Annotated in this window: 57 protein-coding genes, 1 tRNA gene and 1 pseudogene (1 of these 59 running past the window's edge); 30 read left to right on the plus strand and 29 right to left on the minus strand. The window is 40.6% G+C overall.

Features of this window, described 5'->3' with window-relative positions:
* Positions 1-227: 227 nt before the first annotated feature.
* The 3 genes from LS67_RS07255 to LS67_RS07265 form a co-directional block, all read right to left on the minus strand.
* Positions 228-542: a DMT family transporter gene (locus LS67_RS07255; protein ID WP_034328469.1), complete on the minus strand. Its 315-nt coding sequence runs from the start codon at positions 540-542 to the stop codon at positions 228-230.
* Complete coding sequence (locus LS67_RS07260; protein WP_034328470.1) at positions 539-970, minus strand: DMT family transporter; 432 nt, start codon at positions 968-970, stop codon at positions 539-541. The genes LS67_RS07255 and LS67_RS07260 overlap by 4 nt, the downstream gene beginning before the upstream one ends.
* 300 nt (positions 971-1,270) lie before the next feature.
* A complete protein-coding gene (locus LS67_RS07265; protein ID WP_034328471.1) occupies positions 1,271-1,783 on the minus strand; it encodes a DinB family protein in 513 nt (170 codons plus the stop codon).
* 268 nt (positions 1,784-2,051) lie between these two features.
* On the opposite strand from LS67_RS07265, the gene LS67_RS07275 reads away from it, so the two are divergent.
* The gene (locus LS67_RS07275) at positions 2,052-2,684 is read left to right on the plus strand and encodes an HAD family hydrolase (RefSeq protein WP_034328472.1); all 633 of its coding nucleotides are present in this window, start codon (positions 2,052-2,054) and stop codon (positions 2,682-2,684) included.
* A gap of 131 nt (positions 2,685-2,815) precedes the next feature.
* On the opposite strand, the gene LS67_RS07280 is transcribed toward LS67_RS07275, so the two are convergent.
* Genes LS67_RS07280 through LS67_RS07290 form a run of 3 tightly spaced genes read right to left on the minus strand, consistent with a single transcriptional unit; the run spans position 2,816 to position 6,113 of the window.
* On the minus strand, positions 2,816-3,043 hold the full coding sequence (locus LS67_RS07280) for a hypothetical protein (RefSeq protein ID WP_052082063.1): 228 nt from the start codon (positions 3,041-3,043) through the stop codon (positions 2,816-2,818).
* Between the two features lies 1 nt (position 3,044).
* A complete protein-coding gene (gene lon / locus LS67_RS07285) occupies positions 3,045-5,462 on the minus strand; it encodes an endopeptidase La (RefSeq protein ID WP_034342337.1) in 2,418 nt (805 codons plus the stop codon).
* A gap of 9 nt (positions 5,463-5,471) precedes the next feature.
* Entirely contained in the window at positions 5,472-6,113 is a 642-nt protein-coding gene (locus LS67_RS07290; RefSeq protein WP_138109666.1) for an outer membrane protein assembly factor BamD, read from the minus strand.
* Between the two features lie 146 nt (positions 6,114-6,259).
* Between LS67_RS07290 and fliW the strand changes: the two genes are divergently transcribed.
* Genes fliW through LS67_RS07330 form a run of 8 tightly spaced genes read left to right on the plus strand, consistent with a single transcriptional unit; the run spans position 6,260 to position 12,752 of the window.
* Complete coding sequence (gene fliW, locus LS67_RS07295; RefSeq protein ID WP_034326187.1) at positions 6,260-6,691, plus strand: flagellar assembly protein FliW; 432 nt, start codon at positions 6,260-6,262, stop codon at positions 6,689-6,691.
* Positions 6,691-7,557 (plus strand): pyrroline-5-carboxylate reductase, encoded by an 867-nt coding sequence (locus tag LS67_RS07300; RefSeq protein WP_052099830.1) that lies wholly within the window; start codon positions 6,691-6,693, stop codon positions 7,555-7,557. The genes fliW and LS67_RS07300 overlap by 1 nt, the downstream gene beginning before the upstream one ends.
* Before the next feature lie 7 nt (positions 7,558-7,564).
* Positions 7,565-8,707: a tRNA guanosine(34) transglycosylase Tgt gene (gene tgt, locus LS67_RS07305; RefSeq protein ID WP_034326189.1), complete on the plus strand. Its 1,143-nt coding sequence runs from the start codon at positions 7,565-7,567 to the stop codon at positions 8,705-8,707.
* Complete coding sequence (gene rbfA / locus LS67_RS07310; RefSeq protein ID WP_034326192.1) at positions 8,697-9,053, plus strand: 30S ribosome-binding factor RbfA; 357 nt, start codon at positions 8,697-8,699, stop codon at positions 9,051-9,053. The genes tgt and rbfA overlap by 11 nt, the downstream gene beginning before the upstream one ends.
* Positions 9,054-9,065: 12 nt before the next feature.
* Positions 9,066-9,536, plus strand: a complete 471-nt coding sequence (gene rimP / locus LS67_RS07315) for a ribosome maturation factor RimP (protein ID WP_034326194.1) — start codon at positions 9,066-9,068, stop codon at positions 9,534-9,536.
* The gene (gene ribD / locus LS67_RS07320; protein WP_034326196.1) at positions 9,523-10,545 is read left to right on the plus strand and encodes a bifunctional diaminohydroxyphosphoribosylaminopyrimidine deaminase/5-amino-6-(5-phosphoribosylamino)uracil reductase RibD; all 1,023 of its coding nucleotides are present in this window, start codon (positions 9,523-9,525) and stop codon (positions 10,543-10,545) included. The genes rimP and ribD overlap by 14 nt, the downstream gene beginning before the upstream one ends.
* Positions 10,533-11,294 carry a tRNA1(Val) (adenine(37)-N6)-methyltransferase gene (locus tag LS67_RS07325; protein ID WP_034326197.1) on the plus strand — a complete coding sequence of 254 codons (762 nt, stop codon included), beginning with the start codon at positions 10,533-10,535 and terminating at the stop codon, positions 11,292-11,294. The genes ribD and LS67_RS07325 overlap by 13 nt, the downstream gene beginning before the upstream one ends.
* A 30-nt stretch (positions 11,295-11,324) precedes the next feature.
* Positions 11,325-12,752, plus strand: a complete 1,428-nt coding sequence (locus LS67_RS07330; protein ID WP_034326198.1) for a hypothetical protein — start codon at positions 11,325-11,327, stop codon at positions 12,750-12,752.
* A 160-nt stretch (positions 12,753-12,912) separates the two neighbouring features.
* Here the strand turns inward: LS67_RS07330 and LS67_RS07335 are convergent, their stop codons facing one another.
* Positions 12,913-13,326, minus strand: coding sequence for an NfeD family protein (locus tag LS67_RS07335; RefSeq protein WP_034326200.1), 414 nt, complete (start codon positions 13,324-13,326; stop codon positions 12,913-12,915).
* A gap of 216 nt (positions 13,327-13,542) precedes the next feature.
* On the opposite strand from LS67_RS07335, the gene LS67_RS07340 reads away from it, so the two are divergent.
* From LS67_RS07340 to LS67_RS07350, 3 genes are all read left to right on the plus strand, one after another.
* A tRNA-Asn gene (locus LS67_RS07340) sits at positions 13,543-13,617 on the plus strand.
* Positions 13,618-13,690: 73 nt separating this feature from the next.
* Positions 13,691-13,885 (plus strand): hypothetical protein, encoded by a 195-nt coding sequence (locus LS67_RS07345; protein WP_138109668.1) that lies wholly within the window; start codon positions 13,691-13,693, stop codon positions 13,883-13,885.
* A 12-nt stretch (positions 13,886-13,897) separates the two neighbouring features.
* Positions 13,898-14,797 carry an SPFH domain-containing protein gene (locus LS67_RS07350; RefSeq protein ID WP_034326201.1) on the plus strand — a complete coding sequence of 300 codons (900 nt, stop codon included), beginning with the start codon at positions 13,898-13,900 and terminating at the stop codon, positions 14,795-14,797.
* A 520-nt stretch (positions 14,798-15,317) separates the two neighbouring features.
* On the opposite strand, the gene LS67_RS07355 is transcribed toward LS67_RS07350, so the two are convergent.
* From LS67_RS07355 to LS67_RS07385, 7 genes are all read right to left on the minus strand, one after another.
* Positions 15,318-15,686 carry a hypothetical protein gene (locus LS67_RS07355; RefSeq protein WP_034326203.1) on the minus strand — a complete coding sequence of 123 codons (369 nt, stop codon included), beginning with the start codon at positions 15,684-15,686 and terminating at the stop codon, positions 15,318-15,320.
* A 146-nt stretch (positions 15,687-15,832) separates the two neighbouring features.
* Positions 15,833-18,508, minus strand: coding sequence for an alanine--tRNA ligase (gene alaS / locus LS67_RS07360; protein WP_201274029.1), 2,676 nt, complete (start codon positions 18,506-18,508; stop codon positions 15,833-15,835).
* An 11-nt stretch (positions 18,509-18,519) separates the two neighbouring features.
* On the minus strand, positions 18,520-19,110 hold the full coding sequence (locus LS67_RS07365; protein WP_173644085.1) for a phosphatase PAP2 family protein: 591 nt from the start codon (positions 19,108-19,110) through the stop codon (positions 18,520-18,522).
* A 66-nt stretch (positions 19,111-19,176) separates the two neighbouring features.
* Positions 19,177-20,103, minus strand: a complete 927-nt coding sequence (pdxA, locus tag LS67_RS07370) for a 4-hydroxythreonine-4-phosphate dehydrogenase (protein WP_034326206.1) — start codon at positions 20,101-20,103, stop codon at positions 19,177-19,179.
* Positions 20,091-20,888, minus strand: a complete 798-nt coding sequence (locus LS67_RS07375) for a pyridoxine 5'-phosphate synthase (protein WP_034326207.1) — start codon at positions 20,886-20,888, stop codon at positions 20,091-20,093. The genes pdxA and LS67_RS07375 overlap by 13 nt, the downstream gene beginning before the upstream one ends.
* Before the next feature lie 10 nt (positions 20,889-20,898).
* Positions 20,899-21,381, minus strand: a complete 483-nt coding sequence (gene ilvN, locus LS67_RS07380) for an acetolactate synthase small subunit (protein ID WP_034326208.1) — start codon at positions 21,379-21,381, stop codon at positions 20,899-20,901.
* Positions 21,382-21,399: 18 nt separating this feature from the next.
* Positions 21,400-23,091 (minus strand): acetolactate synthase large subunit, encoded by a 1,692-nt coding sequence (locus LS67_RS07385; RefSeq protein ID WP_034326211.1) that lies wholly within the window; start codon positions 23,089-23,091, stop codon positions 21,400-21,402.
* 281 nt (positions 23,092-23,372) lie between these two features.
* Between LS67_RS07385 and LS67_RS07390 the strand changes: the two genes are divergently transcribed.
* The gene (locus LS67_RS07390; protein ID WP_034326213.1) at positions 23,373-23,762 is read left to right on the plus strand and encodes a DUF4878 domain-containing protein; all 390 of its coding nucleotides are present in this window, start codon (positions 23,373-23,375) and stop codon (positions 23,760-23,762) included.
* 31 nt (positions 23,763-23,793) lie between these two features.
* Entirely contained in the window at positions 23,794-24,390 is a 597-nt protein-coding gene (locus LS67_RS07395; RefSeq protein ID WP_161594485.1) for a YiiX/YebB-like N1pC/P60 family cysteine hydrolase, read from the plus strand.
* A 31-nt stretch (positions 24,391-24,421) separates the two neighbouring features.
* On the opposite strand, the gene LS67_RS07400 is transcribed toward LS67_RS07395, so the two are convergent.
* The 10 genes and pseudogenes from LS67_RS07400 to LS67_RS07445 form a co-directional block, all read right to left on the minus strand.
* Positions 24,422-26,083 carry an AAA family ATPase gene (locus tag LS67_RS07400; protein ID WP_034326215.1) on the minus strand — a complete coding sequence of 554 codons (1,662 nt, stop codon included), beginning with the start codon at positions 26,081-26,083 and terminating at the stop codon, positions 24,422-24,424.
* A complete protein-coding gene (gene mtaB / locus LS67_RS07405) occupies positions 26,070-27,338 on the minus strand; it encodes a tRNA (N(6)-L-threonylcarbamoyladenosine(37)-C(2))-methylthiotransferase MtaB (protein WP_034326216.1) in 1,269 nt (422 codons plus the stop codon). The genes LS67_RS07400 and mtaB overlap by 14 nt, the downstream gene beginning before the upstream one ends.
* A 13-nt stretch (positions 27,339-27,351) precedes the next feature.
* Complete coding sequence (locus LS67_RS07410; protein ID WP_034326218.1) at positions 27,352-28,935, minus strand: mechanosensitive ion channel domain-containing protein; 1,584 nt, start codon at positions 28,933-28,935, stop codon at positions 27,352-27,354.
* Positions 28,928-29,986 carry a 3-dehydroquinate synthase gene (gene aroB, locus LS67_RS07415; RefSeq protein ID WP_034326219.1) on the minus strand — a complete coding sequence of 353 codons (1,059 nt, stop codon included), beginning with the start codon at positions 29,984-29,986 and terminating at the stop codon, positions 28,928-28,930. Before aroB ends, LS67_RS07410 begins: the two co-directional genes overlap by 8 nt.
* Before the next feature lie 12 nt (positions 29,987-29,998).
* Positions 29,999-31,429 carry a COG3400 family protein gene (locus tag LS67_RS07420; protein WP_034326221.1) on the minus strand — a complete coding sequence of 477 codons (1,431 nt, stop codon included), beginning with the start codon at positions 31,427-31,429 and terminating at the stop codon, positions 29,999-30,001.
* Between the two features lie 71 nt (positions 31,430-31,500).
* Positions 31,501-32,184 (minus strand): MqnA/MqnD/SBP family protein, encoded by a 684-nt coding sequence (locus tag LS67_RS07425; RefSeq protein ID WP_034326223.1) that lies wholly within the window; start codon positions 32,182-32,184, stop codon positions 31,501-31,503.
* Positions 32,185-32,192: 8 nt separating this feature from the next.
* Positions 32,193-32,450: an HP0495 family protein gene (locus LS67_RS07430; protein ID WP_034326225.1), complete on the minus strand. Its 258-nt coding sequence runs from the start codon at positions 32,448-32,450 to the stop codon at positions 32,193-32,195.
* Between the two features lie 21 nt (positions 32,451-32,471).
* The gene (locus LS67_RS07435) at positions 32,472-32,891 is read right to left on the minus strand and encodes a YbgC/FadM family acyl-CoA thioesterase (RefSeq protein ID WP_034326226.1); all 420 of its coding nucleotides are present in this window, start codon (positions 32,889-32,891) and stop codon (positions 32,472-32,474) included.
* An 89-nt stretch (positions 32,892-32,980) separates the two neighbouring features.
* A pseudogene (locus LS67_RS10200) lies at positions 32,981-33,768 on the minus strand (asparaginase domain-containing protein).
* Between the two features lie 10 nt (positions 33,769-33,778).
* Entirely contained in the window at positions 33,779-35,173 is a 1,395-nt protein-coding gene (locus LS67_RS07445; protein WP_034326228.1) for a sodium-dependent transporter, read from the minus strand.
* Positions 35,174-35,570: 397 nt separating this feature from the next.
* On the opposite strand from LS67_RS07445, the gene LS67_RS07450 reads away from it, so the two are divergent.
* Positions 35,571-37,853 carry an outer membrane protein transport protein gene (locus LS67_RS07450; RefSeq protein ID WP_138109670.1) on the plus strand — a complete coding sequence of 761 codons (2,283 nt, stop codon included), beginning with the start codon at positions 35,571-35,573 and terminating at the stop codon, positions 37,851-37,853.
* A gap of 292 nt (positions 37,854-38,145) precedes the next feature.
* Here the strand turns inward: LS67_RS07450 and LS67_RS07455 are convergent, their stop codons facing one another.
* From LS67_RS07455 to LS67_RS07470, 4 genes are all read right to left on the minus strand, one after another.
* Positions 38,146-39,282, minus strand: a complete 1,137-nt coding sequence (locus LS67_RS07455) for an asparaginase (RefSeq protein WP_081953907.1) — start codon at positions 39,280-39,282, stop codon at positions 38,146-38,148.
* Between the two features lie 75 nt (positions 39,283-39,357).
* The gene (dnaK, locus tag LS67_RS07460) at positions 39,358-41,235 is read right to left on the minus strand and encodes a molecular chaperone DnaK (RefSeq protein WP_034326229.1); all 1,878 of its coding nucleotides are present in this window, start codon (positions 41,233-41,235) and stop codon (positions 39,358-39,360) included.
* Between the two features lie 30 nt (positions 41,236-41,265).
* The gene (gene grpE, locus LS67_RS07465; RefSeq protein ID WP_034326230.1) at positions 41,266-41,823 is read right to left on the minus strand and encodes a nucleotide exchange factor GrpE; all 558 of its coding nucleotides are present in this window, start codon (positions 41,821-41,823) and stop codon (positions 41,266-41,268) included.
* A gap of 14 nt (positions 41,824-41,837) precedes the next feature.
* Positions 41,838-42,632, minus strand: a complete 795-nt coding sequence (locus LS67_RS07470; protein ID WP_173644086.1) for an HrcA family transcriptional regulator — start codon at positions 42,630-42,632, stop codon at positions 41,838-41,840.
* 272 nt (positions 42,633-42,904) lie between these two features.
* Here LS67_RS07470 and LS67_RS07475 point away from each other — a divergent pair, with 272 nt between their 5' ends.
* The 10 genes from LS67_RS07475 (at position 42,905) to LS67_RS07510 (ending at position 51,968) form a co-directional block, all read left to right on the plus strand.
* Positions 42,905-43,534, plus strand: coding sequence for a class II aldolase and adducin N-terminal domain-containing protein (locus LS67_RS07475; protein ID WP_034326253.1), 630 nt, complete (start codon positions 42,905-42,907; stop codon positions 43,532-43,534).
* Between the two features lie 9 nt (positions 43,535-43,543).
* Positions 43,544-44,935 carry a M20/M25/M40 family metallo-hydrolase gene (locus LS67_RS07480; protein ID WP_052099833.1) on the plus strand — a complete coding sequence of 464 codons (1,392 nt, stop codon included), beginning with the start codon at positions 43,544-43,546 and terminating at the stop codon, positions 44,933-44,935.
* A gap of 9 nt (positions 44,936-44,944) precedes the next feature.
* Complete coding sequence (gene argC, locus LS67_RS07485) at positions 44,945-45,988, plus strand: N-acetyl-gamma-glutamyl-phosphate reductase (RefSeq protein WP_034326236.1); 1,044 nt, start codon at positions 44,945-44,947, stop codon at positions 45,986-45,988.
* Between the two features lie 3 nt (positions 45,989-45,991).
* Positions 45,992-46,900 carry a metallophosphoesterase gene (locus tag LS67_RS07490; protein WP_231944772.1) on the plus strand — a complete coding sequence of 303 codons (909 nt, stop codon included), beginning with the start codon at positions 45,992-45,994 and terminating at the stop codon, positions 46,898-46,900.
* Positions 46,901-46,909: 9 nt separating this feature from the next.
* On the plus strand, positions 46,910-47,860 hold the full coding sequence (locus LS67_RS07495; protein ID WP_034326238.1) for a chemotaxis protein CheV: 951 nt from the start codon (positions 46,910-46,912) through the stop codon (positions 47,858-47,860).
* Between the two features lie 43 nt (positions 47,861-47,903).
* Entirely contained in the window at positions 47,904-50,288 is a 2,385-nt protein-coding gene (locus LS67_RS07500) for a hybrid sensor histidine kinase/response regulator (protein WP_138109672.1), read from the plus strand.
* 1 nt (position 50,289) lies between these two features.
* On the plus strand, positions 50,290-50,784 hold the full coding sequence (locus tag LS67_RS07505; RefSeq protein WP_034328327.1) for a chemotaxis protein CheW: 495 nt from the start codon (positions 50,290-50,292) through the stop codon (positions 50,782-50,784).
* A gap of 9 nt (positions 50,785-50,793) precedes the next feature.
* Positions 50,794-50,964 (plus strand): hypothetical protein, encoded by a 171-nt coding sequence (locus LS67_RS09645; protein ID WP_161594486.1) that lies wholly within the window; start codon positions 50,794-50,796, stop codon positions 50,962-50,964.
* Between the two features lie 136 nt (positions 50,965-51,100).
* Entirely contained in the window at positions 51,101-51,358 is a 258-nt protein-coding gene (locus tag LS67_RS10005; protein WP_236096370.1) for a hypothetical protein, read from the plus strand.
* A 52-nt stretch (positions 51,359-51,410) separates the two neighbouring features.
* Positions 51,411-51,968 (plus strand): FkbM family methyltransferase, encoded by a 558-nt coding sequence (locus LS67_RS07510; RefSeq protein ID WP_236096371.1) that lies wholly within the window; start codon positions 51,411-51,413, stop codon positions 51,966-51,968.
* Positions 51,969-52,057: 89 nt separating this feature from the next.
* On the opposite strand, the gene LS67_RS07515 is transcribed toward LS67_RS07510, so the two are convergent.
* Complete coding sequence (locus LS67_RS07515; RefSeq protein WP_138109674.1) at positions 52,058-53,017, minus strand: hypothetical protein; 960 nt, start codon at positions 53,015-53,017, stop codon at positions 52,058-52,060.
* Between the two features lie 56 nt (positions 53,018-53,073).
* Between LS67_RS07515 and serB the strand changes: the two genes are divergently transcribed.
* The 5 genes from serB to LS67_RS07540 form a co-directional block, all read left to right on the plus strand.
* Complete coding sequence (gene serB / locus LS67_RS07520) at positions 53,074-53,721, plus strand: phosphoserine phosphatase SerB (protein ID WP_034328330.1); 648 nt, start codon at positions 53,074-53,076, stop codon at positions 53,719-53,721.
* 2 nt (positions 53,722-53,723) lie between these two features.
* The gene (locus LS67_RS07525; protein ID WP_034328332.1) at positions 53,724-55,154 is read left to right on the plus strand and encodes a mannose-1-phosphate guanylyltransferase/mannose-6-phosphate isomerase; all 1,431 of its coding nucleotides are present in this window, start codon (positions 53,724-53,726) and stop codon (positions 55,152-55,154) included.
* Positions 55,135-56,151, plus strand: a complete 1,017-nt coding sequence (locus LS67_RS07530) for a DNA ligase (RefSeq protein ID WP_236096372.1) — start codon at positions 55,135-55,137, stop codon at positions 56,149-56,151. The genes LS67_RS07525 and LS67_RS07530 overlap by 20 nt, the downstream gene beginning before the upstream one ends.
* 252 nt (positions 56,152-56,403) lie before the next feature.
* A complete protein-coding gene (locus LS67_RS07535) occupies positions 56,404-57,522 on the plus strand; it encodes an EpsG family protein (RefSeq protein ID WP_034327846.1) in 1,119 nt (372 codons plus the stop codon).
* Positions 57,522-57,671, plus strand: the 5' portion of a protein-coding gene (locus LS67_RS07540) for a hypothetical protein (RefSeq protein ID WP_034327844.1). It continues 600 nt past the right edge of the window; the window shows 150 of its 750 coding nt (coding positions 1-150); it begins with the start codon at positions 57,522-57,524; its stop codon lies off the right edge, out of view. The genes LS67_RS07535 and LS67_RS07540 overlap by 1 nt, the downstream gene beginning before the upstream one ends.

Genomic DNA, 57,671 nt, shown 5'->3' on the forward strand with positions numbered 1-57,671 from the left:
TCCCTACGATTTGTCATTATACGATTTCATAGAATCCTCCTTGTTTGTAAAATAGATTGTGTAATTATAAAGCCTGATACTAAGTATTTGTCAAGGGGTGGGAGAGAAAATATATTAAAAATTATGAAGCAAATATTGCGCTACTAATCTAGCTAAAAGCCAAGTAAATATAAACCTCGTAGTTCTTTAGCTCCAAGCGAAGCTAAAGATTTCAAGCTACCTAAAATTTATGATAGTGCCCTTAATCCCACGACAGAGATAATAATAAGTGCGATGAAAAAGAGTTTTTTTGCACTTTTGCTTTCTTTAAAAAACACCACGCCCACAAGCACGCCTCCAGCTGCGCCGATGCCTGTCCATATCGCATAGGCTGTCGCCATTGCAATGCCCTGCATAGCCATTGATAGCAGAGCAAAGCTTAGCATAAACTGCACCAAAAGCCCGAGTAAAAAGATTTTTCGCCCACTTAGGGAGTATTTTTTCATCGTAATTACGCCTATGATTTCCATACAACCAGCCATTATGAGATACACCCAGCTCATTTTGCCTCCTTGATAGAATCTTGCACGATTTCATCAATTCCCAAATCGTGTGAGAGCGTTTCTGCGAGTTTTTCTCCTTGAGATTCCTCTGTCTTATCTGCTGAAAGCTTTAGCCCCACCACGCCAAGAAGTAAGGTCGCGATAAAGAGGATTTTAAGAGGTGAGAAAGGCTCACCAAAGATAAAGATTTCAGCAAGTGTAATGCCCGCTGTGCCAATCCCCACAAACACGCTATAAGCAATACCAATCTCTAAGACTTTTATCGCTAGAATCATACTTACAGAGGATATGAGAATCCCGATTCCTGTGAGTGTGTAAAAAAAGAGATTATCGGAATATTTTAACCCACTCGCCCAAAAGCATTCTACAATGCCACCAAAAAGCACCAATCCCCACGCGAGATTGTGGGTAAGTTTGATATTTTTCATTTGTTTCCTTTGTTTTATTTTATACATTTTATGGGTTCAAAAAGCCAAAGCCCATAAATGTAATTAGAATTTATGTAATGATGTGATGTGTAAAGAGCTTTAAAGTGAGGAGATAGAGAAAAAATAGATGAGAAACGCAAACGATTGATAGCCTTGGTCCCAAAACATTGCCTATCCCTCCATTTTAAGAATCTTAAATTTGTGGCATTATAGCATAAAAGCTATATCTCTCTTACACTGCCAAGCACAACACTTGTGTATTTAATAGTTTGCAAAAAAGTTTAAGAAACTTATCTTTATCTACCCTAACATTCCATTAAAGTCATTTTCAATTTTGAGTATATCTAGTGCGGCAGCAATTTGTCCGCGATGATGTGTGGCGTGGTTTAAAAGTGCGAGGATAAAAAATCCACGAGATTTTTTAAATTCCACACCCGGAAAGCTAAGTGTGGCAATGCTTTCAAAATCCTCAATGGATTCTATCAACGCGATGATTTTGCTATCTACCTTGCTTCGCAATGCCTCAAATGCCGATATGTCCTCATAAATCGCACTTTGCAATCTCTGTTTAGATGTTACAGAGGCGAAAATCTCCTCTACGCCCTCCAGCTTTTTGGGCGCAAACGCACCAAAAGCCCCCAAAACAATGCCAATATCACCACAGAGGATATGCTCCGCTGTTTGCATCACACTGCCATAATACAACCCACAATCCTTATACAACACTTCCTTTGGGCATTTCTTAAAAGTCGCAAACATATTTGTATTTGCAAGCTGATTGTATTGCGCCTGAAGCAATAAAGTCTCTTTCATTCTATTTCCTTTTGCATAAAATCTGTGCCATTATATCATTAGAATCTATAATTCAATGAGGCTTATTCTTTGGCACATTTTAAGCTCTTTGGAAGAGAGTAGCTTGATAAGCGCAGCGGCATAAGTGCCATAAGACACTTTGCTTTCGCCCTTTGCATTGAGCTTAAACTCTCTTCGCCAAGTAGAATCCTATCTCAAGGAAGTAGCAACTTATTGCCTTTACTCACAAGTTTTTGATAGAATCTGCTCAAAAACTCAAGGAGAGAGTATGCTCAATGTCATTTTTGATATGGACGGCACACTCATTGATAGCGAAGATTGTATTTGTGCGGCGATTAATGAAATACGCGCAGATAAGAATCTGCCACCGCTAGAGTATGACTATATCAAACGCGTAACGCACACACCGGGTTTGGGTTGTGCAAAAATCTTTTATCATATCGATGATTTCCCCCACCCAAGCTATAAAATGGGGTTTGAGGATTATTTTAGCAGACATTACGAACAAGATGCGCGGCTCTTTGAGAATGTAGAGTGGCTTTTGAATGAATGTAAGAAAAATGGCTATTTTTTAGCTATTGCCTCAAATGCCCCACAAGAAAGTCTTTGTCCTATTTTAAAGCGACATAATATTTTGCATTTTTTTGACGAAGTGCTAGGCGCACAACAAAATTTAGAATCCAAGCCAAGTGCAATGATGATAGAGAGAATCTTGCAACGCGCCCCTGTGCGTAAAAGTGCGTTTGTAGGTAATGGCACAAAAGATAGAGGTGCGGCACAAAATGCGAAGATTCCATATTTTCACGCAAAATGGGGCATAGAAAAAGATAATCTTAAGGAAGATGAGTTTAACAATGCTAAAGATTTGTTTGCACAATTGCAAGAATTAGCAATGGCATAAATGATAAATCTTTCATATAAATTATATGCGCTAATAGCATAGGGCAACAAAATAAGCGAGTTTCAACCAATGCCTTTTGATTCTAAAGCCTCACAATCATCAAAGATTTAAAAAAAGCAAAACTCCATATCCTAAAAAATATGCTTTGTAACAAGTTGTGCGTTTGCAAAGAGTGAGAGTGTGAATCCTGTAATATCAAGGCTCACAAATATCACAAATAAAAGCTGATTAAAGTTTGAGCGCGTCAGCAAAAAAAGACTAAGCGGAAATAATATAAGCCCCAATCCCAAAAAAAACCACCCAAGCGCACAACATAGCACAGCAAGGTAAAAAATATTGTGGTTATTATGCGGATTCATATCATTTCACAAGCACGCGTTCAAGCACTTCTTTAATATCGCTTACGCCGATAATCTCTAGCTTATCAAGCACTTCTTTTGGAATATCCTTCAAATCACGCTCATAGTTTTTTTGCGGAATAAGCGCAGTTTTTATCCCTGCCTTATGCGCGGCGATAAGTTTTTCGCGTAATCCACCAATAGCAAGGACATTCCCGCGCAATGTGAGTTCGCCTGTCATTGCAATATGTGCGTAAATTTTAGAATCTGTGAGAATAGAGGCAATCACACACGCCATAGCAATCCCCGCACTCGGTCCGTCCTTTGGTGTCGCGCCTTCAGGCACGTGCAGATGAATATCATAGAGCTGATAAATAGGATTTTTGTGAGTTTCTTTAGGCTTTAGAATCTTCTTATCAAGTAACATTTTTACCACAGAATGCGCTATGTGCGCGGATTCTTTCATCACATCACCCAAACTTCCTGTGAGCGTAAGCGCACCCTTGCCCCTAATCTTTAACGCCTCAATTTTTAGCACATCGCCGCCCACACTCGTCCAAGCAAGTCCATTGACAACACCGATTGTGTTTTTCTTATCTGCTGGGGAAATTTCAAACACGATTTTATCCAAAAACTCACCCACATTGTGCGGTGTGATAACTACATTTTTTTTGCCCTTTAAAATCAAAGTCGCGCCTTTACGCATAATCTGTGCGATTTTATGTCTTAGGCTTCGCACCCCTGCTTCGCGCGTGTAAGATTCTATAATAGTCTTAAGCGCGGGAGTGGTGATTTTTAGCTCATCTTGACTTAAGCCGTGTTTTTGTAACTCCTGCGGGATAAGATATTTCTTTGCAATCTCACATTTTTCTTGCGGGGTATAAGAGGAGATAGAAATAAACTCCATTCTATCACGCAAAGGTGCTGGAATTGTGCTAATATCATTTGCAGTAGCGATAAAAATCACCTGCGACAAGTCAATGTCAAAATTTGTATAATAATCTCTAAAGGCGTGATTTTGCTCCGGGTCTAGAATCTCAAGCAACACGCTCGTGGGGTCGCCTCGATAGCTCCTGCCGACTTTATCAATCTCATCAAGCACCACCACAGGATTCATTTCTTTTGCCTCAATCAGTCCTTGCGTAATGCGTCCGGGCATTGCGCCGATGTAGGTGCGGCGATGTCCGCGCAATTCATTCACATCTTCTAGTCCACCGAGAGCAATACGCACGAGTTGGCGTTTAATAGCTTTTGCAATAGAGTTTGCAAGGCTTGTTTTCCCCACACCCGGTGGTCCATAGAAACACAAAATTGTGCCTTTTTCTTGCTTGTTTTCATTTTTTGGCTGAATCTTTGTGTCTTTTTTGCCCTCTTGTTCTTTGCGCGCTTGTTCTTCTCTCTGTGCCACAAGCTCTTTTACTGCAAAATACTCCACAATACGTTCTTTTGGCTTCTCCAATGAATAATGGTCTGTATCAAGCTGTTTGGCGACTTTTTGAATAGAAAGCTTTTGTTTTGCGTATTTGCCAAATGGTATCTCAAGCACCCATTCGATGTAGTTTTGCAAAATATTCGCATCGCCGCTATCTTGGTGCATACGAGAGAGACGTTTAATCTGCTTTTGCACCTCTTTATAGGCATTCTCATTCATATAAGGCTTTAGGGCGTTAAGCTTTTGCTCATATTGCTCCATTTCCTCATCACGCATATTTTCTGTGCCAAGCTCCTTTTGAATCTGCTTGAGCTGCTCTTTGAGGAAATATTCCTTATTGACTTGCTCCATTTTATTATGTACTTTGCTTTTAATCTCTTTTTGCAATCTTTGGGCTTGTGTCTCCTCAATCACAATTTCAATAAGACCCAACACTCGCTCTTCTACATCATCTTTAGCAAAAATATCATAAGCTTGTTTTTTAGATAATCGCATAGCTGAAGCAACAAAATCCACAATACGATTTGGCTCATCATTATTTTCTATAGTCTTAAGAAAATCAGGCGAGAAACGTCCATCAAGATTAGCCAAATGCAAGATTTTTTCGTGCAGCACCTGTAAAAGTGCATTCATTTTATTACTTTCATATTCTCTGTATGAGAATATATCAACCTCCACCTGCAAGGAATCTGTAGCAGAGTGGAGCACAGATAGAATCTTGCCACGATACAAACCCTTAAAAAGTAGCTTGACGCGCCCTTCTGGCAATGCCACCTCACGCATAATGCTCCCAATCACACCCACATTATGAAATGGAAACTCCCCTTTGTCGTCCTCATTTTCAAACCCAATAAAAATAAGCCCATTTCTCTCTGTTGCTTTATGCGCCGCCTTTATATGTTCTTCATTGCTAATAAAAAGCGGGGCTATCATAAAAGGATATATCAGCTCATCTTCTGTAATGATGGGCATAGTCATTGGAAAATCACTCGATTCTAAAGTATTCATTTGCTTCTCCTACCAATTAAACATACGCACATACCAAGGGACATACGAGGCTTTGGGATTAAAATGCGTAAAAAGTTCCTCATCATTGCGCTTTAAGTATTCCTCTGCGGCGCTATCTTTGCCCTGCTTGCTATACACGTGCGCAATTGAGCGATTAAGCTCGATTTGCCCTAGCTCAAACTTCAACGCGATATACTCCACATAGGGCACATAGCGACTATGCGGGAATGTGCGCAAAAAAGCCTGTGTATCGCTAATACTTTGCGCAATAAACTCTTGGTCCTTGCTGTAATTTTTGAATCCATAAAAGTTTGCCAAAATCTTCAAATAATGCGCATAGTCTTGATTCTCAAAAGACGCATATCGCTTCAAATACTCATCAAAATAAAAACTCGCCAAAAGATATTCATCTTTCTCCATATGTGCCTCGCCGAGTATCAGCATTGCTTCAGCTAAAAGAGGTGAGTTGATATGCTCACTCTGCAAAGAGGCAAAAAAACTATCTGCACCCTCAAGATTCCCAAAATTTATCTCTTTGATTATAGATTCATACCAATACGAAGCGGACTTATTGTATTCTGCTTCTTTTTTCGCACAACCAGAATATACAAAAAAAGCACACAAAATCAGCACTAAGGTATTTATTTTCATCAAAAACCTTTTAATTTTTTAAAATAAAACGCACATTATAGCTTTAGATTTTATTATTTTGGTATAAAAACACATATTTGTGCTATAATCTGTGTTTTTAACACTTTAATAAAGGCAAAGTTAAGAGTAAGGTATGGGAGCAAAAAATGGTTTTTGAAGTCAAACTGCCAATTTTAGGTTTTGAGGAAGTCAAAAAAATGAAGCTTGAAAAAATCGATGATTTATTTATGAAGCTTTCTAATGTTGATAGCGAAGTGCCACACTTCACACTTGTGAATCCATTTTTGCTTCGAGAATATGAATTTGATGTCCCCTCAAATGTGAAAATTTTGCTTGATTTAGATAATGCTAAAAATCTACTTATTGCTAATATTATGGTGATTCAAAAGCCTATTGAAAACTCTACGATTAATTTCCTCGCTCCCTTAGTATTTAACTTTGACAACCTTACAATGGCGCAAGTCGTGCTCGATAGCACACAATACCCGATGTATAGCCTAAGCGACCCTATCGGCACATACTACAACAAAGAGGAAGCAGAAAAAGGTGAGCAGTCCTCACCCGTAAGAGACAACTAATGAAAACCCTCCTTGTGTTAGGATATGGCAATATCGCACAAGCCATATTATGCAAGAATCTCCACATTGTTACACATTATGATGAGATTTTTATCATTGGGCGAGATTCTAAAAAAGCACAGGATTTTATTGAATCTTACTTGCCAAGTGCCCAAGTTCTCCCAGCACACACAAATAATCAAGGGCAATATGAGATTGAATGCGAGGGGAAGGACATTCTACTTTGCACCAAGCCTAAGGGCATAGAAAGCTTTAGATTTATAGGCAAAGCGCGGTGCGTGTATAGCGTCCTAGCAGGTGTAAGTGTGAAAGCCATACAATCACATATAGAATCTACATATATCGTGCGTGCTATGCCTAATATCGCTGCTTTAAGCAAACTCTCCGCCACTGCCTTTTATTACGCGCAAGAGGGCGCAGGAGCAGATTCTATTCTCCACATAGAAGTCATTCCATTTATAGAATCCTTTGGCAATGCCGTGCAAGTGGATAATGAAATTTTAATAGAATCTAGCATCGCCCCAAGTGGAAGTGGCATTGCCTTTCTCGCCCTTGTGGCTGAATCTCTCATTGACGCGGGTGTGCTAGAGGGGCTTACACACGCGCAAAGTAGCGCATTGGTAAAGCAGTGTTTTGCGGGATTTAGCGCGGAGTTAGCACATAAAAGCCCAAGTGAGATTAAATACGCCATTTCAAGCCCGGGTGGCACGACTATTCGAGGGATTAAATCCCTAGAGCAAAGCGGAGTGCGGGGTGCGTTTATAGAAGCCGCGCATATCGCCGTGCAATACGCTAAAGACTGCAGTGCGAAAAATCAGCCCGAAAAAGCGATTCAATCACAAAAGCCACAGAATCTAAAAGCATAGGTCTTCTATGCAGGTAGAACTTCAAGCACAAGATGGCAAAGCTAGGGCATTAAACCTCACTCTAGCCCACGCACAGGTGCAAACGCCTGTTTTTATGCCTGTGGGCACACAAGGCTGTGTCAAGGCACTTGATAGCCTTGATATGAAGAATCTTTTGGGTGCGAAAATTATCCTTGCAAATACCTACCATATGTATTTGCGCGTAGGTATTGAGCGACTTAAAAACTTCGGCGGGATTCATAAGTTTGCCAATTTTGGCGGCAACTACCTTAGCGATAGCGGAGGATTCCAAGCCTTTAGCCTCAATCAAAACACAAAAATAAGCGATGAAGGCATAGGATTCAAATCCCATATTGATGGTTCAAAGCATTTTTTCTCTCCCGAATTTGTGCTAGATATGCAATATGCACTCAATAGCGACATTATGATGGTGCTTGATGATTTGGTGGGCTTACCCGCAAATGATGAGCGTTTGGCAGATTCTATTCGGCGCACGAGTGATTGGGCGCAAAGGAGTTTTGATTATCATCAAGCACAAAAAGCGCGAGGCGTGGGCTTAGATAATCATCTTTTTGCAATTATTCAAGGGGGTATAAGCAAACATTTCCGCACGCTTTCAGCTAGGCAATTAACTAACATAGGGGAGTTTGATGGCTTTGCCATTGGTGGATTAGCTGTGGGAGAGAGCGCAGAGGAGATGTATAAGTGTATCGCGCACACTACCGAGCTTATGCCCTGCTACAAACCGCGTTATCTTATGGGCGTTGGCACACCGGAGAATATTATAGAATCTATCGCTTTGGGCGTGGATATGTTTGACTGCGTAATGCCTACGCGCAACGCGCGAAATGCCACACTTTTTACACATTTTGGCAAGATTAATATCAAAGCCGCACAATATGCAAATGACGAAAACCCTATTGATAGCAAATGCGACTGCTACACCTGCAAAAACTTCAGCCGAGCATATCTCTGCCACCTCTTCCGCTCGAATGAAATCACCTATCATCGCCTCGCCTCTTTGCATAATCTGCATTATTATCTTAGCCTCACAAAAGGGGTGAGAGAGGCGATTTTGGCAGGAAGATTTAAAGAATATCGTGCCCTATTTTATAACTTGCGTGAAATGGAGATACCCGATGAATATTAAGCAACAACGCACAGAATCTATGCTACAAGAAATCCTTAGTGGGGCACTTTCACAACTCAATGACACACAGATTAATAGCCTTAGCATTACCGATGTGAAATGCTCCAAAGGTAAGCAAAGCGCGGAAGTTTTTATAGAAGCTACCGACATATCCCCAAACGAAAGAAAACTCATCGTGCAAAAGCTCAACAAAGCACAGGGGATTCTAAAAGATTATATTCTTAGCTCCACACAATGGTTTCGCGCACCGAACCTACGTTTTAGCTTTGATGATTCTTTAAAAAATGCAAACACACTTGATTCAATCTTTGCACAAATCGCCAAAGAAAAAAGCTCAAAAAACTAAAAAAGGAAAGCTATGCTATCAGCCCAAACAGACGAAAAAATCGCCAAAATGGCTCAAAGCCTTGGACTATATATTTATGATATTTCTATGCTTAAAGAAAATGACAATAATATTTTGCGTGTAAGCATCACGCGCAAAGCCCCTATGCAGAAGCTAGATTCACAAAGCAGTGCGGTAAGTTTGCAGGACTGCCAAAGCCTAAGCGAGATGATTTCGCCACTGCTTGATGTAGAAGAATCTAATCTGCCAAGCTACTTTTTAGAAGTAAGCTCTCCGGGATTAGAGCGGATTCTCAAAACTCCCACACATTATAGCTTTTCGCTCGGCGAGGAAGTAAGCGTGAAATGCACGGACAAAAGTGTGATTGAGGGTATTTTAGAAAATATTGATGAAAACAGCATAGAAGTGCGCACACAAGGCGGTGTCAAATGTGTGTCATTTGCGGATATTAAAAAAACAAAGGTTACCTTTGCGCTCCCTTGATGAACTTTTATTACACCATTGTTGCACACTTGCGTGGGAACATCAAACATTAGCCCTACCAAACCCGAGTGTAGGCGCACTCATTGTCGCTCCAAATGAAGACATCATAGGCGTAGGGGTGCATATCCTCGTAGGTTCACCCCACGCGGAGATTCTCGCGATGAAAGAGGCGTATTACACGCTCACGCAAGATAAACAGATACTCAATCTTACAGAAAGCAAAGACATTCATCAATACTTACTTAACAATCATCAAGGCATCTTTACGCAATGCGCCCTCTATGTGAGCCTTGAACCCTGCAATCATCAGGGCAAAACACCACCTTGTGCTGCACTCATAGCAGAACTTCAATTTGCCAAGGTATGTATCGCCACTACCGAATCTCATCAACTTGCCAAGGGTGGCTTAGACTATCTCCTTAGCAAACATATCAATGCTTCTGTGAATCTGGCACTAGAGCATTATGCAAAATCCTTGATTCTACCCTTTGAAACAATGCGCACAAAGGGGCGATTCGTGCTTTTTAAACTTGCTCAAAGACTTAATGGTGATTACAAAAATGGGCGCATATCCTGCCAAGATTCACAAATTTTTACACATAATCAACGCAGCGTGTGTGATTATATATGTATATCAGGCGCGACCTTAAGGACGGATAATCCACAACTTAACTCACGATATGCGACTACTCCCTATGATAGCACCAAAGCACCGCAGGTGCTTGTATTTTCACATACACAAAATAAGCTTAAAGCAGAAAATAAAATCCTTGAAAATCGTGTGCATTTTAGTGCAGACATTCGCGATGTACGCGAATTAAAGGGCTTTGTGATTATTGAGGGAGGCTATTATCTTTTGCATAGTATGCGCTCAGAAATAGATATGCTTTTGCTAATGCAATCCCCACATACCACGCAAGATTCACAAACACAAACAGGCTTTGATGAAAGCTTTAGCCTTATCCACCAAAACACACTCGGGAGTGATGTCGCGCTATGGCTTGTGTAGATATTTATCAGCTTGAAAATGCTTATTGTTACAACACAGATAGCCTTATCCTCGCGCATTTTGCTAAGGTTTTTTTAAAAAAGCATTTTAATGTTTTAGACATTGGCGCAGGAAGTGGCATTTTAGGCATACTCTGTGCGCGTGAGATTAGCTCTCTTGGTGGTAAGACAGAGATTTATCTTGTTGAAAAAGACGAGGCAATGAGCATCTTGGCGCAAAAAAATAGTGCGCCCTTTGGTGGCGTGGTGCATTGTGTGGATTTTTTGGACTTTAAGCCCGAGCATAAGTTTGATTTTATTATCAGTAATCCGCCATTTTATACCAAGGGTGCGCTTTTGGGTGATAATGAGCGCAAAAATATGGCGAGATTCCAACATTTTTTGCCACCTCAAGCTTTGATGCAACACATCAAGCGCATTTTAAAGCCAAATGGCACTTTGTGTATGTGCTATGATGCAAGGCTTTGTGCGGAGATTTTCTATGAGACGCAAAAAAATGGGTTACATATCAATGTGGCACAATTTGTGCATTCTCTCAAAAATAGAGAGGCAAATCTTGTGCTTTTTAGGGCACAGATTCAATCCAAATCACCGCTACGCGTGTTGCCACCACTTTTTACGCATTTAAGCCCATCTCAAAGCGACAACACGGACGAGTTGAAAGCGATTTATGCGTGGGCGCAAACGCGTAGCATAAAAATCACACAAGAAGCCTTAGAATTGCTTAAAAATTCTAAAAGCCGTGTATAATATATGAAGAGAATCTAAAGAAGGATAAGTATGTTGTATGGGGTGATTATTAATGTAGATCCGCAAACACAGAGCGCACAAGTAGAGCAAGAGCTAAATAAGCGCGTTTTTAGCTTTGCTTTTGACTTATGGGGAGATGAGATAAAAGATTTGAAAAAAGGCGAGGAGGTGGAATTTGTCGTTGAGATGAAGGCTGTTACAAAAATCCACTTGAAGCCAAAACCCATAGACCCAGACCAAATACCCGTAACAAAACCCGCAAATGTATGTATAGAGGAATATTTCGCGCGTGAAAACCAAATTATAGAATCTTATAAAGACCATATGGTAGGGAAATTAAAGCTTGATTTCATTCGTATGCGCCGCTTTTTGCTGACTGCCTATAATGATTTATGCGCAATGGACCCAAACATAGAAAATGACGCACTAAAAAAGCTCAAATCGGAGGTTATGTCTCTTTCAAAAGAATTTGAAACCTACTGCAAAAAAACCCAATATTCGCTCAATTACGCCTTTGAAATGATATTTCTTGCTCGGCAAGTGGAATATAACCGCACGATTACGCGCATCGAGGAGATTCAAAGTTCGCTTGCTAACGCACAGGCTCAAACCAACTCCCTTAGCTCCTCACTAGCCGATGGCGAAAAAAGTCTAGCTAAAAGAGATGATAAAGGTAGCAAGGAATATGCAGAGGAAGAAAAAGAAGTAAAGGCTATGCGTAAGCGATATGTGGATTTACTCAATTTTATTGGCAATCAAAAAGATGCGCTTGTCAATGAAAATGCGAGAATGAAACGTTTTAAAGAAGAGCATTTCGAGCATTTTAGCTCTGTATATACGCCTATGACACAGGAACTCAAAACACGTTTTATCGCCCTGCTGGACACAAAGGCGTATGAGTTTGATACGACTTTGTGGGGCAGAGCAAAGCATAGTCAAAATGTGAAGCATTTTTTTCGAAATTCGCGCATTGAGGGAAGCTTTAGCTCTAAAACTTTTTTGCGCTACTTTTTGCGTGGGCTTGATAAAAGCAAACTTTCACCGCGCTCAAAGGCACTTTTTGATTTGCTGGATTATTTAGAAAAAACTAATCGCAAAAGTCTGCTTATCGTGCGTGAAAGCGCAGTAAATATCGCAAAATACCGCCAAGTCATTGAAAAAATAGATTCAAGCCTCCTTATTACCACGGATAATGACCCAATCAATGCGCTAAGAAGCCTTATCAATTTTCCACAAGATATAGTCGTAATTGATGAAAAAATCGGCAATGCGAGTGCTTTGGGATTCATAAAAACCTATAAAGAAAGTAAAAATGCTAATTCTAAAATTATCTTTTGCGTTATCGTGCAGCAGCTCCCGCCAAATGATTATATTTCCAAGGGCAAATCTATGGGCGTGGAGTTTATACCAGAGCAAAATATGGATATGCTCTATGACTGCATAAGAATGGCATTGTAGGGATTGTGTAAAATTTTTAGGCAAGGTTTTGTGGTAGAGTATTTTTAAAATGTAAGTTTTGAAACGCAGATTCTAAAATAGATTTTATAAAATAAAAATCCTCTGTAAATTCCCTTTCTTGCCAACCTTGCGCCCCGCTCCATTGTTAAAAACTGCTCAATTAAAGATTCTCTATTATTGCTTTGTTGTTATGAATCTTTATCACTTTGACTTTATCACCCTCTTTAAATACACGCTGTGAATTTTCATATGCCCACAAAGTGCCCTTAAAATACACCATTCCTTCTCTAATCTCACCCTCACCCCCCTCGCATAATGTATCCTCATAGACTTGTGAGCGATTAAACCAACTTTTTATAGGCTTACGCAGCACCAAAAGCGAAAGCAGCGAAAACACACAAATGCTTACTGCCTGCCACACGAGTCTATCGCCAAGGCTATCAAACCCCACGAGATATTCAATCACAGAGGTGATGCACAGCCCAATGCCAATAAAAAATAAAAAAAATGAACCAAAAAATATTTCAGCGACAATCATCACAATCCCAACGCCCAAAAGCACAAGAGCCGACATTTTGCCTCCTTTTGTTTTGTGTATTTTACAAAACTATTCTTATTTTTGCATATATTAAATATTTTGTGAGGTTGTATCAGATTCTATTTTGTATGCAATAAAGCGCACAAGCCGAGCAATGCTTGACAAAAAATATTCTTTTCTATATAATCTCGCCTCTACTTTAGATGATGCCATAAGTTAAGTTTTACATCGTGGCACTTTTAACCGCAATATTCCGGATTAGCTCAGCGGTAGAGTAGGTGGCTGTTAACCACTTGGTCGCAGGTTCGAATCCTGCATCCGGAGCCATACAAACCTACTCTGTTTTGTTTCCTCAACAATCTTTCGTTTTATAGCATTCCTAAGATTCAGAACTAACTTAATGCCCTGTTGCGTTGTATTTTTCATCGTAATCACACCCACTAAAGCGCAAATTTCAAAATATTTGCCCTATTTGTATGTCATTGTTTGGCAGAGGGACGCGGTATTTATTAAGACTTTAGAATCTTCTGCTACAATCGCGCCCTATGCAAACATACAGGTGGCTTGGACTATAATAAATAGCACAAAGGCGTGAAAAGGAGTTGTGATGTTGATTTTTGCTTCCGTGGTAGTGGTCTTGTGCGTAGCGGTGCTTGTTATGGGGATAAAGATTATCCCTCAAACTGACATTGCCATTATTGAACGATTAGGGAAATTTCATAGGGTGCTTGAGGGTGGATTCCATATCATTGTGCCTGTGATTGATAGGGTGAGCGCAAAAGTAAGTGCGCGTGAGCAAATGATAGATATTGGGCGGCAGCAGGTCATTACAAAGGATAATGTGAATATCAATATTGATGGAATCGTCTTTTTGAAAATCTTTGATGCAAAATCCGCCGTGTATAGCGTGGATAACTACAAGATGGCTATCGCAAACCTCGCCACCACCACGCTTAGAGGCGAGATAGGACGCATTAATCTTGATGATTCTCTCTCATCACGTGATAGGCTAAATGCCGCGTTGCAAGTGGCTTTGGGCGATGCGGCAAATAATTGGGGTGTGAAAATTATGCGTGTAGAGATTAGCGAAATCTCTGTCCCACGTGATATTGAAGTCGCTATGAACTTGCAGATGAAAGCAGAGCGCGAAAAAAGAGCGATTGAGCTTAAAGCACAAGCCGAAAAAGAAGCTTTAATACGCAACGCCGAAGCCCTCAAACAAGAAAAGGTGCTCCAAGCTGAGGCGATTGAAAGAATGGCTGATGCGAAAAAATATGAGCAAATCGCCCTCGCACAAGGGCAAAGCAATGCTATGGAACTCATCGCTAATCAAATGGCAAAAAACGCACAGGCAGCGGAATTTTTGCTAGTCAAAGAGCGCATTAGTGCTTTCAATGAGCTTTCAAAGAATCCAAGCAAGGATAAGGTGATTATCCCTTACGAGACAAGCGAATTTATCGGCGGCTTAAGCGTAATAAGCGACTTTTTTGGAAAAAATTCTAAGTAAGTTTTTCTCGCAGAATTAAAATACACTATAAAAGGGCAAGATTCTAAACAATATAGAATCTAAAATTTTAAATCCCACAAGTGAGGTAAAATGTGAGGGCGAGATGCGTGCGTATTAGTGAGCCAAAGCCCACATTTTGTACCCCACAAAAACCTTGACATAGCGCACTTTCTAAAAACAGAATCCTTATTCTTAAGTGTAAAAAATTAAACGCAACAAGGTGGGCAAAATATAAAATCTCGGTTTCTAGCCTAAACTCTCCAACACAACTCCCCTTGCGCGTTGCAATACCTGTGGAATCTTCCTAGTCGTTCAACAATAGCAATTGTCTGTTTGCGAGATGATTTTCACACCAAAGTATAAAACCACCCCGCATAGCCCAAGCACGATTAATGCTAAAATGATCATTATGTCTCCTTTAAAAATTCACAAAATGTGGGGATTATAGCGTAAAAAAGACTTAAGAAGTTAAGTAAAGGGAGTAAATCAGCCTAGACATCACATTATAAAGATGTAATGCCTAAACCTGTTCGTCCAAAATAAGTTTACATATTGCGTGATTAACAAGACTCTTTTCTGAATATTTAGATATATCAAAATCTTTCTTACTAAGCTCTGCAATAGCATTGTCATATACCTTTAGCCAACTTTTAACTTTTTCATTTGTTGAGCTTAATCCATAATATTCAGGGTCTACCAACAAACGATATAAATCAGGTATATCATTACTGCCTAGAAACTTAATCTTGTTTTTATGATAATATTGCTTACACACTTCTTTGTTTTTCTTATTAAAGATATTATTGTCATAAATAGGGTCTCCAAAGTCAGCACTTACTCCTGTAAGTAAAGCATTCAATGCAACTATTCCTACTACACTCTTTTTCATTTTCTCTCCTTGTCATTGAAAGTAAAATTTAAACTTTCCACTATAACAACAAAAAAAGCTTAATCAATTCACAAATAAAAATTTTATTTTGTTTCATTCTTTCATATTGCAACGAAAAAACATTATGTGGAGTGTAGTATTCCTTATTACACAGCCTTGAGGGCAATATCTCTTGCGAGATTCAAAGCCTGTGAGATTTTGCTCATATCTTTGCCTCCAGCGGTAGCAAAGTCATCTCTGCCCCCGCCATTGCCACCTAGAATCTGCGCTACTTCTCTCACCCACGCTCCAGCTTTAAGAGAATCTATGCCTTTTACTCCCGCCGTGATAGCGATTTTGCCCTCACTTTGACTAATAAGTAAAATCGCTACATGCATATTTTCATTTTTCGCCTTATCCACAAGCTCCTTTGCCTGTGCGCTATCAATAGAATCAAGCTGCGAGATAATAAGCGTTGCGCCATTTATCTCCTCAAAATCAAGGCTTTTGACACTGCTTTTTGCTTTCTTTTCACGCTCTTTGAGTTTTGCTAACTCGCCTTTGAGCTTTTCAATGCCCTGCATCACATCTTGCGCCTTAAGGCTCTCTTTTGCTATTTTAAGAGAATCTAATGCCGCCCTGCCATAGCTATACGCCGCTGCGCCGCACACTGCTTCAATACGCCGCACACCGCTACTGACACCGGATTCTTTGATGATATAAAAGCTGCCAATCTCTGCCGTGCTGCCTGTGTGGATTCCACCACATAGCTCGATAGAATCCCCAAAGCGCACCACACGCACGACATCGCCATACTTCTCGCCAAAAAGTGCCATTGCGCCCTTTGCCTTTGCCTCATTGATACCCATATACTCGCATTCTTGCTTGCTCGCACGAGCGATTGCCGCATTTACAAGGCTTTCAATCTGTGCTAACTCCTCGCCGCTCACTGCCTTTGGGTGAGAAAAATCAAAGCGCAAACGAGTAGATTCTACAAGGCTACCCGCTTGAGCGATATGGCTGCCTAGCACATCACGCAATGCCTTATGCAGCAAATGCGTGGCGGAATGGTGCTTTGCAATCTCAAGACGCGCATTATCCACCACCGCGCGCACGACATCATTTACCCCAATGCTCTTGTTTGCGTGAATGCGAGAGAGATTAAGCCCAAAATACTTTTGCGTATCGAGCACTTGCGCAAGTGTGGAATCTGCGCCTTGTTTGATAAGCACACCCTTATCCCCCACAGGACCGCCAGATTCGGGATAAAAGGGCGTTTTATCAAGCATTACATAGCCCTCTTGCCCCGCTTGGAGTGTATCTATCTTTTGAAATGCAAAATCTAAGAGGGCTACAACCTTGCAATCCGCGCTCATACATTCATAGCCAATAAATTCATTCTCGCCAAATGCGCTTAGAAGCGCACTAAAATCACCCTCTTTCAAGGCGTCCCCACTGCCTTTCCAACTTGCTTTGCCCCTGTTTTTCTGCTCTGCCATACATCGCTCAAAACTTGCCAAATCCACCTCTAAGCCCTGCTCACGCAGCATATCTTGGGTTAAATCAAGCGGGAATCCATAGGTATCATAGAGTTTAAACGCCACTTCGCCACTAAACAATGGGCTTTGTCCTTGCGTGCTTGATATTGTCTTAGAATCTAGCTCATCTGTTAGCTTTTCACGCTCTTTGTCAAAAAGACTCATTCCTGATTCTATGGTTTCAAAAAAACGCGCTTCCTCTGCCTTGCACTGCTCCATAATGGCGTTTTTGCGCTCGTTCAAATAGCTATAATGTCCGCCCATACACTCACACACAGAGGCAATGACTTCAAACAAAAAGGGCTTTTGCAGTCCAAGCAAATAGCCGTGTCGCACCGCGCGGCGCAAGATTCTACGCAGCACATAGCCTCGCCCCTCTTTATCAAAATTTACCCCTTGCGCGAGGAGGAATGCCACACTTCTAGCGTGGTCGGCAATCACTCTAAAACTCGCACTCTCCTTTTGCGCTTGTCGTATTTGCTCTGCGCTTAATTGCATTGTGTTTTGCAAAAGCGTGCCATCGTGGTAGTATGTCTTGTGAGTGAGATTCTCTATTGTCTTCATCAGTGGCGCAAATAACGAGGTATCAAAGTTATTGATTTTGCCCTCTTTGAGTGCAATAACCCGCTCTAAGCCCATTCCTGTGTCAATGCTTGGCTTTGGTAGCGGTGTGCGTATGCCGTCTTTTTGCTCAAACTGCATAAACACAAGATTCCATATTTCTAAGAATCTATCGCCCTCGCCGCCAAAATAATCCTTGCTCGAATGGAAAAATTCTGCGCCTTGATCGACATAAATCTCACTACAAGGTCCGCAAGGTCCGCTATCGCCCATTTGCCAAAAGTTATCCTTATCGCCCATTCTTTTTATGCGGCTTGGCTCAATGTGTTCGCACCACAGCTCATAGGCTTCATCATCGCTTTCGTGAATGGTTACATATAACACAGATTTATCAAAACCTAGAATCTGCGTTACAAACTCCCACGCATAGGCAATCGCGTCTTTTTTAAAATAATCGCCAAAGCTAAAGTTGCCTAGCATTTCAAAAAGCGTGTGGTGGCGCGCGGTGTAGCCGACATTTTCTAAGTCATTATGCTTGCCACCTGCGCGGATACAAAGCTGGGAGCTTGTCGCTCGTGGTGGCGTAGGTGTGGGAATCTTGCCCGTAAAAATATCTTTAAACTGCACCATACCTGCATTGGTAAAAAGCAAGCTCGCATCATCAGGCACAAGCGGCATAGAATCATAAATTTTATGAGCTTTAGAAGCAAAAAAATCAAGATAAGCTTGACGAATGTTTTTCATCATAATCCTTGTCAAAACCTATGCATTACGCTAAGGCTTACCGATGTATTTCCCTGCCTATCGCTATCAATACTCGGTAAAATCATCGTATTTTTAGGCTGATACTCACTTGTAAAGAGCCACGCAAATCCCCAAGCAATTATCGCACCAACACTCACTTGTAAAATAGAATGTTTCTTAGCCTCAACCCTTGAAGCCGCTGTAAGCACGGCAAGTCCTCCCACAGGCAAGGCACTTTTCCACCCGTAGCGGTAATATACATATCCAGCCGCGCTAAAAGCCCCAGCTGAATGTCCGCTAGGCATTCCTTTCCAGTCCTCACAACAAGGGCGTTTCGCCCACTTAAGCGGATGTCCGCCATTATGCACACTTTCAAAGCTATATTTTAATCCTTCAACTACAAGCTGTGTGCTTAAAGTGCCAAGTACAAGTTGCCCCATACCCTCATAGTCTTCCATTGCCAAAGATACAACCATCACATACACGGGCAAAAACCTAAACGCATCGCCAAATTGTTCAAATTGATTCTCTTGCGTATAAACGGGGGGGGGGGCATAGATAAAAAAGACCAATGCAAATTGCATAAAAAAATTTCGCCACATAGATTTCCTTAATATTTTATAATAAAATGCTATTATAAGATTTTATCCTTAAACTGCATTTTGGATTCAAGCATTATTTATAGCATATTCTACCGCATTGAGATAGCTTTGCACACTGATATTGCTTCCTTTTTTATATGCCTTATCATACGCTACGCCGTGATCCACAGAAGTGCGCAAAATAGGCAAATCAAGGCTGACATTAATGCTCTCCTCAAAATACAGCGCCTTAAGCGGAGCTAAGCCTACATCGTGATACATACTCACAAAATACCTAAACTTTGCACGATTAAGCGGAGAAAATGCACTATCAGGTGGATATGCGCCAAAAAATAGCTCTTTTCCCAAAGCCATATTTGCTTCATACACTGCCTCGCTAATAGAGCTATCCTCATCTCCCATAATACCCTCATCGCCGCAATGTGGATTAAGCCCTAGCACACAGCACGGCTCATCTAAAGCCACAGCCAAAGCAAAGCGAAGTAAAAAATCAATAAGTTTCTCTTTTTTTACACACGCGCTCACATCTTTGAGGGCAATATGGTCGGTAAAAAGTGCGACAAAAAGTGCAGGACAGCCCAGCATCATAATGCCCTGTTTCTTAAAAAAAGTAGATAAGGCGTGAGTATGCCCCACAAATGCCACTCCGGCTTCCTGCCACGCTTTTTTGTGTATAGGCAAGGTTACTAACGCCACACATTCACCACTTTGGGTAAGATTCACCCCCTGCATAAAGCTGTGGTAGCTATATGCGCCACTTTTTGCACTCACCACACCCGGCGTGATAAAATTCCCTACATCATAGGCAAAATCACCCACACACTGTATATCTAGGGGTATAGGATAAGATAGAATCTCACTCGCAGATTCTAAAACTTCTCGATGAGCGCAATAGAGTGGCTCACAGATTTGAGAAATAATCTTATGCGCTCTTAAAGCAATTTCAATCCCCACGCCATTGACATCGCCAATACTAATGGCTATTTTTGGCACATCGCCTCTTTCATTTGAATAATTGCACGCTCTAGCCCCACAAACATCGCTCTTGCGATAATACTATGCCCAATATTTAGCTCACTAATGTAAGGAATAGTGGCAACCGCGCCCACATTTTGATAATTAAGCCCGTGTCCCGCAAAGCATTCAAGTGAGCGTGTATCCGTGCTAGAAGTCGCTAAAGTCGCGCATTGAGAGAGTTCATCAAGGCTTATTTTAATTTGCTCCAGCATATCACGCATAGGCATATCTAACTCCTTAATGCTATGTTGTGTGCGCGAGAGATTACTATAAGCCATAAGGTGCAAATTTGCGTATTTACCCGTGTGTAGCTCCACAGCGTCCGCTCCAAGCTCCCTTGCAAGAAAGATAGATTCTTTTTTAGGGTCGATAAAAAGCGCACTTGCAATACCCACAGATTCAAAGGCTTTGAGTGTAGTGCGTATAGTGTTGTAATGAGATTCTATATCCAGCCCACCTTCAGTTGTAATTTCCTCTCTTTTCTCTGGCACAAGCGTAATACGGCGGGGCTTGAGAGCACAAAGATAGTCTATAATCTTTTCATCAAGAGCAGATTCTATATTAATAGGCAAAGGGCTTGATTGAATAATGCGCTTTACATCACTATCGTGGATATGTCGCCTATCCTCGCGCAAATGCAAGGTGATTTGGTGTGCTCCCGCATTTTTTGCCACAAACACCGCTTCTAGCGGGTCAGGCTCATAAATCGCTCTCGCCTCACGCAAAGTCGCAATATGATCGATATTTACCCCTAATCTCATCATCACCTCCTTATTTCTCCATAGCAATAACACCACTGCGAATAATCTCTTTTGGATTAAAGATTTTCACAGCAGCGATAAATTGATTAATCGCGGTTGGCTTATCAGTGGCGATGACAATGATATATTTTTCATTCGCATTGACAATCTTACCATTGTAAGCCTTACACAGCACCTCTATATCTGCTAAACGCTCACTTAATGGAATCTTTACAAGCGCTGCCTCTTTTTCAAGCAAATCATCGTTTGAAATCACGCTCACCACCGGGATAAGCTTATGTAGTTGCTTGATAATCTGCTCTATCACCACTTCCGAGCCTTGCGTAACAATCGTAATGCGTGAGAGATTGCTATTTGGAATGGGGGCAGTAGTCAAAGATTCTATATTATAGCCCCGCGCAGAGAAAAGCCCGGAAATACGCGCTAAGACGCTATGCTCGTTAATCACATTCACACAAATACTTTTTTTCATTTCTTTATTTTTTGCTTCCATTGTTGCTTCCTTATGCGATTATTTACTCTGCGGGAGCATCATCTCATAGATTGCCCCACCTGTTGGCACCATAGGCAACACATTTTCGTGTCTATCAATAAGAACCTCAATAAACGCCACTTTTTTAGAATCTAGCGCGGCTTTGAGTGCTGGGGCAAACTCATCTTTACGCTCTACCCTAAAGCCCACACCTCCAAAAGATTCTATAAGCTTCACAAAATTCGGCTGCAAACTCAAATCTACGTGAGAGAGGCGATTATCATAAAATAAAGTCTGCCATTGGCGCACCATACCCAAATAATTATTATTCAAAATCACATTAATTACAGGAATATTATATGCTACACAAGTCATTAACTCTTGAATATTCATCAAAATTGAGCCATCTCCTGTAATATTGACGATAATTTTATCCTCACACGCGAGTTTTGCACCAAGAGCAGCGGGCAAGCCATAGCCCATTGTGCCAAGCCCCCCGCTGCTTAAAAATTGACGCGGAAAGCTAAAAGGATAAAACTGCGCCGCCCACATTTGGTGCTGTCCCACATCAGTGGTAATAATCGCCCTCTCACTCAAACTCTCTCCTAGCTGCTCAATAATCCATTGGGGTTTAATAGAATCCTCGCTATCCTCATAGCTTAGCGGATTCTGTCGCTGCAGTGAGCGCAAATGCTCCCGCCACTGCTCAATATGCTCCCTCTCATAGCCATTAAGCTCAATAAGCATATCAGCAATAGCATACTTCAAGTCGCCCACAATAGGGTAATCCACACCTACGATTTTACCAATAGAGCTAGGGTCTATATCGATATGTGCTATTTTTGCATTTTTGGCAAACTCACTCAATTTGCCCGTTACCCTATCATCAAATCTCGCACCAAGGCAAATAAGCAAATCGCACTCGCTCACCGCCATATTTGCCGCATAGCTGCCGTGCATTCCTAGCATTCCTAGTAGATTCTCATCATTATGCGCCAAGACGCCAAGCCCGAGCAGAGTCTCCACACAAGGAATCCCTGTGCGATGAGCCAACTCACGCACATCTTCACTTGCATTTGAGAGTATCGCACCCCCACCGATATAAAACAAAGGCTTCTTGGCGTGTGTGATAGCCGCGCAAAGCTTTTTGATTTGACGTGGATTCCCCTTAATCGTAGGTCTATAACTCTGTAATGCAATAGAATCTGGATAGTCAAATGTGCCTAATGTCGCAGTAATATCCTTTGGAATATCCACAAGCACAGGTCCTTGTCTCCCACTTCGTGCAATATAAAAAGCTTCTTTTAAAATTCTGGGTAATTCGGCAATATTGCGCACTAAAAAATTGTGTTTCGTGCAAGGGCGCGAGATTCCAACCGCGTCAATCTCTTGAAATGAATCTGTGCCAATTTGCGTAATAGGCACTTGTCCGCTAATCACCACAAGCGGAATGGAATCTGTGTAAGCGGTGGCTATTCCTGTAACTGCATTAGTGAATCCCGGACCAGAAGTGATAATAGCCACTCCCACTTCCCCGCTACTGCGCGCATAGCCATCGGCTGAATGCACCGCGCCTTGCTCGTGCCGTGCAAGAATATGATGAAAATATTGTTGCTTATAAATCTCATCATAAATATGCAACACCGCACCACCGGGATAACCAAACACTACCTTTACGCCCTCTAAATGCAAGGCTTGGATAATCATTTGTGCCCCTGTTAGCTGCTTCATAAAAACTCCTTTTGCCTCTTTAGTCGCTTTTAAAAAGCGTTGATGATACCTAAATTTTGTTTAAAATATGCAGCTTTAGATGATTGAATCTCACGCTTTTTGTGTATATGTGCTTTTTTTGCACCTTTTAATGCAATAAAGCAATGTCAAAAGTTAGGAAATTGCTATGTTTAGGATTTAACTCTTATTTTTAAGAATCCAACAATATGCAAAAGTTATATTATGTTTGTTACAAAATTTCGCTAGGATTAAATTTTTATTTTATTTCACAAGGAGTCTTAATGCTAAAAAAATTAGCATTTACTTTGGGCGCGGCACTTGCGCTATTTTTTGTAGGCTGCGGTGGAGATACACCAAAAGATGTGGCAGTTTCTTTCATTGAGGATGTATATAATGGCAAGGGCGATGCACTTATCAAGTATGTGTATATTCCAGAAAATGAAAAAGCGGGTGCAAAAGAGTTTGTAGAGGGCAAACTTAAAGCAGCGGCTGAAATAGCTAAAGAAAATGCGGACAATGCTGGAGGAGTAAAAAATATAGAAGTGTTGTCTGAAAAAGTAGATGAAAAGAAAGCAAGAATAGAATTGCGCGTGAATTTTAAGAATGGTGAAGACAAAATGGAGCACGTGAAGCTAACAAACATAGATGGCAAATGGAAAATTGACCTCTAAAAAGCTGCAATTTAGGAGATTCTATCTCGTATTGCTTGCGTTATGTTTTGGCGTTGTGGCACTTTGTATCGCAACGCTTTTTAATTTCTCCCCCTCATCTCTTACCCCCACGCTTTTACACAAAGATTTGCGCCCTCTCCCTCCATTGCAGATAGGCGATATGATTCTACGAGAAGGTATAGGCATAGAAAGTGTAGTGATTAAACGCCTAAGCAAACATCGCTATACACACATTGGATTGGTTGTTAGCTCAAAACCTATTATTATCTTACACGCCACACCAGATGATAATCTCAAAATGCCAAATCAGGTGATTCTAAGCTCCATTGATGAATTTTTATCCCACGCGCAAAACATTGCGATTAAACGACTAAATCTAAGCAAAGCTCAAAAGGAGCATATCGCATTGCAAGTGTCCGCCTATCTTGGCAAAACTTTTGTGCTAGATTCAAACAAAGGCGCACTATACTGCACGACTTTGCTCGAGCAAATCTTATCGCCCATTATTCCGCTCAATATAGATTATGAACGTATTGATTTACCCGCCTTTAGCGGAGATTATCTCTTTCCAAAGGCATTTTATGAGGATTCTAATTCAACACTCATTTATGAAAGTCGAGCATATTGACAAAAAGTTACAAACAAGAAATTTTTGCATTCTAGATTCTTAAACCCTCATAGATTGCTTTTATCTCGTCCTTGTTTAGTCGTTCGCGCTCTTGCAAGGCTTTAGAAATTGCTAAAAGGGCGGTTTTTGAGTTAGTAATAAATTCGCGCATCTCACTCTGTGCAGATTCTAAAATCGCCGCCACATCGCTACTATCGCTCAATAATCGCTCACTCATTCCATATTCCTCGCACATCTGCATAGCTATGCCTTTAGCACGTGCAATATCTTCTTTTGCATTACTAAAACTCTGCTGATAAATGTAACTCACGGCGATATTGCCACTTAGGGCGACCTTGATTTGCGCCATAAGCTCCTGCTTACTCACAATCTCCTTATCCACAGCCCTAAAACTCTCACTCACAAGTGCAATTTTATCAAAATCCACCTCTAACCAATACGCGCTCAACGCCTTTGCACCCTGATAAAGAGCTAGAATCTCTTTTTCTTTCTCGCTTAGGCTCAACACTTTCTTTTTGCCTATCAACACCTTGTCTTTCGTGGCTAAAATATCTTCTTTTTGTATCACATTTGATTTGCGCCTTAGAGCGTTGAGAGCGGATTCATTTACGAGTGCCGCAAGAGCTGCACCACTAAAACCCACACACAAGCGTGCCACCTCCTCTATGTCAAGCTCGTGCTTTTTATCCTGCAAATACAGCCCCAAAATATGTTCTCGCTCTTGCAAGTTTGGCAGCTCTACATAGATTCGCCTATCAAATCGCCCACTACGCAAAAGTGCCTCATCAAGCACCTCCATCTTATTTGTTGCTGCGATGACTATCACACCACTAGAATCTTCAAAGCCGTCCATTTCTGTTAAAAGTTGATTGAGTGTTGCCTCGCGCTCATCACTACGTGTGTTGCCTCGCGCTTTCCCCACTGCATCAATCTCATCAATAAAAATAATACTCGGTGCTTTTGCCTTTGCCCTCGCAAAAAGCTCCCTTACGCGCTTTGCACCCATACCGACATAGATTTGCACAAAGCTTGAACCGCTTTGATAAAAAAATGGCACACCGGCTTCACCAGCCACAGCCTTGGCTATCATTGTCTTACCCACACCCGGAGGTCCAACAAGTAGCACACCCTTAGGCAAAGTAATGCCCAAATCCTGATAATGCTTAGGATTTTTCAAATAATCAATAATTTCTACAAGCTCTTCTTTCACCTCGCTAATCCCCGCCACATCTTTAAAACGCACTGCACTACTCATTGGCATAAAGCTAGATTCTATAAGTGGCACACTCTCTCGTATAGGCTCATTTTGTATTTTTTGAGGGATTTTGTTCTTTCTGTGCGAACGCACAAGCGCAAAAAATAGGCTTAGGACTAAAAATACGACAACAATCACACCAATTTCGCCCAGAATCTCGCTACTAAAAAATGTTTGTCTCACTTTAATGGGGAACATATAGCCCCACGCTTCAAGCGGAATGGGGTAGAGATAGACTTTATAATTGTCATCTTTATGTGTAAAATACAAATAGTCATTATCCACACTCACATTGCGCACTTCTCCACTCGAAAGCAAAGTCTGTGCTTCTTGTGTGCTAAGCACTTGGGTATTATCACGCATAAGCATCACCACGACAAGAATTGCTACGACAACAACGCCAACAATCCCCACGATGAGACTTTTAGACTTTACCATAATTCCCCTCCTTGTGTATCTCATAAGATGTGAATGTGAGCCATTTGCCCTCTAAACCCTCTTGAGAGGATACAAAATAAAAGCGGTTAAAGAACTGGTCAAGCCCACTATACATAAAGCCATTTGCAGATTCTATTTTGCTCTCAACAAGCACTTCTAAAGGCACTCTATGCGCTTTTCTAAAGGATTCGTTATTATGCGTGATAATATCTTTAAGCGTATGTAGTCGCTCTTTAGCAATATCGCCCTTGACTTCATTTACAAGAGCACTAGACCTTGTGCCATCACGCTTAGAGTAAATAAAGGGGTGCAAATGCGTAAGCGGAAAGGTTCTAAAGTTATGCAAAGATTCCTGCCACACTTCCTCACTCTCGCCGGGGTGTCCCACAATAAAATCACTCCCCAAACAAAAGCCTTTTTGAGCAAACTCATCAAACAAGGCTAAATCACTCTCCACGCGATTTAGCCTATTCATTACCTCTAGCATTGTATTGCTCGTATGTTGAAGTGCGATATGCAAATGTCTCTCCATTAGGGGTAGATTCAAAACATCTTTAAGTTCATCATTGATTTGACTAGGCTCTAAGCTCCCTACGCGTAAGCGTTTAAGGACATTGAGAGCATTTATATCACAAATAAGTTTGGCAAGATTATAATTATCTAAATCTATGCCATAACTACCAACATTCGTGCCTGTTAGCACCACCTCATCTACACCATTTTCACTTAAAGCGCAGATTTGATTTAGAATCTTCTCCTTTGGGTAGCTCCGTGCGCGCCCACGCACAGAAGGAATAATGCAATAACTGCACGAAAAATTACAACCCTCCTGAATCTTCAAAAACGCGCGTGATTTATTTGCAAACTCCGCAATCATCGTGCTATCGATATGTGTCTCGTTTTTTTCTTCATAAAAAAATCGCTCATCTGTGCGCAAAAAATCTCCAATAGATTCTTTAAAACTATGGGCGAATACACTATGGGCGAGATTATTATGAAAAAGCTCTTTTCCCCTTGTCCCCACACCACAGCCGGTAAGATAGACTTTTTTATCCAAATGGCGTATTTTATTGAGATAGCCCCTCACACCAGAATCTGCACCATTTGTTACCGTGCAAGAATTTACCACCACCACATCGGCGCTCTCCTCATCATTGACGCATTCAAACTCCTCTCCTATGCAGCTTTTCATTACCTGTGTATCAAAGAGATTTGTGCGACAGCCAAAGGTTTTAAAATATACCTTTTTTTGCAAAATATATCCTTCGCTAAGATTCTATCGCGCCGCCTAGCAAGGCATTTGCGGAGGTATGACTAGAAATAGAGGCAGTATCGCCAATACCATTGCCACCGGTGGCAACAACTTTAGTTGTAGGATAGGCGATGTGTATATCATCTTCTTTTAAAATTGCCTCGATAATCTCCCCTGAAATCGTGCTACGCAAGGCGAGTGTGGCATAGGCGTTTGTTTGATACCACATTGAGATTCTAAGTCCATTTGGCTCTATCATACAATAGCTTCGCACCTCAAGATTTGGATTGCGTAGAGAGTATTTATCGCGCATACGATGCACCTGCTGACGCACCATTTCCGTGTAGCCTTTGGCATATTTTTTACCAATATCTGTGGCAATTTTGAGTGCTTTTTTATGATTGCTATCAAAGGTGATACTAAAGTCTATCCCGTCCCAAACGGTCTTTAGCCCTCCGTGCGTATAGTTTGCAAACATTGTAGTAAAAATAAAATTGTTTGGGACAAAGATAATGCGCCCAGCTCGGCGATTTTCCTTATAACTTGTGAGTGTTACATCTTCAAAAAGTGTGATTCTTAGCATAGAAATATCCAGTACATCGCCTACATAGATGCTATTATCCTTTACCACGCGCACCCTATCACCCACATGCACAGTGCCACCCAGCACGATGACAAACCAGCCGAGCACACTCATAAATAAATCTTTCATCGCAATAGCAAGACCCGCTGAAGCAAAACCCACAATCGCCACGAGGTAGGTTACATTCTCCATATAGCTAAAAAGCAGAATAAGCACGATAATGGTGATATTTAAGAAATTAATCACCTTACTTGCAGTATAGATTCTATCTGTATCAAGGATATATTTGCGTAGAGTGAGCTTCAGCAAAAAGGCTAAAAGAATCGTAATAAGCACTGCTATGCCTACATACACGATTTTTACAATTTGATTTTTGATTTGATTTGTAATCTTTGTATTGATATTCTCACTCTCTTGCACATAAATATCAATCGAAGTTTCTAAGATTTTTTGTGCCCCCTCGAGCTCTTCTATCATTCTCTGTGTGGAAGCAATGGCACTTGCTACTTCAAGGGATTTATCAGTAAAACTTAGCTCAAGCAAAAGCGTGTATTTCTCACGCACCATATCAAGCAAATGCTGCAAACTATCATAATTGCTTTGAAGCGTATTTTGTTGCTCCCTCATTATTTTCATAAAAGAATACCCAGAAAAAGCTAAAAATGGATTAGTAATCTGTGGCACTTCATCGATTGTCTTAATTTCTAGAAGTTCCTTGTATGGCTCTTTTGCATAGTCTTTTAACAAATCTTGCTGCCTTTGCAAAGTCTCTAGGCGCGAAGTGAGTGAGCGGGGAGGATTGATATGGGATTGAATCTCTCGTTTTAATATATTGATTTCATCACTAAGTTCATTATAGTTTTGCATACTCATATAGTGCTTGAGCCACGCATTGTGGCTCGATTCTAGCTGCTTATCAATAACCTCTACCTGCTCTTTAAGCGAAAGATCATCTCCAAAGCCAAGAGATAGAGTAGCACAAAGCAGCGCAATCACACATAAGATTAATTTATTCATCACATTCTCCACAGGCTTTTAACACTTTTAACACAACATCTTTTGGCACATCATCAAGTAGTCTCACATCACCAATGCCTTGAGGCAAGATAAACATAATCTTAGAATCTGTGCTTTTTTTATCAAGATAGAATTTCTCATAAAATCCACTCGCTGATGAAAAACTAAATCTTGTAGGCAAATCATAACTTGCAAGCAGTTTCTCTATGCTTTCACACTCACTTTGCGTCATCATTCCTAGCTCACAAGCAAGTGCATTTGCCATACACATACCCATACTTACCGCCTCTCCGTGTAGAAATCTCTCATATTGTGTAAGATTCTCAATAATATGCCCGAAAGTATGTCCATAATTCAATGCGGCGCGAATGCCTCGCTCTTTCTCATCAGCACTTACAACACCTGCCTTTATCTTTACACTTGTGGCTATGGCTGCACTCAAAGACACTATATCCTGCAATGTGAGCCTATGCGAAAGCAGCATATCAAAAAATATCTTATCAAAGCACACCGCCATTTTGACAATCTCTGCTACTCCCGCTCCAAACTCTCTACTTGGGAGAGTGGCGAGCATAGAGGGGTCGATATATACCGCTTGTGGCTGATGAAAAAGCCCAACAAGATTCTTACCAAAGCTATTATTAATGCCGGTTTTGCCCCCAACAGACGCATCAACTTGCGCTAAAAGTGTTGTTGGAATCTGTATGAAATCAATCCCGCGCTGATAAATCCCACTTGCAAAGCCCACCATATCGCCGATAACGCCCCCGCCAAGCGCAATCATTAAGGATTTTCTATCAAGGCGATGAGTAAAAGCGCATTCAAGGATATACTCGATATTTTGCATATTTTTATACTTCTCGCCATCTGGCACAATACACACATACACTTCAGGCGCAAAAATACGCTCTAGGACATATTTGAGATACAGCCCGGCGACTTTTGGATTTGAAACAATAAGAATCTTATGATTCGATTCTATTTTTGGTAATGCCCCAATATAAATAGGATATTGTGAAGTTTTTGTCTCTATATGCACAATTTCGCTCATAATTTCTCCTCCTTATTTAACTTGCGAAAGTGGAATAAAAATCTGCGGATTCTTATTGTTCATTGATACAATTTTATGAGCATCAGTAGAAAGAAATGAAAAGGTCTTGGTGCGCGAAATGCCCCGCTCAAATGGCACAAAGCACAAATAAGGGATAAAGCTATCTTGCAAATACAAAATAGGATTTTTTGAATCTGTTTGTATCATATTCATATCGCATTTAAAAATCCGCGCAAGCTCCTCATATCGCTGCATAATCTCATTATGATACAGCGCGTCCGTATCATAATCATACACATCAATATCAAGCTTGAGCTGCTTACTCACATCAAATACTACCGAAGCTACATTATCCGCATTTCCCATACTTTCACTTAACACGACAAAGCCCTGTTTGCACTCGCTTATATGCTCATAGCCTGTCTTAAGCACAGGGATTGAGAGGTCAAAAAGCACCTTACGATTCTTACGCAAAGCAAAAATATCGTGATTCACAATCACCAACCCAAAACGTTTCTGTGAATCTTGAGCGATTTTCTCCTTAAAGCTCGCATTATTATAATCCACCATAACCTTTACGCTCTTAGATTCTAAATCCTTTATTGATTTGAGGAACGCGAAATTAGAGGGATTAAGCAAATGGATAAAAAGCTTATTATTTTTGAGATTATCATTTAAAAAAATTGCGTCCTGCACATCATTAAAGATTCTATGTTCGCTTGAAAGCGACATATCAATATAAAGAAAAATATCGCGTCCAAATGGTGCAGGAAACTGCCCTATATCACTTTTTATCTGCCTATACACATCATTAAGCTTTTTTGGGTCTCCAGCAATAAGCAGACTATCATTTGGCTGAATCACCAAAGAATGTGTGCTTAAAAGCAACTTGCCACCACGATAAATGCCAACGATGCGCCAATTTTTCTGCTGTATAGAACCTATGTGCCGATATGCGTATATACTCCCGCTTGGCACACCAACTTCCATAATCTCGCCCTGCCCTAGCCCAAAACTACGCGGGATAAGCGGGACATTTGGCAGACGCTCGATAAATTTATTTGAAATAATCAGCTCTTCATTTAAAATAATCACATTGTTATCATTTTTCATTTGTGCGCTTTTCTTTTGTTCCTCAAGCGCCATTACAATACGCACGTTTTTGCTTATAGCGCGGATAAGCTCATAAGTAACAATTATCTCACTTTTATCTTCGAGCACCAAAAACACGCTATGAATGTCGTTGTCTATAATCTCCCCTAGACGAAACGAAGAGGTATAATCAAAACAATGAAATTCAAAGGAGCTAGGTGCATTATCGGGCATAAAACACATATCTTTTGTAACGACCACATAATAGTCATTGCTAAAATATTTGTCTAAAATCGTATCAAGAAATATTCTTGCAATACCCCCTTGCGCGACAATAAGCGTTTTTTTCACACTTGCCCTTTGTTGTGAGTTTCAATGAGTTTCAAAGGGATGATTATAGCCAAAAAGTAATAACCAAGCCTTTAAAAACGCGTAGGCTTTTTGATACCCTTAAGGCGCATTTGTGTATAGAATCGACTTAAGGCTATGCTCTCTTTTTTGCCTATACGATAATGAATGTGCTTAAGATATGCGAGAATATCCGCAGCAGCGATATTGCTCTGTCTGCTTCGTTCCTGCAAAATATAATGCGGAATCTTCACAGGCACTCTTATGAATCTTTGCGCGAGTTGCTTATAAAACGCGCTATCTTTATTAAAGCACAATCGCCCAAAGCTAAAACCCAAATGATGTTTGTCCCACCATAGCTTACCAAGGTCGATGCTCTCACCACCACCCAAATTGTAGTGCAAAGCCCTATCACCAATAAGAATCTCGCCCCTCACGCCGAGCACCTTTGCTAGGGCATTTGATGAAGCAGATTGATAATCGTCTTTTTGCGCTCGAGGCAAGGCGAGCACACTCCATACCGCGCCCTTTGCCACAATCCCCGCATTTGTCGCTTTTTTTTGACGCGCACTCTCATATCCTGCGATACTCGAGATAAATCCCGCATCAATTCGCCGATACAAAAAATCCTTATTAAGCCTCGCAGGGTAGGATTTCCTCAAGCCCAAAAAGATTTTAAAATATGAAGGCGTGGGATATTTTTTGATAAACACATCAAAGGGAAGCAGATTCAAATACTCGATTTTACCAAAGCGCATAGTAAGCCCTACAACACCATTTTCACGCTTTTATCTTGTTTTAAATGCACAAAAATATCATTGCGTTCGCTTTCACTCTGCACCTCCACGCTCACATATACACTCACAAAATGCCCCTGTGCCGAGTGTTTGCCAAGCTTTATATTATATTCGCGTGGCATTACCTCAAAGACAAGTTCGCGTAGCCTCTCCTCACTCTCACCGATAATGCGATACTCCCACACACAGGGATAAACGATGTTTGGTTTTTGCATATCAAGATTCATTATTTCTCCATTTTTTAGAATCTAACTTAAAGATTTGCCCTCTAAAATCTCACGCATAAATGTCGGAATCTTACAAGGTTTGCCCTTTTTCACATCGACAAAGGCAAGGGTAATCACCGCGCTAAACACGAGAGCATCACTTAAAGAATGCGCAAGTGCGTCATAGATTCTATACACATTTTGCTTGAGCTTTATGGAAACATTTTTGCACTCTAAAATCTCGTTTCTTACCTCTAGCATATCGCCTAAATGTGCGCTTGCGACAAAATCCATTTCGGCGTGTTTAAGCACAAAGCCACTTTGTTCCACAAAAGGCTGCATATTTTTAGCAAAAAACAATTCGCTTCGTGCGCGCTCACAATATTTAAGGTAATTTGTATGATACACAATCCCGCCACAATCCGTATCTTCAAAATACACTCTCAAGCGATATGATTCCAACGCCCTCTCCTTAGAATATAACTTTTGCAAATATTGTAGCAAAGTTAAGTTTAGTATTGTGTAATGTTATGTGTCTTGCAAATTGTGAATCAACTCTTAAGAGATTCAAAAATGCGCGAAATTTCTCCCCTATCGCTCGTGCGCGTAAGCGCAAGGATAAGCAACACACGCGCTTTTTGTGGATTCAAATCCTCGCTACTAATAAAGCCACATTCTCTATCCTCTTTATTTACAATGACTTTACCGCAGTTTATCCTCGAACTTATAACGACTACCACGCCCTCTTTGATGAGCTTTTTTTAGCGCACTTTTATGATGTGCGTGTATGCTTCCCGCACCGCTCCCAGCAATAACAAGCCCCCTTGTGCCTTGCTCTATTAGAGCTTTGGCAGCAGTGGCAAGTCCATCTCCTGCATAAGAGCCTAGAATCTCCACGCGAGGCAGAGAGTCTAAATCATTCACACTAAAGGACAAATTGCACCCTTGTGGCTGTGGGCGAAAAAAAATGCGATGATTTTCTATATAGCCCAAATCGCCACCATAATACATATTATGCGAATCTGCTTCATCATATGATTTTACAGAATCTAATATGTGCGCTTTGAAGCAAGGTATCAACGCGCTTAGCGAGAGTGAGCCATATCTCTGCGCTCATATCCGCGCTGTCAATGTTGGCAATCTGCTCTGTATGCAAGGAAGCGATAGTGTGAATCTCCTGTGGCAAGGCACGAATGAGTAAATCAATATCGAGCATACCCGCCTTATATTCCAATGTATGCGAATCTACCCCGCAATGCGTAGTGTGTAAATCCATAAGACCGGCTATCGTGCCATCTGTGGCAAGAATAGCGATAGTAGGCTTTTGTGTGCTCTCCATAGTCGAGATTCTATGCAGAAAAAAGCTGTGAGATAAAAATGACTAAAATTATGCCGGGCGCGACAATGCGTAGTATCCATAGCCACACGAAAAAAAGCGTATTTGGCAGATAGGGCGTCCATTTTCGCAGATTCTCCACCTTGATATACCAGCCCAAAAAGAGAAGCACACACAACATTCCTAGCGGCATAAGCACGGAGGTGGTGAGGAAATCGAGCATATCAAAAAGGTTTTTTTCGCGTATGGTAGGCATATTAAGGTCAGCATTACTCCACAAAATCACAAGAAAGCCGAGTATCAAAATCACGCCGCCTAATGTGTATGAGGCTTTGGCTTGGGAAAAATTAAGCTTGTCGCAGAGGATTCTCACACCCGGCTCAAGCATAGAGATTGTGGAAGTGAGTCCGGCAAAAAGCACAGCAATAAAAAAGAGTATGCTAATAACCTCTCCGCTGCTCCCCAGCGAATGAAATGCAAGGGGCAAAGAGATGAGTAAAAGCCCCACACCCTCGCTTGGCTGCCCGTCAAAATGATAAATAAATGTAAAAATCATAAGTCCGGCGATAAGCGAGATGACAATACCGCTTATTACTACCCACAAGCCGCTTTTAAGGAGATTTTCACCCTCTTTTGCATTTGCCGCATAGACAGCTATCGTGCTTACGCCCAGTGAGAGGGAGAAAAAGACTTGCGCGAGAGATTCTATAAGCGTATCAAGAGTAATGCGCGATGGGTCAAAATGAAACATAAAATGCCAGCTTTTACCAAACTCCTCGAGCGTAAGTGCATAGATGAGTAGTCCCACAAATATAATAAAAAGCAGAGGCATAAGGATAAGATTGAGTCGCTCAATACCCTTTTTAATCCCACGCGCCACAACAAATGCAGTAAAAGCAATAATACTAGCAAAGCAAAAACTCTGCCACAGGAATGATTGTGTCCGAATCTCATTAAAAAGTGCAACAGAGCCTTGAATATCACTAGGCAAATGAGTGCTAACAAAGATGAGATAATACAGAATCCAGCCCATTACTACCGCGTAAAAGCTAAGGATAAGGGGTCCGGCAATGGCATTTATCCCTAGCCACATCAGGGATTTATTAAGGGGTTTTAAATCTTGCACAGATTGATTGTGTATGTCTAATTTATCGTGTGCAGTAGGTGAGGTATTAAGCTTATCAAGGATAGGGTAATTATCTAAAGGGTTGCTTCGCGCAATGTTGCCAAGGAGCATTTCGGCAATCAGCATTGAGACGCCAATACATAGCGCAAGGATAAGGTAGAATATCACAAAAGCCCCACCGCCATTTTCCCCTGCCATATATGGAAATCGCCAAATATGTCCCAAACCAATAGAGCTACCCAAAGTCGCCATAATAAAGCCCAGCCTACTGAAGTTATTCATCTGTATGTTCCTTTTTTGTGTTAGCATCTGTGGATTCTAGCTAAAATATAGCAAAGTTGCGTCTTTCTATTTTGGAAAGTTTAGAATCTTTGATTGTATCTCGCAGATTCTATTTTGCAAAAGTGCAGAATATTTGACTTTGTTTTAAGGCTTTGCATTTTTCCGTATTCCTCTTTGATCCATCCTTGACATATTTATCCTTGGAATATAAAATTCAGCCCTTTGTTGCATATGCAACTATAAGGTTATAATTCGTGCATACTTGAGCAAGACCTTAACTTGTGTGAGATTTTTCAGGCACATATTTTGCTATCTCGCGCCCATAAAAGTTTTTGTAAGGTTATTTTCTATGCTTTACAGAATTTCACAACCTTATATATTTCAATAAGGAAAAAGTGTGCTAAGAAGTCTTGTTCTCTTGCTTTTGTGTTGTTGTCTTGCCTATACATCGGGCTTCAAAATAAATGAGCAGAGCCTTAATTCAACCGCGCTGAATTCTGCTTATGTCGCTGGAGCTTATGGGGCGGATAGCGCATATTATAATCCTGCTAATATGGGTTTTTCTCACCCATTATCAGACACGGCTAAACACGATTTAGATATTACTTTTACAGGCATTTACATTCCGGGTTTTGCTTTTACAACAGATACGAATTTGAAAAATATTGGTGAGGGCTCTATTAATTGGGGCTTAAGCACCACTACGACATTGGGTATTGATTCAAATATGGCAAATTTAGCAAACACTTTTTTGGGTGTGGATTTGAGTGCACCCATTGAAGTGCCCTCTGAAGTGAAAAACCAGCACGGAGAATGGGGATTTAGTGAGAGAGGTGCATTAGTTGAGGGTTCTGCTGACCCGACATTTTTTCCTGTGCCTAAGATTTTTTATAAAAGCAAAACTGCTAAAAATAAGTGGGGAAATTGGAATTTTGGTGCGAGTTTTACTGCTCCTAGCGGATTAGCAATGAATTGGAATGGCGAGGCAGGGGCTTTTTTACGCAATGTGATGATTGCAATGGTGGAATTTAGTCCTTCTTTGAGTTGGAATTATGATGAACGTATTTCTATTGGGGTAAGTCCGCGGATTCTCTATGGAATGGGCAATTTCAAAAACACTGTGTTTGTTCCACTTGGCACAAAAGATAAGCCCGGTGAAGTGATTACAAATATTAAAGATTTTGATGAAATTCCAGAATCTATGGTGCCACCAGCTATGGCGCAGCTCATTTATGCAGTAAATACAGCTCAAGGTAATGCTTTAGCTGCTTTGGCAGGATTAGGAGTTTCTGGTGGAGGACACTTAAATAATAAGCTTCGATATCAAATGCCTACAATATTTAATCCTGAAGCGTGGTTTGGTATGCCTGACCCGAGTGTGTTTGCTCCTTATGTTGATGACAATAAACAAAGCATTGATGTTGCAGGTTATAATGCAAAGGTTGCAGAGATTAACGCAAAAATTAAAAAGAATTGGGAGAACTATCAGGGTGAATGGACAAATGGTAACTTAGAATGGCGGTATAATGATAAGACTTGTGCAAGTCAAACAGCTATTTGTTTGCCCACATTATTCAATAAAGTGCCTAATCAAACTTATAAAACTACTATTAATGGGGTAGAGCAAACAGGCTATAAATTTGTCAATGGTGTAAATTATTGTATTCAAAATGGTTATAGCACAAGTGATTTTTATGGTTGTGGTAATTTAGCAGACACTATGAAAGAAGCTCAAAACTTAGGAGCATATGTGAATTGTTACACAGGGACATTTTATGATTTTAATGGTAACTTGCAAACAAGTAACCCGGGACCTTGTGCTTATCCATCTCCAACAGAAACAGATGCCGATGGATCTCCACGTGGCTATCTCCCTCTAATGGATGCCAAACAAGTGGCAAATGCCTTTGGTATGGGAGATATGGAGATTACTACAAGGCTTGTAGGAGCGACTAAAGTAGAGCAAAAAAGTAATGGTGCAGATCTTGCCTTTGGCTATAAACTTGCAATGAGTATGCGTCCCTTTGAAAGCAAGAAAACTACTTTGAGTGTTGTTTATACTTCTCCCGTAACTTTTAACCTCAAGGGCGGTCTTGATGCTACAACTTATATTGGTGGTTCTGTGGGTAATGTAAATATGAAAGCAGATTTAAATCTTGGTGTTACGCTTCCTTCAAGCGTGCAAATTGCAATAATGCACTATTTTGAGCAATTAAGTGTAGAGTTTGTATATGAGAGAATTTATTGGAGCAAGGGAGATAAATTTGCATTTAACTTTAGCAATCCCAAATTTACGCCTCTTAGCGGTATGGTAATGCAATTTAGTTCGCAGCAATTAGAAGCAATGATGGGGTTAGCTGATTATGGTGCAGTGGCTATGGGTGATGGTTGGCAGGATACTATTGCTTTGCGTTTAGGGGTTACTTATTTGACACAAAAGAATCTACTTCTAATGTTTTCTGCGGCATTTGACCAATCCCCTGTGCCTCAAGATAAAATAGGAATCCCCGATAGTAATGCCTATATGTTTGGTGCAGGAGTGAGAAAAACATTTAGTGAGCAATGGAATCTAGGCGTTGCATATAGTCTAAGTCTTAAAGATGGGCGTAAAAGTATTTATCAAACAGGTGGATTCGGACAACTTCATTTGCTCTCTGCTTCTTTGGGTTATCAATTTTAACTTTTTATTAAAAAGGCACAAAATAGCGTAATTCAAGCATTAAGAGAATTCATAGCAAAATAAAAAGTTAAGAGGAAATTATAAATATGTGCTACAATTTGAGTTTTTAAAATCAAGGGTAGAATATGGATTCTTATGAATATGGTGAGTTACTCTTTTGTCCTTACTTACTATCTTTAAATTTCCCTATTATCTGCAAACATTCATAAAGGCTTTATATTCTAAAGTTGTCTATGCAACTATAATGAGATGAAATTGTATTATACCTAGATAAACAAATTTTAAAATCACATTAATATCTTTGAAAAAAATTTGCAATTTCTGCTGAATTTTTGGTTTGAGTAAGGGCAAGCATTAAAAGCACACGTGCTTTTTGTGGGTTCAAATCCCCACTGCCAATAAAGCCAAATTTAGCATCTGCTTCACTTGCTAATACTATGCCATTATTTATCCTTGAGCTTTGCACGACTATTAAACCCTCTTGCATTAATTTTTTAAGCATATCTTTGTGATTCTTATGGATACTTCCAGCGCCACTTCCTGCTATGACCAAGCCTTTTGTGCCTTGATTTGCCAAAGCTTGAGCCGCTATGGCTAAGCCATCATTAGCATAAGAATAAAGAATATCCACTTTTGGCAGAGATCTCAAAGAGCGCACATCAAATTCACTATGAGTCGTATGAGGCTTATTTGGAAATGTGTAGAAAAATATTTTACCATCTAAAATATAGCCCATATCGCCACTATTAGGGGAGGAAAAAGCATCTACATTAAGACTATGTGTTTTGCTCACATATCGCGCACTTTGGATTCTATCATTCATCACTACCATAACGCCCTTACCCTTTGATTGCGTATTAGCTGCTAATGCAAGTGCATTGTAAAGATTCTTAGGACCATCAGCACTTATCGCAGTGCTAGGACGCATTGCTCCTGTAAGCACTACAGGCTTATCGCTTCGAGTAGTAAGATGCAAAAAAAATGCGCTCTCTTCCATTGTATCTGTGCCGTGAGTAATAACAATACCATCAATCTTTGGATTCTCAAGCAACTTATTCACGCGTTGAGCCAAAGTGAGCCATATTTCATCATTCATATCCGCACTATCAATATTGGCAATTTGCTCCCCTTGAATATGTGCAATCTCTTGAAGCTGTGGCACAGCCTCAATCAATGTATCAACGCTTATTACTCCTGCATTATAGCCTGTTGTTTTAATTTGAGAATCTACCGCCCCAGCTATCGTTCCTCCTGTGGCAAGAATCACAATATTAGGCTTCTTTATTTTGGCATTTTGCTCAAAGCCTTCCAACTTTTCACTCCTTTTTTCTTTCACTTGCTGTGCTTTCTCTTCACTTGAACAACCTAGCATTCCTAATGCCATCACAAGAACACAAACAAAGATTTGAGCAATACGCCATATATTCATTGTAATCTCCTACAAAATTGCATCTAAATCGAATTATTATAGGAGATTTTATCAACTATGTCAAGCGCTTTTAGCCTACTCTACTTCAGCATCAATGACATCATCATCTTTTTTCTTTGTATCTGTGCCTTGTTGTGTGCCACCTTGCTCTTTGGCATACGCTGCTTCAGCAAGTTTATGGCTTACTTCTGTGAGATTTTTAATTTTCTCTTCAAGCTCCTCTTTTGAAGCATTTTCATTTTTCAAAGTCTCTTCAAGTGCAGCAACCGCGCTTTGAATCTTTTCTACTTCGGCAGATTCTATTTTATCCTTAAATTCTTCAAGGCTCTTTTTTGTTTGATACACTAGAGAATCCGCATTATTACGCAATTCAATAATTGCTTTTTTCTTCGTATCCTCTTCTTTGTGTAATTCTGCTTCTTTGACCATTTTTTCAATTTCAGCATCTGAAAGCCCGCTTGAACCGCTAATCTTAATCTCTTGAGATTTTCCTGTGGCTTTATCCTTTGCTGAAACGGTTAAGATTCCATTTGCATCAATGTCAAATGTTACTTCAATTTGTGGCACACCACGAGGAGCTGCCGGAATACCGCTTAAATCAAAGCGCCCAAGCGATTTATTATCCTTAGCGAGTTCGCGCTCCCCTTGCAAAACATTAATGCTCACTGCAGGTTGATTGTCTTCGTAGGTAGAGAATACTTGCGTTTTCTTTGTAGGGATAGTTACACCGCGTTCAACGACTTTGGTTGAAATACCGCCAGCAGTTTCAATACCTAAACTCAAAGGTGTAACATCAAGGAGGAGCACATCTTTGACATCGCCTTTTAAAACACCACCTTGTATTGCTGCACCCACAGCCACAACTTCATCAGGATTGACTGATTTATTTAAATCTTTACTAATAAATGCTTTAACGCGCTCTTGCACTTTTGGAATCCGCGTAGAACCGCCCACCATTACCACTTCGCTTATATCACTTTGTGAAATCCCCGCATCTTTAATCACAAAATCAATCTTTTTAATCGTATCCTCGATTAAATCATCAATAAGGCTTTCAAACTTCGCACGAGTGATTTTTTTCACCAAGTGCTTTGGACCGCTCGCATCAGCAGTGATAAAGGGTAAGTTAATCTCTGTTTCTTGTGCGCTACTTAGCTCTTTTTTGGCATTTTCTGCCGCGTCTTTGAGCCGCTGCAAAGCCATTACATCATTTTTTAAATCAATCCCTTCATCACTTTTAAACTCTTCAGCCGCCCAGTCAATGATTCTATTATCAAAATCATCACCGCCCAAAAACGCATCTCCGCCGGTAGCAAGGACCTCCACGACATTATCACCAGTCTCAAGCACGGTAACATCAAATGTCCCACCGCCCAAGTCATAAACCATAATCTTTTCTGCTTCTTTCTTATCTAGCCCATATGCTAAAGCCGCCGAGGTAGGCTCGTTAATGATTCTTAGCACATTAAGCCCTGCGATTGTCCCTGCTTCTTTTGTTGCCTTGCGTTGAGAGTCATTAAAATACGCTGGAACAGTGATAACTGCTTCTGTAACATCCTCACCCAAGTAGCTTTGCGCGTCTTCTTTAAGCTTCATTAGAATCTTGGCTGAAATCTCTTGAGGTGTATAAATTTTATCTGCAATTTCCACCGCACACGCGCCATTTCTATCCACGATATTATAAGGCAATCGCTTCTCTGCCTCTTTCGCCTTGTCTTCATTAAACATAAGCCCCATAATGCGCTTGATAGAATAAATCGTCTTTTTGGGGTTGGTTACTGCTTGTCTTTTAGCAGGCTCACCTACGAGAATCTCGCCCTTGTCAGTAAAAGCCACGATTGAAGGGGTAGTATTTCTCCCCTCTTTGTTTGCAATGATTTTTGCCTCATTGCCCTCATACACTGCCATTGCCGAATTTGTTGTTCCTAAGTCAATTCCTATTACTTTTGCCATTTTGAACTCCTTTTGTTGTAAAGTTAAATTTTAAGATTGGTTTTTGACCACGCTTACCATTGCGGGACGCAGCACCCTGCTCTTATATACATATCCTTGCTGCAAGGTGGCAAGGATACTTCCATCTTCCTTGTCTTGACTTGGCACTTGCATTAAACACTCGTGCAAGTTTGGGTCAAACTCGCCACTTGTGTCAATGCGCTCAACGCCGTGCTTGTTAAGCACTTTGTTAAAAGATTCTAGTGTCAGCTCTAAGCCTTGTGCGATGGCTTGTGCCTCTGGATTAGCACGAGCTGATTCTAAAGCCTTATCAAGTGTATCAAGCACAGGAAGCAAATCACTCATCACACGCTCATTAGCGTATTCTAAGCTTTGATTTTTATCTCGTTCTAATCGTTTTTTTGTATTTTCAAAATCCGCAAATGCTCGCACATATTGATCTTTTAGCTCATCATATTGACGCTTATAATCTTCTATGTCTTGCGCCGATTCTACTTCTTGCGTAGATTCTGTATCTTGTGCAGAATCTAACGCCTCTTGTGAATCTGCTTCAAGCTGCTCTTGTAGCTCGTCTTTATTTTCTTGCATACTCGCTCCTTTCTTTAAGATTTTACATACTCAAAAAATTGAGTAAAATCCCTATCTAATGCCCCAACACAAAGCATTCTGCTCTTTTTATCGGGGTAAGTTTGTAACTCTATATCCTGTATAATCGCCACATATCCCTTAGGTAGCACCTCCTCACAATATATTCCATTCTGTAAAATATCAAAAATACCTCCGTCTATAATAGAGTAAAAGCTCTGTTCATCGCTATTTTGATGATAGGCTTGCACTAGAGCTCCAACGCCAAAGCGTGATAAATTCCTGCTTTGTGCATAACTAAGCACATCTAACAACTCCATAGCGCGCACCTGATAGGCGATTTTACGCACATCGCTCACCTCCAAGCCCTTTAATTCGCGTAAAAATCGCTCAATCGCATTCGAAAAGGGCAAGGTAATACCAATATGCTCAAACTCTAGCAAAAGCCTCTGTTCATCTAAACGAGTAATCGCACAAAGCCGATTACTCTGCTCAATACTCACCGCGCAAAAGACTTGAGATTCAAAACAAGCCTTTTTGATGCGCTCAAACGAATCTATTTCAATCACGGATTTTGTATCAAACTGCCTATACCAATACGACTTCAAGGCTTGTGGTGTAGGGATACGCCCACTGCTAATGTGAGGTTGAAAGAGTAGTCCCTCATCAGCAAGTGCCTTAAAATAATTGCGTATTGTTGCAGATGAAATTTTTGTATCCATAAGCATTTTTAAAGATTCAGAACCAATTGGTTCTCTATGCTTGAGATACTCAACAATCACGCGAGAAAGCAACATTTCTTTTTTGCTCAAGATTCTACACCTTTACAATAATTATATACAATCTGCATATTTTTCAATTTTCTTTGTTTTTGGTTTCTCTAACGAAACGAAAAGAATTATATCACAAAATTAGCAAATAAAAACAAATATTGCTAAATTTTACTAAACTTTAGTCTTATATTATAAACTTTTATTCGTAAATTTACTTAATAATCCTACATAATATAATTTATATTTGTGAATCTATGCTAATTTGTGGCGGTTTTTTGCACCATTGCCTACAAAATGCTACAATTTACCCTATGGATATACATACTTCTCAAGCTCATAGCAAACTTATTGCGGATATTGCCCATATCTCACTTGCAATGTTTAAAAAGGGATTTTTTGGCATATTTCACGGCGCAATCTCCGCGCGTGTGTCAAAAAATCGCTTCATTATCAACAAACAACAAGTCATTTTTGATAACCTCAATGAAGATTCTATGATAATGCTCTATCAAAAACAGGATTATCGCTGGAAAGAGGCTAGTTTGCACACACCTATACACGCAGCGATTTATAAGGATTTTAGTGAGGCAAAATTCATCGCTTATGCTATGCCACCCTATCTCGTCTCTTACTCGCTTAAATATGACACACTTGAGCCAAAGGATTATTTTGGGTATAAGTTTCTCGCACCCCGCATTGATATTTTTGACCCAAAAGATTATGATAGCTGGTCAGAACAATCCGATACAGACATCACGCGATATTTCAAAGAGCATTCGCACTCTTTTATGTTGATTAAGGGCTATGGCGTGTATGTATATGCACGAGACCTCTACACACTCGCAAAGGTTATTGCGCTCATTGAAAATTCTTGCAAAATTGCTCACCTCAACGCGGATTTGGGCGAAATCTTTCAAGCAAGTCCAAAATACGATGTATAAGGATTATATATGCCACACTTAGAATCCAAACCCCACCAAGATTCACAAAGCCTCTATGAAAATGCACTCGAAGCTTTTAGCGCACTCTGCGCCATTCCTCATTGTAGCTTTCACACGCAAGATATGTTTGCCTACCTTTGCGACACGCTCACAGCCCAAGGCTATGAAGTGCAAGCCGATGAGGCAAAAAATGTTTATGCCAAAAGGGGCAATCCGCGCATTTGTCTGCAAAGTCACTATGATATGGTGTGCGTTGGGGATTCTACACAGCATTTAGGCGTAGAGATTGTGAAAAAAGACGGATTCTTACAGGCTAAAAACTCCTCGCTTGGCGCAGACAATGGCGTGGGTATGGCGTGTATGCTCGCACAAAAAGCAAAAGACATTGAATTGCTCTTTACCAATGATGAGGAAGTGGGAATGATAGGCGCAAACAACCTTGCTCTTAAGATTCAATCCTCTTTGCTGCTGAATCTTGACAGCGAGGACTTACACGAAATTGTGCTTGGTTGCGCCGGTGGCGTGGATATAGAATGTGAGATTAACCTCAAAAATTTTGCAAAGCCCCTCGATTCTGTGCTAAATACACACCCACACATCTACCATATCACAAGCAAGGGCTTTTTGGGCGGACACAGCGGTATTGACATTCACAAAAATAAAGAAAATGCTATCGTGGAATTTGGTTTTTTCCTCTCCACCCTTGATAGTTATATTGTGAATCTTAATGCTGGGGAAAAGCGCAACTCCATTCCTGTGGGACTGGAGGCAACTATCCTATGTGCGAAAAATATTGAATCTTGCTTTAGCACTCCACAAGGAGCACATTTTGAAGCAAAATCTCTGCAATCTTTAGAGAATGCACCGACATTTGTCTATCATCAAAATGCCATTGTGTCGCTTATTTGCGGGATTCATAGTGGGGTGTATGCAACTTCAGCACAAGGCACACTCTCATCACTCAATCTCTCCCTCTTGCGTCAAAAAGATTCTTTACTAGAGATTATCATAATGGCACGGGCAAATACCGATTCTTTTTTGCAACGCACAATCAATCGCTTACAATCAAGCATTCACTTTTTGAATCCTCACTGCACTATGCGCACGAGCGGATATTACAGCCCGTGGGAGAAAAGCATAGATTCAAACCACAAAGCCCTAAAGCTTTTAGATTCTATTTATTCTAAGCACTCTATCACACCCCATCTAGCGCAAATTCACGCCGGACTTGAATGCGGGATTCTAAAAAGACAAATTCTAAAGCATAATACAGACTTAAACCTAGAAGTTATCTCTATTGGTCCCACAATACACGAACCGCACAGCTGCAACGAAAGGCTTGATTTAACACATTTTAGAATCTTTTGTGCAATACTTGATGAGTTTATCAATACATACTAAGGGTTATTTATGTTAGATTCAAAAATAAAAGTTGGCATTATCGGCGTGAGCGGCTACACAGGTTTAGAACTCGTTAAGCTCCTTGTCAATCACCCTATTTTTACGCTCGTGTATGTGGCAAATTCACAAGGTGGCGGTGAATTGGGACAGATTCACAAAATGCTTATGGGCTTGTCTTTGGCACATTTGCCTATTCATAAGGCAGATGCAAAAGAGGCTTTGCAATCCTGCGAATTATTGTTTCTCGCCCTACCGCATAAGAGTGCAATGGAGATGGCAAAGGAAATTTTTACTATAAATCCTAAGGCAAAGGTAGTTGATTTGTCCGCGGACTATCGCCTAAATGCACTTAATTATGAGGCGAACTACTGCCCCCATATTGATAAAGAAAATCTCTCTCACGCCGTCTATGGACTACCCGAATATAATAGAGAGAGTATAAAAAAAGCTCATCTTATAGCTAATCCGGGCTGCTACCCCACCGCCACGCTCCTAGCCCTGCTCCCCTTTGCTCCTTATATCGATATAAATTGTGGCGTATTTGTTGATGCAAAAAGTGGCGTAAGTGGCGCAGGGAAAGGCTTTAGCGAGACTTCACATTTTTCACATATTAATGAGAATCTCTTCAGCTACTCGCCTCTTACACACCGCCACCAAATCGAAATTTCCCAAAAATGCGGTGATATAGTCCAAAGAAACTTTGACATCGTCTTTGTCCCTCATCTCACACCGCTCACGCGCGGAATGCTCGTAAGTGTGTTTGCCACGCTCAATTCTACCCTTAGCGCACAGGAAGCAAAAGAAGTGCTTACAAAAGCCTATGAAAACGAACCATTTATCCGTATAAGAGATAAACCCGTGAGTATCGCACAGGTGGTAGGTAGCCATTTTTGCGATATTTTTGTCGCCACAAGGGATAAAAATCTCTATATCAACTCATCAATTGATAATCTCTTGCGCGGGGCAAGCTCACAGGCATTGGCAAATGCAAACCTAATGTGTGGGCTTGATGAAGGCTTAGGTATGCCAAAAGTGCCTTATGGGATTTTTTAGGCTATGAATCCTCTTTCACAGACAAAGCAAGATTCTACAATCATATTAGATTCAAAAATAGAGCCATTTTCGCAACTCGCGCACTTTTGGGAGAATGCACCACTTATTTATAATGACGCTATTTTTATCGCAGATTCACATTTTATGCCGCTCAATACGACTTTAAACGATGAAAGTAAAAATGCCTCAATTGCGCTTCTTAATTATTTTAAAAGTCTGCTCGATTCGGTGCAAAATATCCCCTCGCAAATCTTTCTTATGGGCGATATTGCTCATCTGCTGTTTGGTGGAATAAGTTCAAGCCACAAAACACATAAAGAGCTTTTAGAGCTTATCATATCTCTTAGTGCGCATTCCCAAATATGGTGGTTTGAGGGCAATCACGATTTTAATCTCGTGTGGATTGGTGCGTTAAAAAAGCATTTCAATCGTATTTTTATTGTCCCGCGCAACGACCAACCAAAGGCATTTTTATTCGAATCTAATGGTGCAAAAAAGCGCATTCTTTTAGCACACGGCGATTTATTTCTCAACACAAAATATGAACTCTATATACGATGTATGCGAACTCAATTTTTGCAGTTTTGTATGCGTTTTATTGATTTTGTAACTTTTGGTAATCTGTATCACAATATCATTGCAAAAGTTAATCGCAAACATATTAGGGTTGGCAAGGCGCAAATGAGCGAGTTTGCGCCACTTAGAATCTGTGCATATGAAAAATATATGCGGAAAAAGCTCAATATAGACGATTTGGTAAATCTAGATTCCATCTTTGATGCGGTTATAGAGGGGCATTTTCATATCGGGCAAACCTATAGCAATGGGGCTGTGTATGTCTCTCTCCCCTCATTTTATATAAATGGAAGCATTTTTGCTATACAATCCTTACCTGATAATAAAATCACATAAGGAGAGCATTTGAAAAGCGATAAAATCGATGTTATGCGTATTGCTAGTAATGAAATGGAACTTGTGGATTTTAGAATCTATGAGGACAAAGATGGCGAAACTTATGAAGGTGTGTATGGTATCAATGTCGCTAAGGTAAACGGTATTGTCGATTATCCTGAGGAAATTTTTGAAACACCCGGTAGCCCAGAATACATGCTGGGTATGTTTGATTTGCGTGGTGATATATTGCCACTTATTGATTTGACGCGTTGGATGAGAATTAAGCCAAAAGAGGATATCAAGTATCAAAAAAAGGTAATTGTTACAGAATTTAACAACAAACGACTTGGTTTTGTCGTCCATGCAACAAAGCGTCTTAGACGAATAAGTTGGGCAGATATAGAATCTGCTATGTTTAGCCTAAGCAATGATGAGCAAAGGGGTAAAATCACCGGCACAACGCGCATAGAGGACGGGCGCACATTGCTTATTTTGGACTTAGAGGGCATTCTTGACGATCTTGATTTCCATATGCCAAGTGGCGATAGTGCCGATGTAGAGCAATTCAAAGCACAGCAAAAATTCAGCGGAACCGCACTCATTGTCGATGATAGCTCTATCGCGCGCAAACTACTACACAACACACTTACAGAGATTGGCTTTGATGTTGTTGATGCGATTGATGGCGTAGCTGGGTTAGAGCGTCTTAATCAGCTGTATGACCAATGGGGAAATACTATAAATCAGCGATTAAAGCTCATTATTTCGGATATCGAAATGCCTAGAATGGACGGATTCCATTTTGCCGCACAAGTCAAAAATGATGCGAGATTTAGTAATATTCCGCTACTTTTTAACTCATCAATTAGCGACAAAGTCAGCGCAAACAAAGGAAAAGAGATAGGAGCAGAGGCTTATCTAGTTAAATTTGATGCAAAACTATTTTATGATGAAATAAGCAGAATTTTGTCAAAATAATAGTAGAATGCCTTTTTTGAAAATTTCGTTATGAGGATTCGCAATGGATGATATACAAGAGATAATGGAAGACTTCCTCGTAGAAGCCTTTGAAATGATAGAACGACTAGACCAAGATTTAGTGGAACTTGAGAGCAACCCTGAAGACCTTGATCTGCTTAATAGAATCTTTAGAGTAGCTCATACAATCAAAGGTTCGAGTTCATTTTTGAATTTTGATATTCTCACTCGCCTCACACACAATATGGAAGATGTGCTCAACAAAGCTAGGCGCGATGAGTTAAAAATTACACCTGATGTGATGGATGTCGTGCTACACTCCATTGACTTGATGAAGTCCTTGCTGAATGCCATACGTGATAATGGCACAGATGCCAATAGTGGTATTGACATTGATGATACTGTGGTACGACTTCAAGCTATCTCTAATGGCGGTGCAGCAAGCGAAGCGGAGGCTACAGCAGCTGCTCCTGCGCCAGAAGATCAAGCGGTAGCCGCACCAAGTAACAATACAAATGCAAACAATCCACTTGCCGATGAACCGGATTTAGACTATGCCCATATGAGCGGTGAGGAAGTCGAGGCAGAAATTGAAAGACTACTCAAAAAACGACAAGAAGCCGATAAACAAGCGCGTGCGGCTCAAAAAGCGAATGGTGGTGCAGCAGCAGTGCAAACACCAAAAGCCCCAGATGCTGCTCCTGCTCCTAAACCCACTCCAGCAGCTGCTCCTAAACCCACTCCAAAACCAGCAGCAAAAAAGGCAGGAGATGAAAAAGCACCGGCAGCGAATGTAGAGCAAACTGTACGTGTTGATGTAAAAAGACTAGACCACCTTATGAATCTTATCGGTGAACTCGTGCTCGGCAAAAACCGCCTCATCAAGATTTATGGTGATGTGGAAGAGCGATATGACGGAGAGAAATTCCTAGAAGAACTCAATCAAGTCGTGGCTTCTATTTCATCTGTAACGACCGATGTGCAGCTTGCTGTGATGAAAACACGTATGCAACCTGTGGGAAAAGTATTTAACAAATTCCCTCGCATGGTGCGTGATCTCTCCCGTGAGCTCAACAAAAATATCGACCTTATCATTAGCGGTGAGGAAACAGAGCTTGACAAGTCTATCGTGGAAGAGATTGGCGACCCACTTGTGCATATTATTCGTAACTCTTGCGACCACGGCGTAGAAAGCCCTGAAATTCGTGCGGCAGCAGGTAAGCCAGAAACGGGTACCGTGAAACTTAAGGCATACAATGAAGGCAATCATATTGTGATTGAAATTACCGATGACGGCAAGGGCTTAGATGCAGATATGCTTAAACACAAAGCTATGGAAAAGGGGCTTATTAGTGAAAGAGAAGCTGATAGTATGAGTGATAAGGAAGCCTTTGCCCTTATCTTTAAGCCCGGGTTCTCAACTGCCGCAGCAATTACAAATGTGTCAGGGCGCGGCGTGGGTATGGACGTGGTGAAAACCAATATTGAAAAACTCAATGGTATCATTGATATAGAATCCGAAAAAGGTGTAGGCACAACCCAAAAACTCAAAATCCCACTTACACTTGCCATTATTCAAGCATTGCTCGTAGCAGTGCAAGAAGAATACTACGCCATACCTCTTGCCTCTGTTATCGAAACCGTGCGCGTGAGCCAAGATGAAATCTACACAGTTGATGGTAAAAGCGTATTACGCTTACGTGATGAAGTGCTACCTATTGTGCGCTTGGCTGATATTTTCAAAGTAGATTCTGTATTGGAAAATACGAGTGAAGTATATGTAGTTGTCATCGGCTTGGCGGAGCAAAAGATGGGTGTAGTTGTGGATTATCTCGTGGGACAAGAGGAAGTAGTTATCAAATCACTAGGCTATTATCTCAAAGGCACAGAGGGTATTGCTGGTGCAACCGTGCGGGGTGATGGTAAGATTACGATGATCGTCGATGTGGCGGCGATGATGGAAATGGCAAAAGAAGTGAAGGTCAATATCACTAAAGCAGCGGAAGAAAATACCGCGGCACACGCGAAACATTCTCCAAGTGATTATGTGGTGCTCGCAATCGATGATAGCAATACCGATAGGGCAATTATGAAAAAATGCCTTAAAACACTCGGTGTTACCGTGCTTGAGGCTTCAAATGGCTTAGATGGACTTGATATTGTCAAAAATGGTGATAAGCATCTTGATGCTGTGCTTGTGGATATTGAGATGCCTAAAATGGACGGCTATACATTTGCTTCCGAGGTGCGTAAATACAACAAATTTAAGAATCTTCCGCTTATTGCTGTTACAAGTAGAAATAGCAAGACAGATAGAATGCGCGGGGTAGAATCTGGTATGACAGAATACATTACCAAGCCATATACACCCGAGTATCTCGTCAATGTTGTAAAACGCAACATTAACCTAACCATAGAGGGAGAATAAGATGAGCGATAACAAACTAAAAGAAGTCCTTGAAAAACAACAAAACAAGGGTGAGGACGCTACATCTGTGGAGAAAACGCTCCATATCATAGGCTTTATGATTGGCAACGAAGAATTTGCGGTGCCAATTCTTAATGTGAAAGAAATCATCAAACCTATAGAATACACGCGTGTGCCGGCAGTGCCTAACTATGTGCTAGGTGTATTTAACCTACGCGGAACAGTCCTACCCCTCATTAGTATGCGATTAAAGTTTGGCTTGTCTGCAATTAAGCAAGATGCGGATACTCGATTCTTGGTTGTAACACAAAGAGATGAGATGATTGGCTTTATGATTGACAGACTCACGAGTGCGATACGAATCCCAGAAAATGACATTGAACCAATCCCAGAGACATTTAATGAAAATCAAAATTTATTGCAAGGTATTGGTAAGCGCGAAGACCGCCTCATCACAATCCTCAATGTAGAAAATCTCTTAAAAAGAGATTTTTAACTTTCTACTATGAGGGGTTTTATACAATTCTTTAGATTCTATGATTATAAAGGTGGTGTTGCATCAAAGCGATTAGGATTCCGCATTATCAAAAAGGATAATGTTGCAACATTGCTTATTGCGGGATTTCCTCTCTTACAAAAGAAAGTGCTTATTACGCAAACAGGGGGGGGGGTATAGTGTAAGTGCAGAAATAATAGATGTCATCTATCGTTTTTGTGGCTTCCCGGTATTCAAAACCTTTAAATATAAAAAATTAAATAACAAAACTCCTTATCTCCGCCAAAATTACCTCTTGTCCTTGGGTCTTTGCAAAATGTCGGATTCTGAACTTTTTGAAAAAACGCAGAATCTTTGCAAAAATATGGATTCAAAAAGTAAGCAAATCGTGCATAGGATTATCTCTCGCACCAAAGAAGCGGATCTCTCGCCCACAAACAAAGTCTTTTGTCTCACTCAAGATGAGAGGGAGAAGCTAGAATATATTCACAATGATTATCGTGCAAATATATGCAAAGTTACCTCAAATATCTTTTGTTTATCAGGATTATTTTCTTCCTATAAAGCATTTTGAAACTTCCGTCTTTTGTTACAAGCACGGGCTAGATACATTCTCACCACAAACATTGCAGAAAATAAAGAATCTTGATATTATCGATGTAGGTGGATTTGTTGGCGATAGTGCGCTCATTTTTCAACATTTTACAGATAAAAATATTTATAGCTTTGAAGCCACAAATCGCAGCTACAATCTTATGCTTGAAAGCATTAGACTTAATCACGCACAGCGTATTGTCCCCATAAAAAAGGCTTTGGGAAGTGAGCATACCACGATGACTATTAATATATACGGGAGTGCTTCAAGCCTTATAAATGATGTGGGTAATGATAAAGAAGAGGTAGAAATCATCACACTTGATAGCTATGTCAATGAGCATCAGCTCAAAATAGGACTTATCAAAGTTGATATTGAGGGCTTTGAGATGGAGTTTTTAAAAGGTGCTAAAGAGACCATTTGCCAACAAAAACCAGCAATGATTCTAAGCATTTATCATCAAGCGAGTGATTTCTTTGATATCAAACCGCTGCTTGAATCGTGGAATCTAAACTATACATTCCGCGTTTATAAACCAATTGATGACAATATCTCCCTTGAAACAACACTAATGTGTGAAGTATTGTAAGCCATACATAAATCAAAATCTTACAGATTCTATCTCCTATGAATCTTAGAATCCATATTGTATAAAAAGCTTTTTATACAGCAAAAGCCCTATATATACACTCCATACGCGCGGAGGTCATTATGCTTTGGTGTAGAGAGATAGAGCGAAGCCCCAAACTCTCGCGCCACCTCACGCATTGCTTGCCATAATCGCTCATAGCAATTCCGCACATTTTCCGCATTTGTGCTTGACTTACTCATTTGAGTGTTAAGAGCGGTTTTTTTTGCAGGATAATTTTTACCCGCTACACCCATACTCTCCATAGAAGCTGCATATTGAGAATCTGCACCCGACAACACAGATTCTAAACATTCCATACCCCCCATAGATTCTATATATTCTTGTGGCACTTCAAAGCCCAAATGTGCTTCATTTATCGCTCTTGCACTTTGCAAACTAAAAAGCCCAAACACACCTAGTGATACTTGCGCCTTGTAGCCCCCTGCACGCTTTATGGATTCAAACTCTTGTAAAAATATTCTTGCCTCTGCCGCACTAAAAAAGGGTTGTGTAATGATTTGATTCGCCCCCACTTGTAATTTTTGTACCAATCTCTCTTTGGATTTAAAATCTACCAAACTCCCGCTTCCGCCGATGATATGGGGCTTTTCGCCTAGCACCTCCCGCGCTAAAGCTATCATCTCCACACCGCTAAAGCCCTCTCCTTCCCCACCAATAAGTGCTAGAGTCTTAAAGTTTGCATACGCAAACGCTAAAAGTTGCGAGATGATTTGTTCCCTCCCAGCCGCACCCGCATAGCCACTGCCACTTAATGTGGGCACAAAACATATATCCCTAAATTCCTCCAAGCCTGAAAGCATTTGTGCGCCTACAAGCGCATTCACACTCGGCTTTTTGCGTGGATTCAAAGGGAGGATTACATATTCCACCCTTTGCCCCAAATACTTCCTTGCGCCCTCACACATCGCCCTTAACACTGACGAATCACCCTTAAAATCCTGTGGTAAAAACTCAATCCCAAACATCATTGCTCCGTTTAATCCCATTTTTAATCCCAAATGCTATAATCTTAGCATTTTTTGCAAAGATTAAGGACTAGATTATGAATCTTGTTGTGTTTGATTTTGATTCTACATTGATGAATGGCGAGACGATTGATATACTCGCTCACGCGCACAATGTGAGTGATGAAGTAGCACAAATCACGCATAGGGCGATGAATGGAGAGCTTGACTTTTATGAAAGCCTCAAAAAACGTGTGAGTGCGCTCAAAGGCTTAAGCTACCAAAAGGCTTTAGATATTGCGCATTCTTTACCACTCAATCCGGGAGCAAAATCCTGTGTCGCCTCTCTCAAGGCACAAGGGCACAAAGTTGTATGCTTTAGCGGAGGATTCCATATCGCCACGGATTATTTTGCCAAAATCTTAGGGCTTGATGCGACTTTTGCAAATATTTTGCATCACAAAAATAATATTCTCACAGGCGAAGTGGGAGGCGAGATGATGTTTGCAGATTCTAAAGGTGAAATGCTTTTGCGCTTACAGAATCTCCTGCATATCACGCGCGAAAACACCATTGTCGTAGGCGATGGGGCGAATGATAGGAGTATGTTTGCTCACGCCGATGTGCGTATTGCCTTTTGCGCGAAAGAGGTGCTTAAAAAAGAAGCGAATATCATCATAGACACACAGGATTTAAGGGAAGTCCCCAAAGCCCTGCAAATCCCCATACAAGATATAAAGGAGTAGCAATGACAATTAGCATACTTTGCGGAGGCTCTGGCACGAGGCTTTTCCCGCTATCTCGTGAGCTTTTACCCAAGCAGTTTGTATCGCTTCTTCCCAGTCAAGATGGCGCACCCTCACACTCACTTTTCCAAGAAACGCTTCTTCGAAATGCCTTTTTGCAAAGCTCTCTCAATGCTAAGATTCAAGTTATCACTAATGAAAATCACTACTTCATTGCCAAAGATCAAGCCAAGGAATGCGGATTTGATATTGATGAGTTCATTTTAGAATCCATTGGCAAAAATACCGCCCCAGCTCTTGCTATGGCGGCTTTGAGCGTGTGCAAGGATTCTAAGAATACCCAAAATACAGATGATATTATCCTTGCCCTGCCAAGCGATCATCTTATCAAAGATACACTTCTTTATCAAAAGGCGATTGATGAGGCTATCATTCTAGCCAAAAAGGGCTTTTTGGTTACCTTTGGCATCACACCCACATCGGCTCACACAGGCTATGGCTACATCAAAGCCAACAAAAACAATGTCGAGCAGTTTATAGAAAAACCTACACTCCAAAAGGCACAGGAGTATATCAAGCAGAAATATTACCTGTGGAACAGCGGTATGTTTTGCTTTAGTGCGGAGGTTTTTTTGCAAGAGCTTTGCACCCACGCAAATGATGTATATCAATCCTGCAAGGCGGTTTTTGAATCCGCAAGAGAGGCTAAAGAAGAGCATTTCTTGCGCTTAGATTCTAATTTAAGTGAGAAATTACCAAATATCAGTATAGACTATGCCCTTATGGAGAAAAGTCAGAAAGTAATGTGTGTGCAGGGGGATTTTAGCTGGAATGATGTGGGGAGCTTTGAATCTTTAGCAAATGAATACCCAACTGATAATGCACATAATGCGAGTAAAAATGCCTTTGTGAGCAAAGACTGCGCGAATAACTTTATCCTATCAAACAAACTCGTAGCAGGTGTGGGAATAGAAGACTTGATGATTATTGATGAAAGTGATTGTTTGCTGATTGCCAAAAAGGGGCGCGCGCAGGAGGTGAAAGATATTGTCGCTACCCTTAAAGATTCTCATCCCGAGCTTACAAAGGTACATAGACTGGTGCATCGCCCGTGGGGAAGCTATGGTGTGCTTTTAGAATCTCAAAATTATAAAATCAAGCAAATTATCGTCAAGCCAAAGGGGCGACTTAGCCTACAAAAACATTATCATCGCAATGAGCATTGGATTGTCGTGAGTGGTTCGGGGCTTGTAACCATAGGTGAAAAAGAGTTTTTTTTGAAAGCCAATGAATCCACCTATATCCCTATGGGCGAGGTGCATAGGCTTGAAAATCCCGGCACACTGCCGCTCGTGCTTATTGAAGTGCAAATGGGCGAATATTTGGGCGAAGACGATATTGTGCGCTTAAACGATGACTATCAACGCGCGTAAATTACGCCTTTTTTCCGTTTTTGGATTAAGCCACCTTGCTTTTAGATTCTATTTTTATTTTATGCGTCCCTATTTTGCCTTGAAATCGTGCTTTTACCTCACAAGTCCTATGCAAACTCTAATCCAAAAGCTAAAAAATATCTTAGTAGCGATTCCACACGTGTTTTTATGTGTCCTGCTGCCCTGCACGCTCAATTCACATCTCTTTGCCAAAGCCTACGAACCGCTCCTTTTGAGCGATTTTGCCCCCTATGCTGACAAGCTAGACTTAAGCCAACCTGCGCAGTGGTTAGTAAGTGAGAAACTTGATGGCGTGCGTGGGCTATGGGACGGGGAACGAATGCACTTCCGCAGCGGCAAAACAATGCCTCTCCCACAAGCATTTAGCGCAAATTTTCCTCCATTTGCTCTTGATGGCGAACTTTATAGCCCACATCTGCATTTTAATGAAATCATCTCAATCCTCAAAAATCCTGCAAGACAAGATGAAATTACCGAGCTTAAATATTATGTCTTTGATGTGCCTTTCGCGAGTGGTGGGCTTATGGAGCGATTAAATATTTTGAAGCAATATTTAGAATCTCACCCTCATAACTTTATAGAGATAATCCCGCAAACTCCACTTGAAATCCTAGATTCTGTATATACCCGCTTAGAATCTATCACACAAAATGGAGGCGAAGGGCTTGTGATACGTTCCGCACTTGCACCCTATGAATCAAAGCGAAGCAAAAACGCCTTCAAACTCAAAAAGAGCAAAGATGCTGAATGTGAAGTGGTAGCACATACAGAGGGCAAGGGTAAATATAGCGGAATGCTCGGCGCACTTGTGTGTCGCTATAATGGCACATCTTTTAAAATCGGTAGTGGATTGAGTGATGAGACACGGCGCAACCCGCCAAAGATTGGCACAATTATCACTTTTAAATATCAAAGCCTTACTCCAAGGGGTATTCCACGTTTTCCTGTCTTTTGGCGCATCAAAGAGGGTGAATAAGAAAAATTAAAGTTTTCTTTATTTATAATCCACTCTTTTGTTTCAAAGGATAATAATGATTTTTTTAAGACAGCTTTTAGCACATAGGGGGGGGTAGAATCTAAATCTTCTTACATAAGCTCCGCTCAAAATTTTCATCACTCACCTCATTGTAATGTTTATACACAATCTTATCTCTCGTGGCTTTATCTTTTTCCGCTTATTATCACGCCATTTAGCCCATTTTATGCCTATATAGTTTGTGTATTTATAATGGTGGGACTTTCCGCCACTATAAATACCCATTATAGAATCTTGCTCTCTCTCACACTTGTATTTAATATCGCTGTGATTTATTCAAGTCGCCTCTATTTTAATATCGCCACAGATTTTGATGATGATTTCTCACGATACTATCAAAACTACCTTGATATATACGATAACATTAGCGGAGCTATGTTTGTATGGGGTGGGGGTTTTGAGATAGGATTGCCGCTTTTTTATAAGCTTTTATCACTTTTTTTACCAAAACTCATACCACAATATCTCCTCTTTTTCACTGCCTTAGGCGCAACTTCACTCTTTTATATATGGTGTGAATATTATGGCACAAAATGGGTTAAACCTCATCAAAAAGCCGCTCTTATTGCCTTTGCGTGCTTTATAGGTATATTTTTAGAATCTCTAGGACTCACACGCCAATGTTTTGCTTCTATCTTTTTGCTCTTTGGATTTTTCGCACATACAAAAAGATTCAAAATATTATTTTTTGCGTGTGCTATTGGCTTTCATTTAAGCTCAATCCTTATTATTGTCCTTTTTTACACCTTATATTATTTTCCTAAGCTAAGCCTTTGTATCGCCCTCACATTTTTTGTAGTTTTTGTTGGAGATTCTATATTTACCAACTCCCTTTTGCGTGAGCTTGCACCATTTTTGGATATATTTCTCCCCTCCAAACTTGCCTCTTATTTTACTTACTATGTGAGTGCGCACGGCTACGATCCGCTTACACTTAAATACATACCCATTATCAAAGTCATACTAATGTGCTGTGTAATTTTCTGTCTTTTTATCATTACCCCCCACGATAAACTTACCTATAAATACAAGACTCTTATTTTAGTAAGCTTTGGCATTTATATGACCAATATTGTTCCACACCGCATTGTAAGTCTTGTGTGTATAATGTGCTTTTATTTTATTGTATTTGTTATTTTGAGACGCTTTTATAAACTTGCTCTTTTATTTTTCTTTCCTTATTTTTTAAAGCTTTGTTTCAATTATCTTACTTCGAGTGATAACCCACAAACACAAGCACTTGAGCTATTTCATTCTTTTGATATAGCACATTTCTACCCATTTTATTATTTTTTACAAGGAGGTTTTTGATGAGAATCCTGTCTAATTACGACCAAATAAGACTTATTTTGGTTTTTAAAAAACGCAAATGGCTTTTTGGCATAACCCTAGTTGTATGTATGATTTTGGGAAGTGTTTTGGTGCATATGCAAAAAAACTCTCCTCAAAATACCACACCT

The organism is Helicobacter sp. MIT 03-1616 (assembly GCF_000765685.2).
Lineage (GTDB): Bacteria > Campylobacterota > Campylobacteria > Campylobacterales > Helicobacteraceae > Helicobacter_C > Helicobacter_C typhlonius.

Bases quoted from the DNA above. Each gene is read 5' to 3' on its own strand.
- LS67_RS07505 (WP_034328327.1), top strand. From the start codon at position 50,290: ATGAGCGATAACAAACTAAAAGAAGTCCTTGAAAAACAACAAAACAAG.
- LS67_RS07335 (WP_034326200.1), bottom strand. From the start codon at position 13,326: ATGTCGGCTCTTGTGCTTTTGGGCGTTGGGATTGTGATGATTGTCGCT.
- LS67_RS07530 (WP_236096372.1), top strand. From the start codon at position 55,135: ATGACTATCAACGCGCGTAAATTACGCCTTTTTTCCGTTTTTGGATTA.
- rbfA (WP_034326192.1), top strand. From the start codon at position 8,697: ATGAATATTAAGCAACAACGCACAGAATCTATGCTACAAGAAATCCTT.
- LS67_RS10005 (WP_236096370.1), top strand. From the start codon at position 51,101: ATGTCGGATTCTGAACTTTTTGAAAAAACGCAGAATCTTTGCAAAAAT.
- ilvN (WP_034326208.1), bottom strand. From the start codon at position 21,381: ATGGAAGCAAAAAATAAAGAAATGAAAAAAAGTATTTGTGTGAATGTG.
- LS67_RS07410 (WP_034326218.1), bottom strand. From the start codon at position 28,935: ATGAATAAATTAATCTTATGTGTGATTGCGCTGCTTTGTGCTACTCTA.
- rimP (WP_034326194.1), top strand. From the start codon at position 9,066: ATGCTATCAGCCCAAACAGACGAAAAAATCGCCAAAATGGCTCAAAGC.
- LS67_RS07390 (WP_034326213.1), top strand. From the start codon at position 23,373: ATGCTAAAAAAATTAGCATTTACTTTGGGCGCGGCACTTGCGCTATTT.
- LS67_RS07480 (WP_052099833.1), top strand. From the start codon at position 43,544: ATGCCACACTTAGAATCCAAACCCCACCAAGATTCACAAAGCCTCTAT.
- LS67_RS07355 (WP_034326203.1), bottom strand. From the start codon at position 15,686: ATGAAAAAGAGTGTAGTAGGAATAGTTGCATTGAATGCTTTACTTACA.
- LS67_RS07425 (WP_034326223.1), bottom strand. From the start codon at position 32,184: ATGCGCTTTGGTAAAATCGAGTATTTGAATCTGCTTCCCTTTGATGTG.
- LS67_RS07475 (WP_034326253.1), top strand. From the start codon at position 42,905: ATGGATATACATACTTCTCAAGCTCATAGCAAACTTATTGCGGATATT.
- LS67_RS07385 (WP_034326211.1), bottom strand. From the start codon at position 23,091: ATGAAGCAGCTAACAGGGGCACAAATGATTATCCAAGCCTTGCATTTA.
- lon (WP_034342337.1), bottom strand. From the start codon at position 5,462: ATGAATACTTTAGAATCGAGTGATTTTCCAATGACTATGCCCATCATT.
- argC (WP_034326236.1), top strand. From the start codon at position 44,945: ATGTTAGATTCAAAAATAAAAGTTGGCATTATCGGCGTGAGCGGCTAC.
- LS67_RS07300 (WP_052099830.1), top strand. From the start codon at position 6,691: ATGAAAACCCTCCTTGTGTTAGGATATGGCAATATCGCACAAGCCATA.
- LS67_RS07275 (WP_034328472.1), top strand. From the start codon at position 2,052: ATGCTCAATGTCATTTTTGATATGGACGGCACACTCATTGATAGCGAA.
- tgt (WP_034326189.1), top strand. From the start codon at position 7,565: ATGCAGGTAGAACTTCAAGCACAAGATGGCAAAGCTAGGGCATTAAAC.
- grpE (WP_034326230.1), bottom strand. From the start codon at position 41,823: ATGCAAGAAAATAAAGACGAGCTACAAGAGCAGCTTGAAGCAGATTCA.
- LS67_RS07535 (WP_034327846.1), top strand. From the start codon at position 56,404: ATGGTGGGACTTTCCGCCACTATAAATACCCATTATAGAATCTTGCTC.
- LS67_RS07290 (WP_138109666.1), bottom strand. From the start codon at position 6,113: ATGAAAATAAATACCTTAGTGCTGATTTTGTGTGCTTTTTTTGTATAT.
- aroB (WP_034326219.1), bottom strand. From the start codon at position 29,986: ATGAGCGAAATTGTGCATATAGAGACAAAAACTTCACAATATCCTATT.
- LS67_RS07260 (WP_034328470.1), bottom strand. From the start codon at position 970: ATGAAAAATATCAAACTTACCCACAATCTCGCGTGGGGATTGGTGCTT.
- LS67_RS07365 (WP_173644085.1), bottom strand. From the start codon at position 19,110: ATGTGGCGAAATTTTTTTATGCAATTTGCATTGGTCTTTTTTATCTAT.
- LS67_RS07325 (WP_034326197.1), top strand. From the start codon at position 10,533: ATGGCTTGTGTAGATATTTATCAGCTTGAAAATGCTTATTGTTACAAC.
- LS67_RS07445 (WP_034326228.1), bottom strand. From the start codon at position 35,173: ATGAATAACTTCAGTAGGCTGGGCTTTATTATGGCGACTTTGGGTAGC.
- LS67_RS07455 (WP_081953907.1), bottom strand. From the start codon at position 39,282: ATGAATATATGGCGTATTGCTCAAATCTTTGTTTGTGTTCTTGTGATG.
- dnaK (WP_034326229.1), bottom strand. From the start codon at position 41,235: ATGGCAAAAGTAATAGGAATTGACTTAGGAACAACAAATTCGGCAATG.
- LS67_RS07515 (WP_138109674.1), bottom strand. From the start codon at position 53,017: ATGGGATTAAACGGAGCAATGATGTTTGGGATTGAGTTTTTACCACAG.
- fliW (WP_034326187.1), top strand. From the start codon at position 6,260: ATGGTTTTTGAAGTCAAACTGCCAATTTTAGGTTTTGAGGAAGTCAAA.
- LS67_RS09645 (WP_161594486.1), top strand. From the start codon at position 50,794: ATGAGGGGTTTTATACAATTCTTTAGATTCTATGATTATAAAGGTGGT.
- LS67_RS07345 (WP_138109668.1), top strand. From the start codon at position 13,691: ATGCCCTGTTGCGTTGTATTTTTCATCGTAATCACACCCACTAAAGCG.
- LS67_RS07375 (WP_034326207.1), bottom strand. From the start codon at position 20,888: ATGAGATTAGGGGTAAATATCGATCATATTGCGACTTTGCGTGAGGCG.
- serB (WP_034328330.1), top strand. From the start codon at position 53,074: ATGAATCTTGTTGTGTTTGATTTTGATTCTACATTGATGAATGGCGAG.
- LS67_RS07430 (WP_034326225.1), bottom strand. From the start codon at position 32,450: ATGAATCTTGATATGCAAAAACCAAACATCGTTTATCCCTGTGTGTGG.
- LS67_RS07490 (WP_231944772.1), top strand. From the start codon at position 45,992: ATGAATCCTCTTTCACAGACAAAGCAAGATTCTACAATCATATTAGAT.
- alaS (WP_201274029.1), bottom strand. From the start codon at position 18,508: ATGAAAAACATTCGTCAAGCTTATCTTGATTTTTTTGCTTCTAAAGCT.
- LS67_RS07265 (WP_034328471.1), bottom strand. From the start codon at position 1,783: ATGAAAGAGACTTTATTGCTTCAGGCGCAATACAATCAGCTTGCAAAT.
- LS67_RS07500 (WP_138109672.1), top strand. From the start codon at position 47,904: ATGGATGATATACAAGAGATAATGGAAGACTTCCTCGTAGAAGCCTTT.
- LS67_RS07330 (WP_034326198.1), top strand. From the start codon at position 11,325: ATGTTGTATGGGGTGATTATTAATGTAGATCCGCAAACACAGAGCGCA.
- LS67_RS07350 (WP_034326201.1), top strand. From the start codon at position 13,898: ATGTTGATTTTTGCTTCCGTGGTAGTGGTCTTGTGCGTAGCGGTGCTT.
- LS67_RS07280 (WP_052082063.1), bottom strand. From the start codon at position 3,043: ATGAATCCGCATAATAACCACAATATTTTTTACCTTGCTGTGCTATGT.
- LS67_RS07255 (WP_034328469.1), bottom strand. From the start codon at position 542: ATGAGCTGGGTGTATCTCATAATGGCTGGTTGTATGGAAATCATAGGC.
- LS67_RS07525 (WP_034328332.1), top strand. From the start codon at position 53,724: ATGACAATTAGCATACTTTGCGGAGGCTCTGGCACGAGGCTTTTCCCG.
- LS67_RS07400 (WP_034326215.1), bottom strand. From the start codon at position 26,083: ATGGTAAAGTCTAAAAGTCTCATCGTGGGGATTGTTGGCGTTGTTGTC.